Origin of the sequence: Paenibacillus jilunlii (assembly GCF_900102965.1) — a bacterium.
GTDB lineage: Bacteria > Bacillota > Bacilli > Paenibacillales > Paenibacillaceae > Paenibacillus_AQ > Paenibacillus_AQ jilunlii.
Map to the genome: position 1 here is coordinate 57,672 of NZ_FNGM01000020.1, position 57,671 is coordinate 115,342.

Genomic DNA, 57,671 nt, shown 5'->3' on the forward strand with positions numbered 1-57,671 from the left:
CATTGACGGGGCTTCGCAGTGGAGAATTCTCTCAACGATATATGTGCCTGTAGTGCTGCCTACACTTGCTACTGTATTGTTGTTTACGATTGTCGGACATTGGAATGATTACTTCAGCGCTTTGGTGTATATTAACAAGACATCCAATTATCCTTTGCAGACTTATATCCAGCAGCTTAGCGTGGACGTACAGAATATAACTGATCCTCAAAAGCTCATAGAATATTCCAAGATTTCGAACCGGACGCTGAATGCTGCCAAAATCGTTATCTCCACATTGCCATTACTCCTGATCTATCCTTTTATGCAAAAATACTTTGTTACAGGAATCGTGGTGGGTTCTGTTAAGGAGTAATGAATACAATTTTACTTTGGGAGGGTAAGCAATAGTGAACTTATCAACAAATACCGCTGAGCAAACATCCGGTATTCTGGATGAAATGAAGATATACGTTTCCCGCGAAGAGAATCGTGGAATTTCCTTTACCAATAAGGAGGCCGCTTATTATTATACTCAATCACATCTAAACGATCATGTGGAGCATGCTTATTTTGAGGGATTGAACATCTCGAAAAGCAGAATTTTTAGCGGTTACACTTTAATTGCAGATCAACGGAAACTGGATAATCAAGAAGCTGAAGTCTGTGTGTACCCCTATAAAATGGTGCGTAGGCATGCAAGTCTGACAGAAGAGCTGTGGATGTTTGACTATAAAAATGTGCTGGAGATCAGTCTCACCGGTGCCCAAAAAACCATTGGGATTGAATTGTTGGGAGAACAGCTGAACCCGCTGAGCCCACGGGACGGCATCGCTTTTTTCAAGTCAATAGAAGGCGGATGGGTTATTGCTGTAGGTGCAGCAAGCAGCCAGCCGGTGGAAGTTAAGAACCATATCGTTTATTCCGGAGCCAACGCCGGAGGCTTTTATATCGCCGTGGGCAAAACGGCTGCCGAAGCGGCAGATATGATTCATGATACGAGACGGGATGTCATCCCTATGAAGCACGAACGAATGAAGCGTATGGAGGATTTTTTGCAGAAGAATGTATACATCGCCAGCAGCAGTGATTCGCTCGCCTTGTCTTTGAATTGGTTAAACATAACGATGGACCAGTTGGTGACCAGACAGCAAGGCGACGGGATCTATGCCGGCCTCCCCTGGTTTAATGAATATTGGGGAAGAGACCAATTCATCGCGCTTCCGGGAGCCGTACTGGTAACCGGGCAATTCGAAACGGCTAAGAATATATTGCTTTCCTTTGCGAAATTTCAGAACACCGATGCGGCTTCCAAATACTTCGGCAGGGTGCCCAATATTCTTGCCTTAAAAAATGTAGACTATCATACAACCGACGGAACACCGCGGTTTATCATCCAGTTACAGGATTATGTTAAATATTCGGGGGATACGGCGATCATCACAGAGCTTTATCCGGCGGTACAAAACAGTATAGAAGGCTCTATTAAGCATTGGGTGGACGATAGAGGCTACCTTATGCATGATGATAACGAAACCTGGATGGATGCCCGGGATGCCAATCTGGCGTCCTACTCTCCCAGAGACACCCGGGCCAATGACATTCAAGCGCTTTGGTACAGCCAGCTCCAGGCCGGGGTATACTTCGCTGAGTACATGGACGACAGCGGCAGCGCAAAGAAATGGAGCCATATCGCCGACAAACTCAAAAGAAACTTTGCAGCGGATTTCAGGGATCAGGCGCACCCCTATCTGGCTGACCGGCTGAACTCGGAGGATGAGCCGGAATTCTCCCTGCGGCCAAACCAATTGTTTGCCTTGGACATGATTGAAGATGATTCCTTCAAATGTGAAGTGATCCGGACAGCATGGGAAAAGCTCGTATATCCATGGGGAGTTGCTTCATTGGAGCAAAAACATCCGTTTTTCCATCCATTTCACTTAACCAGCCTTTACCATAAAGATGAAGCTTACCACAATGGTACGGTCTGGCTCTGGTTAAACGGTATAGCCATGCAGCGTATGATCGAGGCCGGGCAGGAAGAAACTGCTTATCAACTTTTCAAGAATATGAACTGGCAAGCGCTGAACCTGGGGGTAGTCGGGGGACTGAGCGAGAATATGGATGCTTATCCGCAGGAAGGCCAGCGCTGGGCCAAACTTACGGGAGCATACCTGCAAGCGTGGTCCAATGCCGAGCAGCTGCGTGTGTGGTATCAATATTTCCTGGGGTTCCGGCCGGATATGATTAATCAGACGCTTACGCTTGCGCCCCGGATTCCCGGGGAGATCGGGGATTTACAGGCCCGCGTTAAGATTGGAAGTGGTACCATTGACTTAACCTATACAGCTGCAGCTGCAACAGAACAAACGTATCTTTACGGGTTTAAGGGAATCGGACTCACGGCAGTTATTGATATATCTCCTTTTAAGGTCCTGCAAATTGAAGTGGAGAATGATTGCGAACTGAAAATCACCCGGACAGAACTTGAATTGACGGCTACCCTTAGCGATAAAGCCGGCATTACTGCCAAAGAGATTATAGTGTCCCGGCTGCCGCTGCGTGAAGAACAGCAATTGAATGTAAATCAAGTGTTTAAGAATGTTAAGTTTGCAGAGCCAATGGATTTGGAGAATCACTCTGTTATGAAGCGCTAAGAATTCGATATGGAAAACATAAGCCGCTGTTCCCGTACATAGAATGAACTGTTGAAGATCTATGACGGGAGGATTGCAGGTATGCCGGATTTATACGGGCAAGCGCTGCCCGCGCGTATTCTCGAAGAAATTGCATTCTGGAAAAAACAGGAGCAGGAGCATACGGAAGTCATCAAGGGGGTTGTACCTCAGCTAGAGAAGCCTTTTGTGAAGCTGCTGGACGAATGGGCTGTTGTTTTTGAGGCCACCGGAGCAGCAACACGCCAGCTGATGGAGGCTTCCCGCGCCTCCAGCCCCGCAGAGCTGGCCGCTGGAACAGAACAGCTTCTCCAGGTGGCCTGCTCCCAGTCCCGCGAGTTTATCCGGCAGCAGCATGCCCTGATGGAGGGAAGCGCTGCTGTAAAAGCCCAGCCGCTGGCTGGAACTGTGCTGCTGCATATCATCCGGGAGTCAGAGTATGTCGAGGCTCTTCTGAACACCCTGTCCGTACCCGGTATTGCTCCCGGATGGACGCGGGAATCAGCAGCACCGCTGCCGGAAAGGTCTGAGGGACTTTATGACAGGGACGGCGAGGCCGGATATGAACCGCCGGCTTCAATTGCTTCTCCGCTCTCCGGACACCGGGAGCCCGGAACGGTTCCGATAGGAGGCCATACTCTGCCGCCCCTTCCCTACGCCTATAATGCGCTGGAGCCCTACATCGACGAAAAAACAATGCGCATTCATCATGACAAGCATCATCAAAGCTACGTAGACGGGCTGAACAAAGCGGAGAACAAGCTGGCCGAAGCCCGGAAAACCAAGGATTTTGATCTGGTAAAGCATTGGGAGCGGGAGCTTGCCTTCAACGGGGCCGGCCATTATCTGCATACCATCTTCTGGAACGTCATGTCCCCACAGGGCGGGGGCCGTCCGACAGGCGCGCTGCTGGATGCCATAGAGCACAGCTTCGGCAGCTACGATGCCTTTAAGGAACAGTTCACGGAAGCAGCCAACAAGGTGGAAGGCGGGGGCTGGGCGATTCTGGTCTGGAGTCCCCGCAGCCGCCGGCTGGAAATCCTGACAGCGGAGAAGCATCAAAATCTCTCCCAATGGGATGCCGTTCCCCTGCTGGCTCTCGATGTATGGGAACACGCATATTATCTTAAGCATCAGAATAACCGCGCGGATTACATCAAGGACTGGTGGAAGGTTGTACATTGGCCTTATGTCTCCGAGCGCTTCAATGCCGCCCGGAAGCTGGTCTGGCAGCCCTTCTGACAGCGGGGGCAGCAGCCTTTCCGGCAGGCAAAGTTAAAGAGCCCTTCCGTCACTTCACAGTGCCGGAAGGGCTCTTTACCGTATACAGAAACGGGGCAAGCCCCTGTCTTCTATTCTTTGATTAAGGCCAGAAACTCCGCCCGTGCAGCAGCATCCTCACGGAAAGTCCCACGCGTTGCCATGGTTACCGTCTTGCTGCCGGGCTTCTTCACCCCGCGGGCACACATGCACAGGTGTTCTCCTTCCACAACAACCATCACACCATGAGGATTCAGGACCTCTGTCATAATATCGGCAATCTGCGCCGTAATGCGTTCCTGCACCTGCAGGCGCCGGCTGACAGCCTCCACAAGGCGGGCCAGCTTGCTAAGCCCGGCAATCCGTCCGCTGGGAATATATCCGATATGCACTTTGCCAAAGAAAGGGGCCATGTGATGCTCGCACTGGCTATAATAGACAATATCCTTTACGATCACCAGCTCTTCGTGAGACTCATCAAAGGTCACACCAAGCGCCTCACGGGGATCAACCGAATACCCGCCGAAGATCTCCTCGTACATCCGTGTAACTCTGGCCGGTGTTTCCAGCAGCCCTTCACGGCCGGGATCCTCCCCGATTAATTCCAGTATTTTCTCCACATGGTACTCGATTTGTTCCCGGTTTGCAGCAACCTTGCCGTTCATATAATCCTTGACGCCCCCCATGAAGCCTCCCCCTTCCGTACCCGTATCTATTTCCGTTTATCCGGGACCGGTTACTTGCCTTTGCGGCCTTGTCTTTTTCCTGCCGCTGGTGCGCGTCCCGGCTGATTGCCGTTCTTCATCATCTGCTGGGCACGCTGCATCTGTTTGCTGTTCAGGTTATAACCCATCTGTTTCGCTACCTTCTGCAGCATTTCCGGATCATTCTGCATCGTTGTCATTTGTCTCCGCAGATAATACACTCCAATGAAGAATCCGCCGATCAGACCTACGACAAGCGTTATAATTGGCAAAGCAATGTTCATCTAAAGTCCACCTCTGTACTTGAGTTGTCTGCAATGCCGCTGTAGGCACGCGAATCTATCATAGCATTTCAAGAACTGGACAGCAATTGGCAAATGAAGTGGGTTAGCCTTCCCGTTCAAGCAGCTTGTCCTGTGCCCGCTCCAGCATTTCCCGGACGGCAGCATCCTCTTCCTTGTGCAGCGCCAGCTTCACAGCCGCCAGTGCTTCTGCGCCTCCTATGCGTCCGAGCGCCCAGGCTGCACTTCCCCGCAGCTCCGGACGGGTTTCCTTCAGCATAATCTCCGTCAGCTTCGGCACAGCCCCGGCCTCCTTGAAATTGCCAAGCGCGATCACCGCGTTGCGCTGAATCGGCTTCTTGCCCCGCCAGGCTGCAGAGCTGCTGCCGAACTGCTCCTTGAACTCACGGTTGCTGAGCTCAAGAATCGGCAGCAGCAGCGGCTTGACGACCTCCGGATCAGGCAGCAGCTCCGGGCGGTGATTCCAATTCTTCCCCCGGTTCTTCGGGCAGACAATCTGGCAGGTGTCGCAGCCGTACAGCCGGTTGCCGATCTTGGTCATGTATTCATCACTCAGCAAGCCCTTCGTCTGGGTCAGATAAGAAATACAGGCCTGGGCATTCAGCTGTCCGGGACCTACGAGTGCACCTGTAGGGCAGGCGTCGATACACTTCGTACAGCTCCCGCAGCCCTCCTCCACAGGTGTATCCGGCGGAAAGGGAATATTCGTTACCATCTCCCCGAGATAAATCCATGAGCCCCATTTAGGAGAAATAATGCTGCAGTTTTTGGCACTGAAGCCAATGCCTGCCCGCTCTGCAACCGCCCTGTCGACCAGCACTCCCGTATCCACCATGCTCTCCAGCTCCGCTCCCGGCACCCGCTCGCGGATAAAAGCTTCAAGCTTCGCCAATGCCTCACGCAGCACATGATGATAATCCCGTCCCCATGAGGCCCGTGACAGGATGCCGCGGCGTGCGCCAGGCTCCGACTTCGGCGGGTTCTCCATTTTGGAGGGATAGGCTACAGCGATGGCGATAATTGACTGCGGCTGCCCGCCGGACTGCAGGGCGGGGATGGTCCGCTTATCAAGATCCGGCTCCTCGAAGCCGGAATCATAACCGTTGTCGCGGTGCTCCTGAAGTATATTTTTTAAATATAAAAACGGCTCCGCAGTCGCGAATCCGATATCATCAATACCGATTTCCGGTGCGGCAGCCTTAATTTCAGCCTTAAGGCCTTCCCATTTCGAAGGCGGGGGAGCATAAAATGTCTGGATGTTATTGTTCATTACCGCCTTCTCCTTCACTTATAGTGCATTTGCTTTGCTAAGAGGCCACCAGATATACGCAGCCTTACCGACAATACGGTTCTGCGGGACAGCGCCAAAATACCGGCTGTCCTTGCTCGCCCCGGCATGCCGGTTGTCACCCATTACAAAATAGGTTCCCTTTCCAACGGTAAGCTCGGCAAAATCCGGGTCTTGAATTTCCGTGTCCACATAGGACTCGGCGATAAGCCTGCCGTTCACGTACAGCTTGTGGTTCCGCACCTCAATCCTGTCGCCGGGTATTCCGATGATCCGTTTCACCAAATATTCCTTGCGGTCCGGACCGGTGCTAGGGTCATGCAGAACAACCACATCACTCCGCTTGGGACTGGCAAAGGTTAAGGATATCTTGCTAATAATCAACTTTTCACCCTCAAACAGCGTGGGCTGCATGGACTGGCCTATAACCGTTGAGACATTGAACACAAAAATATTGAGCAGCGACATCAAGGCAAATACAACAGCAGCAGTAACCAGCCAATCCCGGAGATCGCGAACCCAGCCTGTTCCTGATAAGGAGCCGGTTCTCCGGTGTGTAACGGACCGGTATCTGTGCTTGCGGCTCCGCATGAAATCTTCTTCAAGCTCCCGGTTCATAGGCCACCTTCTTGCTTTTCATTGGTCATTCAAGTCCCATAACAATAGAAAAGCATATCTCCCGGCCATTTGCAATGGACTTGGGAAGATATGCTTCAGTATAATGAATCAGACTATGCAAGCACGCATTCAATACTAAAAGTATGTACACTCTTAATACTTATAATCATTGCAGGCGTACAATTGCAGTAGTTCTCTATTCTAGAAAATGTTTCCGCTTACGCAGCACCGGAATCAAAACACTTATCCGACAATGCTAAGCTTCCTTACCGACTTGAAGATTTGATTCTCGTTATAACCCATAGCTTCATAGAGCGGCAGCGCAAATGAATTATGCTCGTCGACGGCTACATAAATACCGCTGACCTTGCGTGCCTGAAACTTATGTTCCATCGCCGATACAAGACCTCTGCCGATTCCTCTGCGGCGGTATTCGGGATGGATGGCAATGCGGAAATAACAGCCGTGATTCTTCTCGATCGTACCAATCAGCGCACCAACAATCTCCCCTTCATCCTCGGCTACAACAATGAGATCAGAGTCCCATGAAAGCTGCCTGGAGAAAGGCTCGATAGTGCTCTCGAAACATTCTTCCGATAATGCGGTCTGCAGCAGTTCAGTCACAGGGGTAACGTCGCTTAATTGAAAGGAACGAACGTGCATTCTTTAAATCTCCCTTTTCTATGGCTTAGAATTTAACAAAAGAAGGAGTTCCCGTAACGGCGTTGAGAGGAAAAAAGAAAAGCAAATGGATGTCTTCCGAAGAAGCCGCCGAATCCATTTCGGGTAAGCTGCTTTTCTGGCGGCTAAAGAAGTATTAACCTAATGTTAAACAGTTTATAGCTTCTTTAAACTCCAAAAAACGAGGAATACCTGCTTTTAAGTCTATTAAAGCATACTTTTCTAGCGATATCATCAATTTTCTTTTGAAAGCGCTTGATATTAAGCGTTTACATAGTATTGTATACCATTAATCCTATAATAAGGGAATTATAGCACTGTAAACAACTGCAGGCGGCGGCCTTTTCGATTTTAACACAGCATTAACACTTGCAGTCAGGTTTCAAAGCTCTGTTACTTTTTAAACTTTTGTGTTTGTTTAGTGTTGCATTATTGTTCCAGATACGGTTTAATAATAGTATCTTATCGGGTACATAACCTATAAGGTACATCGGAAATAAGGGGTTTTGACGTCAAGACCGCCAAAATTCTTTATCCATACAAATTCCAATACACTCAGGAGGGATTTTTCCATGGCATTTCAATTACCGGCACTTCCGTATCCGAACAACGCTCTTGAACCGCACATCGACGCATTGACGATGGAGATTCACCATGACAGGCACCATAACACATACGTGACGAACCTGAACGCCGCTCTGGAAAAGGCACCCGAACTGCAAGGCAAGAGTATCGAAGAGCTTCTTACCAACCTGAATGCAGTACCTGAAGCGATCCGCACTGCTGTCCGCAACAACGGCGGCGGACATGCCAACCATACCCTGTTCTGGGAAGTTATCGGACCGAACGGCGGCGGTGCACCAACCGGCGCACTGGCAGCTGCAATTGACAGCGAGCTTGGCGGCTTCGATAAATTCAAAGAAGATTTCGCTACGGCGGCAACTACCCGTTTCGGCAGCGGCTGGGCCTGGCTCGTTGTTAAAGACGGCAAGCTGGCGGTTACCAGCACACCGAACCAGGACAACCCGATCAGCGAAGGCGCTACTCCGATCCTCGGACTCGATGTATGGGAGCACGCTTACTACCTGAACTATCAAAACAAACGCCCTGACTACATCAAAGCCTTCTGGAACGTAGTCAACTGGGAAGAAGTCGGCAAACGCTACGAAAGCGCAAAATAAGCTTCTGCAGCATAAATCAGCTGCATGAAACAGAACAAAACGGCTACACCGTCCAATAATAGACGGGGTAGCCGTTTTGGATTTTAGTCTAGCCTTGCCTGGAGCGCCCTTTACGGATCCTGCGGCAAGCCTTAAGTGGAAAAAGTGAACTTAATTCCTGTTCATTCCGCTTCTCCACAAGCATTAGGTGGAAAAAGGATACCTAATCTGGCCACTTTCTGCTTTTTCGGGTAAATCCGCTTAATTTAAGTCTACTTTTTCCCACTATTCCCTCTGCCAAAAGCTTCTGTATCCATTTAAGTTCCCTAATTCCACTTCGCTTCTTTCCTGCAGCTCACGCACGATCCTGCCCTTTTGTTTGCTGATCCCAGGCTCCGCCTGCAGAGCAATCACTGTAAGCGTACCTTGTACAATCTGAGAGAAATCATCCATTTTGTTCATCGAAGTAGCTGTTCAGCAGCTTCAAAAAAACATTTGGAAAGGCATAGTTAGCCATATCCTCACGATTGATCCACCGGAGCGCCCCGCCATCCTCGGGATTGCCGTTGCCGTCCGCGAACGGCTCTATGGCGCCGCCGTCGCCAGCTAACCATCCGGAAGAAGTACCTCCGGCGCTGAACAAGTCGGGCGTGCCGCTGCCGGGTGATAACGCAGCGGAACTGTCCGCGGCGGCGTTCAAGGCCGGCGCAGTCTTGTCAGCGGCAGACCGCTCTTCGCCGCTGATTCTGGCAGCGGCAGACTGCCCTGCGCCGCTGATTCTGGCGGCGGCAGACTGCCCTATGCCGCTGATGCCGGTCGCGGCCGAGCCCTGAGGCCCGCCTGCACCGGCTGGCCGGCCGGCCTCCCCGGTACCCGGGGACTGCCCGGCGGCATACGCCGCCCGCCCTTCCGCCGCCAAAGGCAGCGCGCGGACGTCCTCTTCCCTGCAGCGGTACACCTGCAGGGTCCACACAATATGGCTGAACGTATGTTCCGCAGCCATCCAGTGCTCTTCCGGCCGGGCAGAAATCCCGGCCTGCCTCAGGGACCGGCGCAGCCGGTCCAGCGCTGCGGCCTCCGGCAGCAGCGCGCCGCCCCCGCCGCCCTCCACAGGCGGCGCAGGCCAGTGCGGCAGCTCCCACATGCGGGCTAGAAGCCCGCTTACTGGCCGCTGCCGGATGAGCACCCGGCCCGCGTGCTCGCCGCGGCCCTCCACCAGGGCCGCCAGCCGCTCCTCCGGGCGCGGCGGCTTCGCCTTGGTCTTGACGGGCAGCGAGGTCTCGCAGCCCGCCAGCCGCGCGGCGCAGTGCTCCATCACCGGGCACGGAAGGCAGCGTGGTGATTTCGGCGTGCAGACGAGGGCGCCCAGCTCCATCAGCGCCTGATTGAAATGCGAAGCTTCTCCTTCCGGGATCAGCTCCGCGGCCAGCCGTTCCATCGCAACACGGGTAGGTCCCTTGGCGATATCATCCTCAATGAGGAAGTAGCGGGACAGCACCCGCATCACATTGCCGTCTACCGCCGGTTCCGGCCGGTTGAAGGCAATGCTGAGGATGGCGCCCGCTGTGTAAGGACCCACCCCCTTGAGGCCAAACACGGCGTCACGGTCATTGGGCACCTGTCCGCCATATTGCTCTTTCACCTGCTTGGCTGCATGCTGCAGGTTCCGGGCCCGGGAATAGTAGCCCAGTCCCTCCCAGCACTTCAGCACCTCCTCCTCCGGGGCGTCGGCCAGCGATTCCACCGTAGGAAAACGTTCAATAAAACGGTTAAAATAAGGAATTACCGTATCCACTCTGGTCTGCTGCAGCATAATCTCCGATATCCAGATGTAATAAGGATTGCGGTGGCGCCGCCAGGGCAAATCCCTTTTCTGGCCTTGATACCATTCCAGCAGGAAGCGGCTGAAGAATAACTTGGCTTCCTGCTGTGTTTCACTCTGCTGTTCATGTATTGTCATCGTTATTCTCCTTGCCGTCCATATAATCTCTTGCACCGGTACAATTAAGCTGACTTCTATATAGAGCGAACTTAAGTTCTTTACATTAGGGTTAGTCGTGACTACGGAGAATGTCTGGGCTTCCAGCCGCTGCCCATGCATTTGATTATTACCGCTCTTTGCGGTGGAAATCCGCAGACTGCCTATGCTGAAGATAGCGAGCTTTCGCTCCTCCAGTTTCAAGCTTCCCCTCCATCCCTTTTCCCTATTGTTCGTTACTTAAATTCGCTTTATATAGATTACCGCGTTTATGTCTCAGGTGGGGTCTTAGCGTCCGTGCAGCCTCTCCACCACCGCGAACGCCGATGCCAAACCGCGGCTGTGCGTAATGGTGAGATGAATGGTATACTCCTGCTCCGGCAGCCGCAACCGGGACCAGGCCTCAGCCGAGAGTGAGGCTACCGGCTTGCCCAAGGCGTCCGGCAGAATTTCGATATCCTGAAAGCCTACCGTATGGCCGATTCCGCATCCGAACGCCTTAACTACCGCCTCCTTGGCCGAAAACCGCCCGGCTATGAACTCCGCTGCCTTTCCGCCCTTGCCTGCGGCCAGTACCAGCTCCGGCCCGGTCAGAATCCGCCGGGTAAACCGGCTGCCCAGGCTGCCATTCGCAATACCCGCGATCCTCCCGATTTCCAGCACATCATGTCCGATTCCGTAAATCAAAATTCCACACCTCTCATGCCTGTACATTCATTGACTCTCATATTCCCTTCTATCCTTACCGCACTTCTAATGGTATGATCTTCCTATGGGCGCCAGAAATCTCATATAACAGAGGAAGTCCGCCTGCCTCTTTACCATGAACTATATAAACTGAACTTTTAATTTTTGTATTTAGGACGGGTTGTGACTCCAGAGAATGTTTGGACTTCCGGCCGCTGCCATATCCAGATTTCTTCATTCTTACCTCTTTTAGAGGATAAAATCCGGATACAAAGGCGAACGCTAACGCTCCTACAGTTCCAAACTTCTCCTCCGCCACTTTCCCTCTTATTCTTAATTTCCCCTGTTCAATTTATATATTAATAATAGTTTTAAAGTCAGCTTTCTGCTATCTTAAAAGAAAAAACCGCAAAAGTCTATTTATGGGTATATCCGGTATATTTCAGTCTTCAGTTTAGAACCGGATTTGAACACAGCCCCGGCTGTGGATACTAGAATATCAAGGAAAGGGAGACTGCCCTATGCCCCGTAATTTCGAATTGCCCGCAGGAGAAGATACTGTCCTGCGTTGTTCACATTTTCCAGCCCAAGGCGAAGCCAGAAGCCTGATTGTGGTCGCTCACGGGTACAAGGGCTTCAAGGATTGGGGAATGTTCCCTTATACTGCAGAGGCGCTTAGTGATGAGCATGAAGTGATCAGCTTCAACTTCTCACATGCCGGAATCGGCGAAGATTTGCAGAATTTCACCGAGCTTGAAAAGTTTGCCCGCAACACCTACCAGCGTGAAATCAGGGATATGGAGATCCTGCTCTCCTATCTGAGCCAGCACCACAGATTCGGAAGTCTGCCTGTCTTTCTGCTGGGACACAGCCGCGGAGGGGGCGACTGTCTGCTCTATGCTCTGGATCATCCTGCAGAAATTGCCGGCGTGATCTCCTGGAACGGGATCACCAATCTGGACCTGTTCACAGAAGAACAGAAGCGTGAAATGAGGGAAAAGGGCCGGACCCATGTCCTCAACGGACGGACAGGCCAGCAAATGCCGCTGGATGCCATCATTATAGAAGATCTGGAGCAGCAAGCGGAACGCTACAACCTGTTGGAACGGATGAAGCAGGCCAGCTTCCCTGCAGTCCTGATCCAGGGGAGTGAGGACGGCGAGCGGCTGCGGCGCGGATCAGAGCAATTAATCCGGTTTCGGCCGGATATTGAATGGATACAAATTCCGGGCGGCAATCACACCTTCGGTGCCGTTCATCCTTTTACCGGAACCACACCACAGTTGGAACAGGCCATTGCAGCTTCCAGGGATTTCATCACCCGGATTTTGGCGGGGTAGCTGTTATCATGAAAAACCGCCGGAGCGTCTGCATTAAACGCAGCTCCCCGGCGGTTGGGCAACACATTTTTAGATCCCGGGAATCACATTGCGCTTATGCGCGGTTCTCCGGTAGAAATTCTCCAGTTTCTTCGCCGCTTCAGGGCTGACGGTTTTGCCCTCCAGGTAATCGCTGTTCTCCTCATAGGTGATGCCAAGCTCCGCTTCATCCGTCTGCCCAGGCCACAGGCCAGCTGTCGGCGCTTTGGTGACAATATCCGCAGGCACTCCGAGGAATGCAGCCAACTGGCGCACCTGGCGCTTATTCAGCGAAGACAGCGGTGTAATATCCACGGCACCATCCCCCCATTTGGTATAGAAGCCGGTTATAGCTTCAGAAGCATGATCTGTTCCCACTACCAGCAGATTGTTCTCAAAAGCGAGCGCATACTGCATTACCATGCGTGTTCTTGCCTTTACATTGCCTTTACCCTGATGGGTGATGTGGCGGTGCTGTCCAAGCGATTTCAGGCTGTGTTCCACCTCAAGGGCGATCTCGTTGACCGCTTCCTCGATGTTGGTCTCTACCTTATGCGTTAATCCAAACGCCTCAGCTACCGCATAGCTGTGCGCAATATCCTCCTGTTCGCCATAAGGCTGAAAAACACCAAGCGTTATATAGTCTTTGCCTTCCCCGGCTGTAAGCTCGTCCGTAGCCCGTTTGCACAGACCCGCGGCAACCGCACTGTCTACTCCTCCGCTGATTGCAATCAGCAGACCGCCCGCCCCTGCTTCCAGCACATATGCTTTCAAAAAATCCACCCGTTTCCGGACCTCTGCCTCCACATCAATGGAGGGCTTAACACCAAGGGCGGCAATAATTTCGTTCTGCATACTCAAGTGCGTACACCCCGTTTCACAGTATATCTGCGTTTATTCTACTTATAAAAAATCCCGCAGACATCCGGACTTCCGGCAGCCTGCGGGACTCAAGTAAAGACCAGCCTTATTTTATTGGCACAGGCGGTTGAATACATCCTTCAGCTCAGCCGCGATTTCGGCAGCTGAACGGTCTTCGACCCCATGGCGTTCGATGAAGTGAACAAGCTCTCCATCCTTCATCAGCGCGATCGAAGGCGAAGAAGGCGGATACGGTGCAAAGTACTCACGCGCTTTAGCTGTAGCTTCTTTCTCTTGACCGGCGAACACGGTATACAGGTGATCCGGCAGAATCTCATTCTGCAGCGCCTGGGCCACGCCCGGACGGCATTGACCGGCTGCACAGCCGCAGACCGAATTCACAACAACAAGCGTTGTTCCCTTGGAGTCAGGAAGAACTGCTTCCACCTCTTCTGGAGTCAACAGCTCCTTAAATCCGATGCTTGTCAGATCATCGCGCATCGGCTGGATGGAATCCTTCATATATTGATTAAATGACATGGACATTCTGTGCACTCTCCTTTATCCTTCTATATTTGTCAGACCACGTTGCAGCAGGATTTACTAACTTTATTATACATACATACTCTGTGAAAGCAAGCGGCAGCAGCTCCATTTTCCGTAATCAGGAACACTATAGCTGTGAGGGGAAATCAGAGCGCTCCTTGGTGGCGGCAGCCTGCTGCCTGCCCTCCTGCCCGTAAGGAAAAGAAACGATAAACGCCGTACCTTTCCCCTCCTGGGATTCTACTCTGATGCTGCCCTGATGCCGCTCAGCAATGCTCAGACACAGCGGAAGGCCCAGGCCCGTACCTTGGTTTTTTGTGGTGTAAAAAGGTACAAACAGCTTCTCCAGCTGGCTCTGCGGAATACCGCTGCCTGTATCCTGTATAATCAGTTCCACCTTATTCTCGGTAAAACGCGTCTCCAGAAGCAGTTCCCCTTTAGGTTCCATCGCTTCCATCCCGTTTCGGGCCAGATTAAGAATCAGCTGCTTGATTTCCCTGGGGTTGAGCTGAAGCAGCGGAAGGGATGGACATAATCTCAGCTCCACGCTTTGGCCGCGGAGATTCGCGTCGGCCCAGAGAAGCGGGGCGAGTTCTTTTATAATATGATGCAGCTGAACAGGCTCCTTGTCAGAAATCCGGCTCTGCGCAAGGGAGAGAAAGTCATTAATAATATCGTTGGCCCGGTCCAGTTCCTCTATGACAATCTGATAGTATGAGTCCATTTCCCCGGGGCTTTTCTCCCGCATAAGCTGCAGAAATCCGCGTACCACGGCCATAGGATTGCGGATTTCATGTGTAATTCCCGCTGCCATCTGGCCGACCAGGGTTAGCCGCTCTACATTGTCCAGTTCGCTGCGGAACTTTTCTTCTTCGGTAAGGTCCTGGACAGTCAAAACCCGGCCAGCTGATCCTCCTCCCACTCCATGGTGCAGAGGCGCTGAGAATACATTGTAGGTTCTGGAGTCATACTGTACTTTCTCGTTATACCGTTGTTTGCTGAACCCGCTTTCTCTCATACGCTTTAGGGCCTCCCCGTTAACCTCTTGGAGGAGCAGCCGTTCTACCTGCTGGCCTACAATAGCCTCCCTTGTAATGTTCGGCTCATGCTGCCGGAAGAGGTTCAGCATACAATCATTAAGCTCCGTTACATACCCCATATCGTCAAGTAGCATAATACTGACAGGGACTACATTGGTGATCTGCTGCAGCTTCTCCGATTCCCGTTCGAATTTCTCAGAAATCCCTTTCATTTTCTCCTGAGTCTGCAGCCTGTCCCAAGCGGTTTCGATAAAGTATAACAAGCCGCCTCCCAAGATAACCGGAACAAGCAGGTAGAACAATGCCACTGCCATTTCTTTGGACGAAGTATCGTACAGGCTGGGGCCATACATTTTTGGCGCAAGGACAATAAACATCATGCTCGGGAACAGAACACTCCAGAGGATGAAAATTTTGCCCATAACTTTTTCGCTCTTAAAAGGCTTCGCCATGCCAAACAGCAGCGGATACAGCAGCACGCCTGTGTTCAGCACCAGATTGCTGAGGCCGGGAGGCTCCGAGAATAATACAGTGCACAGTATAAAAAAAACAGCCAGGCTGACCCCCGAGCGGAAGCCGGCATACAGGATGCCGATATAAGCGGGTATCATCGCTAAATTCAGATAGATTGCATCAAACAGGGTTGTGGACAGAACCATGCAGAATACAATGCTTAGGGCACAACTGATTATTAAAAAGGATTGGTCATCCAGGAACCTTTCGTTCCTTCGCACGATATAACCTTGATCAATCCACCATTGAAACATACACAGAAAGGAGCAAGCCGCTGTAATTTGCAATAAAATATCCTTTACCGCATAAATAATTGAAATCACTCCCCTAATTGGACAAATTACCCTATTCACATTGATTAAAGCACACCCGCGCTATCCTGACAATGTAAATCCCAGCGCCAATGTCCGGCTTTCTGGCCCCAGCCGTAGCCTTAATGGTATGATGCCGTTAGAAGGCACAGATCGCACCATGCTTTTAACATGTAAAGGAGCAGATTTATGAGCGGCAACTATGATGTAATTATTATCGGAGGCGGACCTTCCGGGCTTATGGCCAGTGTAGCAGCAGCGGAGCATGGAGCTGCAGTTCTGCTGGTAGACAAAGGCTCCAAGCTTGGCCGGAAGCTGGGGATCTCCGGCGGCGGCCGCTGCAATGTGACCAATGTCAAGGAAACCGCTGAACTGATATCCCATATTCCCGGCAACGGGCGCTTTTTGTACAGCGCGTTTGATCATTTCAACAATCTGGATATTATTGAATTTTTTGAGAATCTCGGCATAGCTCTGAAGGAAGAAGACAATGGGCGTATGTTTCCCGTCTCTGACAAGGCCTCAAGCGTCGTGTCCGCGCTCATCCGCAAGGTGCGCAACCTGGGCGTGCAGATTATGACGGACAGCCCGGTGGCGGAGGTTCTCTATGGAAATAGCAGTGTGGAAGGCATCCGGTTAACCTCGGGCAGAACACTCAGCGCCAGCGCCGTAGTCATTGCCACCGGCGGCAAATCTGTTCCTCAGACTGGCTCTACCGGGGATGGCTATCCATGGGCTGAAGCCGCCGGACACACTATTACGGAGCTGTTCCCCACGGAAGTGCCCATCCTGTCGCGGGAGGGGTGGATCAAGTCAGGAGAGCTTCAGGGATTGTCCCTGCGGGATGTGACGCTCACGGTCTGGAATCCCAAAGGCAAGCGGGTCATTGCCCACCGGGGCGATATGATCTTCACCCATTTTGGACTCTCCGGTCCGATTGCACTGCGCTGCAGCCAGTTCCTGCGCCAGGTCCAGCGCAAATCCGGGATAGATACCGTAGAGCTGTCCATTGACCTTTTCCCCGGCCTGAACCCGCAGGAGATGGAAGAACAGCTGCAGAATAAGCTGGAGCTGGAGCCGAAGAAGGCGATCCGCAACTCACTGAAGGGATTGCTGCCGGAGCGAATGATTCCCCTGCTGCTGGCCAAAGCGGGGCTGGATGGCGACACCACCGGGCATCATCTGCCCAAAAGCGGGCTGCAGGCGCTCGCGGCACTTCTGAAGCGGATGCCGGTTCAGGTGTATGGCACCCGCTCCCTGGAGGAAGCCTTCGTCACCGGCGGTGGCGTCAACCTGAAGGAAATCGATCCACGGACCATGGAATCCAAGCTGATGCCCGGCCTGTTCTTCTGCGGTGAAATAATGGATATTCACGGTTATACCGGCGGATACAATATTACCGCAGCCTTCTCCACAGGATATACAGCGGGCAAGCATGCGGCTGAGCAGTACCGGAAATAAGCTGAACTCAAAGAGCAAATTGACCGGCCGCGCTCCAGCAACGGCATTTCTGCCGTTGTTTCTGGCAAACCGGTCGGACGCGCTTCAACAACGGTATTTCTGCCGTTGTTTCTGGGCAAACCGGTCGGACGCGCTTTAACAACGGTATTTCTGCCGTTGTTTCGGAGCAAACCAACCGACGGCGCTTCTACAACGGCATTTCTGCTGTTGTTCGACACAAGTTCGTCCTCAGGTCAGAGAAACAAACCATATTCTAAACAACAAGCCAGCCTCCTATTGTTCAGGAGGCTGGCTTGTTTGGGTATTGTACACTCCCTTCTCGGGGTGTGCTTATTAGAACAGGAAAATTCATTACCTAAAACCGGGTTTGAAATTCCCCAATGTCCAGATCATCCGTAACTCCGGTGAATCTTCAGACCTCTGGCCGAGGTTGTTATCTGGCAAAACGGAACGCGCTGAACATATTAGCGATGAGGTATCCGGCTATGCCGCCAACAGGAATGAACAGCACCAGCCCCAGCCAGCCATAGAGCTGCACACAGATTACCGCCGAGCAGAGCAGGGCAAACGGCAGCAGCAGCAGCGGCAGCGTCTTTGAGCCAGCCGCTGCCTTCTGTTCTTTGGTGAACGGTAAAATCCCGATGTAGTCATCCCCGGAGAACAGCAGCCAGAAGGAGGACAGCCAGTACGACATCAACGCGACCAGCAGTGCGAAGATCAGCCACTTCAATAAGGAAGGAACAATAAACACCGCTATCAGCCCCACACCGGTAAACGACAGATACAGCTTCAAATGGGCCGGGTTCCGCACCAATGCCTTGATGGCCGCCGCTGTGAACCGGCTCTCTGGTGTCTTGGACTTCAGCAACGGCTGCGATTTGCGGAAAATCCACGGTTTGTAGCGTGTAGGCCGCGGTTTATCGAGCACCCCGCGCAGCAGCAGCGCAGCGATTCTCATCCGCTGCTTGTAGTCCTCGCGCACATCATTCATGAAGGTGCCGCGCAGCCGCAAGCGATAGCGGATGGCCCAGACCGTCACAGCTGCAAACACTGCTGTTACAAGCAGCAGCAGCGGCGGGCTGTCTTTCCAGTACAAGCCGGCCCGGATATAGATGGCGCAGGGCACGGTTACCGCAGGAATCAGCCACAGCCAGCGGCGGAAGCCCTGGCGCTGGACTTTCACAATATGCCCCAGCAGCTTAACGCACCAGCTGCAGGCAAGCGTCATAACAAGCAGCGCCCAGGCTGCCGCCGGACTGAAGCCGTAGCCCCGCACGATGAAGGGCAGCAGAATGGCATATACGGCTGCCATTTTAAGAGATGTAACTGCCAGACTGTAGACCGTCCCCCGCAGCACAATCGTTCTGATCCAGCTCTCCCGCTGCCTGAGGAACAGCAGATCCCCTTCCTGGAGCAGGAGAACCAATCCGCCGTTGGCGATGAAAATAGACATCAGGACGAGGATCAATGCAAACGGCAAATCTGCGGTCCAGGAGGGTAACTCATGGTTCCAGAAGCCATAGTAAAAACGTCCGCCCAGCAGACCCCCGGGAATAATAATATACAGCAGCACCGTCCAGTCCGCAGCCGTGCGGATGATTGCCGATTGCTCACGAAAGTGGGATAACAGCCGCCGCTTGAACAGCTTCGGGGCAGCGGGAAAAGCAAATGCTCCTCTGCTCATGTCAATTCATCGAAGCAATCAAACAACGAAGCCTCCGGCAATCCCGCCTTGGCGCGGATGTCTTCCAGTGTACCCGTAGCTGTCATTCTCCCTCCGGAGATCAGCACAAAGCTGTCACAGATCTTCTCGGCGGTGTCCAGCACGTGCGTGGACATCAGCACTCCGGCTCCGCGTCTGCGCTCCGCTTCCAGCAGCCGCAGGAAATCCTTGGTGGCACGCGGGTCCAGGCCGATGAACGGCTCGTCCACAATATAAATGTCAGGCTGGACCAGGAAGCCCAGCATCAGCATCATTTTTTGCTTCATGCCCTTGGAGAAGCCTGCCGGAAGATCATTGCGCACTTGTTCCATGCCAAACTGTGACAAAAGCTTCTCTGCAGTAGCTTCAAAAGTCTCGTAGGACAAACCATAAGCGGCAGCAGCCAGATCCAGATGCTCCCACAGTGTCAGATCCTCATAGAATACCGGCTGCTCCGGCACGTAGGCATAAGACTTGTTCGCTCCGCCGAGCTTCACCTGGGCTTTGGCATGCTTCAGCAGCCCAAGCAGTGTCTTAATGGTGGTGCTCTTCCCGGCTCCGTTCGGGCCGATTAAACCCAGCAGCTGGCCTTGCTGCACTTGGAAGGAGATATTGCTTATTCTCCTATCGCCAGCTTCATAACCCGCCTCTTCAATATAGACATCCAGTACGGTATCCCGCTCCGCACTCTCCTGTTCTCTGTCTCCGGCCGCTTCAAGCTCCGGCCCCTGCGGCGCTTCCGTTTCTTCCATACAGCTCTCCATCTCCTAAACAATAATAGCTTTGGTAGTGCCGGATCATTCCGGTAATCCGATCATATCACCCTCAGCCAGCGTGTACCAGCCTAGGCCAGACGACAGCAGAGTTAACCCGCAGGCCAGAATTTTCACAATTTATCTGCACGCTCAAAAAATTGTTTGATTTTTAATAATTAAAAGTGTGCTCATTGTGACAAATCACATGTTCATTATCCATTCTTTGACGTATTGTAAAGCTAGATCAACAAAATCAGGATTCCATACCGTGTGGGCCAGCCTGCACGATTAACAATAGAGGTGGAGAAGCATGATACAATCCTATGAACGCGACACTCAATTGACACTGCATTTGTACCGGGTTTTTGCCAAGTCCTTCAAGAGCATTAACGAGCATGCCGTAACCGGCAGCAAGATCGAAGGCTTCAATCCTACAGCTTTTGCCGTCATGGAGGTCCTCTATTACAAGGGACCGCAGCCTATCCAGCAGATCGGTGCCAAGCTGCTGCTCCAGAGCGGCAACGTTACGTACGTGATCGACAAGCTGGAAGAGCGCGGCTATCTGCAGCGCAAGCCCTGCCCAAGCGACCGGCGGGTGATCTTTGCCGAGTTGACCTCAGAGGGCGAACGTCTCATGAACGAAATGTATCCGAAATATTCTGAACGACTGCATCTGGCATTTAGCGGACTTAGCGATGAAGAGAAGGAACAGATGATCACCCTGCTTAAGAAGATGGGCCTGCAGGCAGAGAAGCTCTCCCCGCTGCCCCGTAAGTAGAATTAAGGCCACAACGGTTGTGAATCGTTTCACGTTCCAAGGCATTCCTTGCTTATACAGACAGAAACCGGCTGCGCACTCCTGTTCAAGGGAGACACAGCCGGTTTTGTGTGCTTGTTACAGCTTGTGCGGTGACATCACTTAGACTTCCTTCAGAGCAGCAGGCTCCTCCTTCAGTGAAGGCACGCCTTTACGCAGTCCAAAAGCAATCAGCAGCGACAAGACCGCGAATACTGCCATCACGATGAAAAGCGAATGCAGACCGCCCTCCAGCGCACTTTTCAGGCTGCCCCAGGCTTCACTTGAAAGTGCACTCTCCCCCTGCGGATGAAGCAGCTGATTGACATCGGTGCCAGCTTCAGCAGAGCCCGGAGCCCCATCCAGCCGCCACTTCACATTCAAATTCAGCCAGGAGCCAAAAATCGCTACCCCCACCGTCTGTCCAAGTGAACGGGTAAAGGTATTCAGCGCTGTAGAGGCCCCCCGCTGGCTATGCTCAACGGAGGACTGGGCAATAATGGTGAACACGATAGAGGCATAACCGAAGCCCACTCCACAGGCCAGCATCAGGCTGAGGAGCAGCAGCTGCGGGGATTCCGCCGTCATAAATACCAGGCCACCAGCCCCCAGAACAATTAATGAAAGACCCAGCACGCCCGTCTGGCGGGAACCGGAGCGCAGAATCATTCTCCCGCCAGCGAACGAGCCAAGTACCCAGCCTACAGACATCGGAGCCAGCAGCAGGCCCGACAGGGCTGCACTCCCGCCGGTCACCCCCTGCACCCACAGCGGCACATAGGTCGTTAATCCGATAATCAACGTGCTCACAAGCAGATTGGCTCCGGTAGAAACCGCAATATTACGAATAGAGAATAGCCCGAGCGGCAGCATCGGCTCAGATGCACGGCGCTCCACCCGCCAGAAGATGACCAATACCGCGACGGAAGCAGCTAACAGAAACAGCAGCAGTGGAGAAGACCACGGCAGGTTCTGGCCCCCGGTCGTCAGTCCGAAGAGAAGTGCCCCCATCCCCGCGGTGAACAGCAGCACGCCGGGCAGGTCTAGCTTCGCCTTGCGCCGTACGTTTTCTTCCTTCAGGAAACGGGAGATGAAGACAATGGACAGCAGGCCAAAGGGCAGGTTGAACACGAATACCCAGCGCCAGCTCAAATAATCCACTACATAACCGCCAAGCAGCGGGCCTACCAGCGAAGAGATCCCCCAGACGGAGCTCAGCAGCCCTTGGGTTTTGGCCCGTTCCTGAAGGCTGTAAATATCCCCTATGATGGTAAAAGTCATCGGAATCAGCGCACCCGCTCCGATCCCCTGCAGACCGCGAAACACAATCAGCTGCTCCATACTCTGGGCCATACCGCACAGCAGCGAGCCTACTAGAAAAACAGCAACGCCGCCGATGAACACCGGCTTCCGGCCCATCAAATCACTAAGCTTGCCGAAAATGGGCGTTGTCACTGCCATGGCCAGCAAATACGCGGTAAAGATCCAGCTCAGCCACTGCATCCCCTGAAAATCTCCCACTATAGCCGGTCCGGCGGGCCCGGTAACCGTCCCTTCAATCGCCGCCAAAAAGGTAGCCAGCAGCACGCCGGTCAAGATAAGCTTACGTTCTTTTGTTCCTGGTGATATCAATGACTTCAAATCCTCTCTCTATGTATCACAAGCAGAAACGGCTTCGCCTTCTTCAATAGGGGTACCGTTCCAGCGAGAAATATAAGGATGATTTGTGACGTGAAACATATAAATCCTTATATTTGAACAAACGCTTCATAATCCAGGGCCGCGCAGTAATGCATACAGAACCACATCCTGGAATCCGGCATCCGTATGCCGGTATTCACGCAGCAGCCCCTCCCGCTGAAACCCGAGCGACTGAAACAGCCGCTGTGCCCGGATATTGTCCGGGTGGCAGAATGCTTCGATCCGGTTGAGGCCCATCACGGTGAAGCCATAGTCCAGCATCAGTTCCAGCGCCTCGCGCATATATCCGAGGCCCCAGTAATCGGGCTGCAGCTCGCAGCCGATTTCACCCCGGTAAGCCCCCTGCAGCTGCCAGCTGTTATAGCCGCAGCTGCCGATTATGTACCCTTCAGGCCCGAGGATGCTCCAGCGCAGGCTTTCTTCCTGACGGGACATTTGCAGGAGAACGGCAATCAGCTGTTCCGCTTCCTGCGGGGAAGACAGCGGCGGCGCAGCCAGCCAGCGGTTAACCTGCGGATGGGACCAGACGGAGTACAGCGCAGCCGCATGCCCCGCTTCCAGCGCCCGCAGTTCTACTTTTTTTCCCGGCAGGTCGGGAATTACTCCACCAGATACATACACAGCGATCGTCCTCCTTCAATCTTCTTAGTATACATCAAATGGAAGCCTTTCTCTGAAGTGAAGTGTGCCCGCTTTCTGTCGGCATAAAAATAGCGCCTGCCAAGGGGCCCTGATCGCCACCCGTTACAGACGCTGTCTTATTCAAACGCAGCCCCGGCGTTATCCCGAAGCCCCCGCTGCCTTAACTGGTTTCAATACCTCGGTGCACAGCACCTCGAGTTTTCCCTGGATGGCCTTGAACTCCTCAATGCCCGTGCCGGTAAGACTGTATGCCTCTCCATGGGCAGTCAGGAAATTCTCCTGAGAGAGCCGTTCCAGCTCCTGCTTCACTTCGCGTTCCGCCACCCGGTATCCCAGATTCTCCAGCTCCGGCAGCATCTCTGTCAGTGTCAGATCCTTCTCATGGGCATGGTACAGCATATGGATTCCTATGAACAAGTTTTGTACATCGGCGCGCATATTCCACTCCTTCCGGCCTGAAGCCTTAGGTATTTATAACAGCATTACCCTGTGTAGAGATTTCGGAAACATGATCCAAATCCGGCAGACAAGCAAGGCATTGTACCCAACTGCTGATGTAAAATTTATACAATCTGTTAAAATTCCCGGAATGCTTGACGTATCCCGCCGGACTGTACTATGTTGTTAGTTACAGTTATGGATTTATGCTGATTTATCGTACAGGAAGGTGATGCTTCATGTTTCAAGCCATGCCCTATGACGGCACACGCAGCGAGCGGTTCGAATCCGTTCTAAGCCAGCTCGGCGCACTGATGGAAGGCGAGCCGAATGCCACTGCCAATCTGGCCAACGCCTCCGCGCTCCTTAAATTATCACTGCCGGATACCAATTGGGCCGGCTTCTATTTATTCGACGGCAAGGAATTGGTGCTTGGACCTTTCCAGGGGTTGCCCGCATGTATCCGGATTCCCCTGGGCAAAGGTGTATGCGGTACAGCCGCAAGCGAGCGCCGCACACTGGTCGTTGGCGATGTGCATGCCTTTCCTGGACATATTGCCTGTGACGAAGCTTCCAATAGCGAAATCGTCGTCCCGCTGGTCCAAGGCGACCGCCTGCTGGGTGTACTCGATATAGACAGCCCGATCAAGCACCGCTTCGATGATGAAGAACGGCGTTTCCTGGAAAGGTTCGCCGCAATGGTTGCCGATGTTATCTGATTCCTTCATTCCTGAACAGGCAAAAGACCTTCACCGCTCAGAATCCTCTGCGCTGGTGAAGGTCTTTTTGGTGCCGGGCTGCGGGTCAAATTCTTCCCCCTCTTACCCGGCGTTTCCGCCTACAGCTGCACCGGACTGATGTTCCAGATCTCCGATGCATAACGGGCAATGGTATTGTCGCTGGAAAACTTGCCGGAATGCCCGATATTAATGATGGACTTCTTCAGCCATTCCTTCTGATTCCGGTAGGCCAGATCAATATTGACATGGGTCTCGACATAAGAAGCGAAATCCTTAAGTACAAAGAACTCGTCATTATTGTCAATCAGCGACTGGTACAGTGTATCGAATTCCTGGGTATTGCAGCAGATGGGACCCGGCGTAACCAGTTGGTCCAGCACTTCCTTCACACGGCCGTCCCCGTTGTAAATATCACGTGCATGATAGCCCCCGTACTGGTAATAATCCATCACCTGCTCGGCACGCAAGCCAAACAGGAACATGTTGTTATCCCCAACCATTTCATGCATCTCCACATTGGCTCCATCCATCGTTCCGATGGTCAGTGCACCGTTCATCATGAATTTCATGTTGCCGGTGCCGGAGGCTTCCTTGCTGGCTGTAGAGATCTGCTCGCTGACATCGGCAGCCGGAATAATCTTCTCCGCCAGGGACACCGAATAATTTTCGAGGAAAAAGATGCGGATTTTGCCCTTGATCTCCGGATCTTTGTTGACGACATCGGCCACTGTGTTGATCAGCTTGATGATCCGCTTCGCCAGGTGATAGCTTGGCGCGGCTTTGGCTCCAAAGATAAAGGTGCGCGGCACCATATCCATGGAAGGGTTATCCTTAAGCTGATTGTACAGGTGCATAATATGGAGCACATTCAGCAGCTGGCGCTTGTAGGCATGCAGACGTTTTACCTGCACATCAAAGATCGAGTCGGGATCCACCTGAATCCCATGTTTGCTGAAAATGTACTCTGCCAGACGCTGCTTATTGCGGCGCTTAATGCCAGCCACCTGCTGCTGGAAGGAAGCATCCTCGCTGTATTTAATCAGGCCGATCATCTCCTGCGGATGATGAACCCAGCGCGTGCCGATGGATTCATTGATCAGTCCGGCCAGCTCAGGGTTGGCGTGCAGCAGCCACCGCCGGTGGGTGATGCCGTTCGTTTTGTTGTTGAAGCGGTGCGGATACATCTCATTGAAGAGGCGCATTTCGCGCTTCTGCAGAATTTCCGTATGCAGCGCAGCCACACCGTTCACGCTGTGGCTGGCTACAATTGCCAGATGGGCCATGCGCACCTGGTCATCATGAATGATCGCCATTTGATTAATCCGGTTCTGATCCCCCGGATATTTGCTCATCAGCTCGCCGCAGAAGCGGGCATTGATCTCCTCGATAATGAGGAAGATGCGCGGCAGCAGCTCCCGCACCATGCCAATCGGCCATTTCTCCAGCGCTTCGCTGAGAATGGTATGGTTGGTATAGGAAACCATCCGGGTGGTCATGCTCCAGGCCTGATCCCAGCCGAGCCCGTGCACATCCATCAGTATCCGCATCAGCTCCGGAATGACCAGCGTAGGATGCGTATCATTGATATGCAGAGCCACTTTGTCCGGCAGTGATTCAATGCCAAGCCCCGTCTTGCTGTAGGTCCGCAGAATGCTCTGCAGCCCGGCGCTGCACAGGAAGTACTGCTGCTTCAGGCGGAGCAGCTTGCCTTCATACTGCGAATCATCCGGATAGAGGAACTCCGAGATCGATTCCACCGAGCGCTTATATTCCAGAAATTTGTGGTAGTCACTTCCGGCCAGGGAGCCAAACGTCCGCGAAGGCTGGGTAATGGACTCTGCACTCCAGTTGCGCAGGGTATTCACATGCCGGCGGTCTGCTCCGATAATCGGAACATCATAAGGAACTGCGCGCACGGCTTCATAGTCTTTATGCTCGAAGACCAGCTCGCCGTTCACTTCGTCCGTCTCGACATGTCCCCAGAACCGCACCTCCACCTGCTTGTCTTCCCGTCTTACTTCCCATACGTTATCATTCTGCAGCCAGTAATCGGGCAGCTCCACCTGGTACCCGTCAACGATTTTCTGCTCGAACAGGCCGTATTTATAACGTATGCCGCAGCCGTGCCCTGCATATTGCAGGGAAGCCAGCGAATCCAGGAAGCAGGCAGCCAGACGGCCCAAACCGCCGTTGCCCAGCCCCGCGTCTGCTTCCTCCTCTTCCACATCCCGGAGGGAGAACCCCAGCTCCGCCAGTCCGTCACGCACAACCTCAAGCACACCCATATTAAGGAGGTTATTGCCCAGAAGTCTGCCGATTAGAAACTCCATGGAAAAATAGTATACCTGCTTATCCTTATCGGCCTTGAACCTCTGGTTGGTCTCCACCCAGTTCTTCCCCGCATCCTCGCGGATCATGTTGCCGAGAATGTTGTAAATGTCGGCGTTAGATGCTTCCTCCAGCGGCTTGCCCAGTTTCCCGATGAGTGTCTTGCGGAACACTTCTTTAAAAGTCTCTTTATCGTTGAACAACAGCAGGTTCCTCCTGACAAATGCTTTTTTAGTAGACAGGCTTGCGCTTAGATCTTACTGCTCTTGGCAATCACGAATGGACGTTTGCTGTCCCCGACAAGTATCCGGTCCTTGCTCAGATGCACATCTTTATCCATAATGACATTCTCAATCACGGCATTCTCTTCAATGACGCATTTCTGCATAATCACCGAATTGACGATGCGCGCTCCCTTGCGGATCTGCACCCCCCGGAAAATCACGCTGTTCTCCACCGTTCCGGCGATGATGCAGCCATTGGCCACCAGCGAATTGCTGACCTCGGCGCTGTCCAGATAGCGGGTAGGAGCTTCATATTTTATCTTCGTCTGGACCGGGTTCTCTTTGAAGAGTCCGAAATAATTATCCTGCTGCAGCAGGCTCAGACTGTTCTTGTAATAGCTCTCCAGCGAATTGATCACGGCATGATAGCCTGTATATTCATAAGCGGCGATTTTGAACTTGTGGCGGTTCTTCTGGATGGCATCGCGGAAAAAGTAGCTTTCCCCATGGGCAATGCAGTATTCGACCTGCTCCAGGAACAGTGTTTTCTCCATAATAAAAATATCCAGATACACATTGGGATGATCCTTCTCCTGATGGATCTCCGTCACATGGCTGTCTTCATCGACCTCAAGCCGCAGGCACGGATCATGCTCCGGCTGAAGCTGTTCAATCTTCTTGTACACCAGCGTGACGTCAGCACCCTTCTCCAAATGGTATTGATACACCTCCTGGAGGTCTACAGTATTGATATGCTGGCTGCCGGAGAACACGATATATTTGGCTGAAGCCCGTTTGAAGAAATCAAGGTTGTTGTGATAATGCTGCAGATCCCCCAGGGAAGTATCCGTCGGATCATTCCAGTCGGGCGGCAAAATGAACAACCCGCCATGCTTGCGGTTCATGTCCCAAGACTTGCCGTCGCCGAGATGGTCCATCAGCGAACGGTATTTGCGGCGGACAAACAGTCCTACGCTTTCCAGTTCGGCACGCATCATGTTGGAGAGAACGAAGTCGATCAGCCGGTACCGGCTGGCAAAAGGCACAGCCGCACCGCAGCGGAAATAGGTCAGCTCGTTTAAATTGTCCAGTTCATGGTCAAGATTGATGACACCCATGAGTTCTTTCATCGGAATCCACCGTCCTCTGCTGGTTATATGGTTTTGGCTGCAACAGATTTGCGTTTCTTGCTTCGATTGTCAATCAGCAGAATTTCATCCTCGTTCTCACGTTCTATTCCGATCTCCATACCATCCTCAATCACCGTATTCTCGCTGATGATGGCTTTGTGAATCCTTACGTTCTTCCCGATCTTGACCTTTGGCATGATGACAGAGTCCGTAATTACACTGCCTTCACCCACCTCCACGCCGTAAAAGAGCACCGAATGCTTCACCTCTCCATGGACAATGCAGCCTTCATTAATGATGCAGCCCGATACCTTCGCTCCCGGAGCCACATATTGTGCCGGCTGATTCGGATTGCGGGTGAAGATACGCCAGTCCGGATCATTGAGATTCAGGGGCGGCGTATCGCTCAGCAGGTCCATGTTCGCTTCCCACAGGCTGGTAACGGTACCGACATCCCTCCAGTATCCTTCAAAAGGATACGCATACAGGGACTGGCCGTCCGCCAGCATAAGCGGAATGATATCTTTGCCAAAATCATGGGAGGAGCCGGGGTTCTCCCCGTCCTCCAGCAGATGCTTGCGGAGCACCTCCCACTTGAAAATATAGACACCCATCGAAGCCAGCGTGCTCTTCGGCTTGGCCGGCTTCTCATCAAATTCATAAATTTTGAGGTCTTCCTCCGTATTGAGTATGCCAAAACGGCTGGCTTCCTCCAGCGGAACATCGATGACCGATATGGTGCAGTCGGCATTTCTGGCCTTGTGGTATTGCAGCATGGCATGATAATCCATCTTGTAGATATGGTCACCGGACAAAATCAGCACATGCTCCGGATCAAATTGGTCCACAAATTTCAGATTGCGGTAAATCGCGTCTGCCGTCCCCCGGTACCAGCTGCTACCGTTCTCCCGTTCATGCGGAGGCAATACGAATACCCCGCCATCCTTGCGGTTCAAGTCCCAATCGCTGCCTACCCCAATGTAAGAATGCAGCACAAGCGGCTCATACTGCGTCAGCACGCCCACGGTATCAATCCCGGAATTGGAGCAATTGCTCAAAGGGAAATCAATAATCCGGTAGGTTCCCCCAAAATAAACAGCGGGCTTGGCAAGCGATTTCGTCAGCCCCTTCAACCTTTTCCCTTGGCCTCCCGCTAATAGCATGGCTACCATTTCTTTTTTCTTCATGGAAGAGCCTCCTTGACTTATGGGTATTGAAGCATGTGATCCATTAGGTTGAATGATGAATAGTACAGCGTAGATTTAACCCAGTGCAGAAATAGAAATTCCAGAAAGAAGTGTAGCGAAAGAAGCGTCTTGATAGGAAAATGATAAGGTCAAAAACGGGGGGAAACTCATAGAATCGGGACTTATCTCCAGCCCTGAAGAGGACTCCTCAGACCGGGTAGTATCCTTATTGTAAAGTGTTCTTTAGCCGCCGTCAAAACCCTTTATCGCCTCATTCGAAAACTTTTAAATTCTAACTAAATTTCTTATTAATAGCATTAATATCTCCGTATAATTAGATTAACCATTATGAGTAATCCTGAAAGACTATTTCGAATCCTTTCGTCAAATTAATGGATCCATCTTCAGCAAACATTCATTCTGATATGTCATAATGTAGCTAACTATTAGTGGTTTGGAGGAACAATGCATGAAGGCTGCCCAAGGTGTAAGACTGCTGCTCGTGGATGACGAGCCCCACATTCTCCAGTTCCTGGAGCTGGGCCTTATTAATGAAGGCTTCGAAGTAAGGACTGCGCCGGACGGGGCCAGTGCCATTGCCGTTGCTGCCGATTTCAAGCCCCATGTGGCCATTCTGGATGTGATGATGCCGGGAATGGACGGTTTTGAGCTCTGCCGCTATCTCCGTTCGGAAGAATCGGAGCTTGCCGTTATCATGCTTACAGCCAAGGATGAAGTGGATGACCGCGTTAAAGGTCTGTCCATCGGGGCTGACGACTATATGGTCAAGCCGTTCAGCTTCGAGGAACTGCTGGCCCGGATTCAGGCGCGCCTGCGCAACCAGTTCCCCGGACTGCTTGGCGAAGTGCGGTGCGGACCGTTCCGCATCGATGGCCGGCGCAAGGAGATCCGCCACAAGGACGAAGTGCTGGAGCTGTCCCCTACGGAATATGAGCTGCTGCAATACCTGGTCATCAATCATGGCCTGGTGCTGAGCAAGCCGATGATTCTGGACAAGGTCTGGGGCTATGATTTTGGCGGCGAGGAAAATATCGTTGAGGTCTATATCCGCTCCCTCCGCGAAAAGCTGGGTGATAAAGACCACCGGATCATACGCACGCTGCGCGGTGCCGGATACCGGGTGGATCTGGTATGATAGCCCGCATCACAGGCTTGTTCGGCAGACTGCCGGCCCCGCGTTCCCTGCGCAAGCAGCTGCTGGTCATTTCCCTGCTGATTCTCTCCGGCCTGCTGCTGTTAATTGGTCTGCTCCAGTATGTACTTATGCGTGACTTTATTTACTCCAACCGGGCGGAGTCCATGGAAACCCAGATCCGTTCCGTCCCGCGCGAGATTTTTAGCAACCCGCCGGCTTGGGGTGCCGGCGGCATGGATGCATCCGGGATGAGCAGCAGGGAGACCGGCAGCCCGGATACGGGAAGCCCCGGAAATCCACCCCCCGGCAATTTGCGGAACACCGGAAGAAGGCCCCTTTTGCTGGATGCCCATACGACTATAGCTGTATACAGCGTGGACGGGGGGTTTAAGGATTTCCAGGAAGAGACGCTGTCTGATTCTTCTGCTCCGAGACTAACCGATGCCGAATACAATGATCTGCTGAAGCACACCACGGACAAGGCGAATGGCAGCTACCGGCTCATTGCGGCACCGGACGGCAGCGAGCATCTGGCCGTATTCATGAATCTCGGCAAGCCGCAGGAGGCCAGAATGCTGCTGCAGATGAGTGTAAGCACGGGACCGCTGAAGGATGTGATCATGCAGCAGCTGCTGATTTTTGCAGCGCTGTCGGTTGTGGCCTTGCTGGCCGGACTGCTGCTGTATCTCCCTGCGCTGCGCAAAACGCTGGTCCCCCTCTCTAACATGGGAGAAGCTGCGCAGATTATCGATGCAGGCAACCTCAGCGAGCGGTTCCCCGTACACCAGGGGCAGACGGAGATCGACAAGCTGTCCCGCTCATTTAATGGAATGCTGGAGCGGCTGGAGATTTCTTTTCATAATGAACGTGAAGCCAAGGAGCAAATGCGCCGTTTTGCAGCCGATGCCTCCCATGAGCTCAGAACTCCGCTGACCTCGATTCACGGCTTCCTGGAAGTGCTGCTGCGCGGAGCCGCTGACAACAGGGAACAGCTCATGGGCGCCCTGACCAGCATGCACGGGGAATCCAGACGGATCAACAAGCTGGTGGAGGATCTGCTCCTTCTGGCACGCATGGATGGGGCGCCGCAGCTGAATATCAAGGGCATGCTGCTGGGAGAGATCATCACCGAGATGCAGCCCCAGCTGCTCATGCTCGCCGGAGAACGCAGGGTTACCTTCGATATCTCGCCCGGCATCCGGGGCCAGTATGATCCCGACAAGCTAAAGCAGGTAATTCTTAATCTATTCCAGAATGCGGTACAACATACCGATGCTTACAAGGGAACTATTCATATCAGCCTGACTGCCCGGGGCACGAAAGCTGAACTGACGGTGCGGGACAATGGCTCCGGGATCGCGGCTGAGCACATCCCCCATGTGTTTGAACGGTTCTACCGCAGCGATTCTTCGCGCACACGCAAATACGGCGGCTCGGGACTTGGGCTGTCTATCACCAAATCCATCGTGGATGCCCATCACGGCGATATCCGTGTCGAGAGCCGTCCCGGTGAAGGCACCGCCTTCCGGGTTATCCTTCCCCGTTCAGATGAGTAGCTAAACAAGAATTATTAACGTTATAATAGTAAGTGACAAGTGCACAAAACTAAGCATATGCATTCGGCCGTTTGCGTGCGAAGCGTCTCGGATGGATGTATAGGCTCACAAAACTTAAGCCTATGCTTCCGAAGCGAGTTTTGTACGAAGCGGTTCGGAGGATGCTTAAGCTCACAAAACTTAAGCCTATGCTTCCGAAGCGAGTTTTGTACGAAGCGGTTCGGAGGATGCTTAAGCTCACAAAACTTTTAGGAGGTTAAATGTATGTATGAAATCGCCATCATTGGAGCCGGTCCTGCCGGCGCAAGCGCAGCCCTGTTCGCCGCCAAGGCGGGCAAAAAAACGCTGCTGATCGACAACGACAAAGGCATGACGCGCAGAGGCTGGTATGAGAACTACTACGGGATTGCTGAAATCGGCGGACCGGAGCTTGTGGAGACCGGACATAAGCAGGCTGTCAAGTTCGGAGCGGAATTAGTGGCAGACCAAGCAGTGAATCTTACTGCAAAGGATGGAGGCTTCGTGATCGAGAGTGAGAGCGGAGCTGCCTATGAAGCTAAGCATGTGATTCTGGCAACGGGTGTGCTGACCGATCTGGCCGCCAAGGCCGGTGTGGAAACGAAGGACGGCACAGAGCCAAGAATCAAAACGGTCGTAGCTGTAAATGCAGAAGGCAGAACCAATATCGCAGGCATCTGGGCAGCAGGAACGGTGGCTGGAGTAAGCGTACATGCGGTTATCACTGCCGGAGACGGCGCAAAGGTTGCCATTAATATTATCAGTGAACTGAACGGTGCGAGATACGTGGATCATGACCTGTTGAAGGCTTAAGCTGCCATACTCAAAAAGATATGCATCATTCATGCCAAGGCCAGCCAGGATTAATTCCGGCTGGCCTTCTTGGGCATCACTGTTTGTCCATAAGCGGATTAGGCCATAAAGCTCATAAGAAACTGAAGCCAAGTGGAAAAAGTAAACCTAATGAGCTGAAATTCTGGCTAAGGTTTTAGTGGGAATTTGTACACCTAATCATCCCATATTCACCCCATCCGGCTGATTTCGGACGGATTAGTGGTACTTTTTCCAATGTAGGCTTATCCATGAGCCTAATGTGTTCGATTAGTTATCTTTTTCCACTGACGGTGACTGCCCTTCGAGATTACACTTAAGCCTTGCCGTCAGCGAATTCAGCCGTTTCTCCCTGCACCCGGAGAATGCGGTACGGACAAGGCTTCTGCATCGTCTTCCAGGCTGCCAAGCAGCCCCCTCAGATATGGCACGAGCTGCGGGCGCAATTCTTGACGCTCCAGGCCAATCTCCAGCGTAGCCTGAATATAGCCGAATTTATCGCCGATATCATAGCGTTTGCCCTGCAGATCAAGGGCCAGCAGCCCCTCATTCCGGCATACCTCATGCAGCGCATCCGTCAGCTGATATTCTCCGCCGGCTCCACGCTCCAGCTTACTGAGCACAGAGAAGATGGATGGCTTCAGGATATAGCGCCCCATGATGGCATTCGTCGAAGGCGCAGTCTGCGGTGAAGGCTTTTCCACCAGCCCGCTTACTGCATGTACGCCCTGCACCGCGCCGCCGGAGGCAATGATTCCATACTTGCTCACCTCTGACCTTGGTACCGGCTGCACACCAACTATCGTCTGCTCGGACTGCTCGTACAGCTTCATCATCTCCATGAGCGCGGGCGGATCGGAGACCATGATGTCATCACCAAGCAGTACCGCAAACGGCTCGCTGCCGGTAAACTGCTCCGCGCAGGAAATGGCATGTCCCAGGCCAAGCGGCTCCTTTTGCCGGATGTAATGGATGCTGGCCAGTCCGCTGATGGCCTGGACTTCGCGGAGCAAGTCAAGTTTCTCTTTTTCCAGCAGGGTCTGCTCCAGCTCCACCGACTTGTCAAAATGATCCTCAATCGACTTCTTGTTGCGGCCGGTCACGATAATAATGCTCTCAATGCCGGAGCGCACCGCTTCCTCCACAATATATTGAATTGCCGGCTTGTCTACTATAGGCAGCATCTCCTTCGGCTGGGCCTTGGTGGCCGGCAGGAAACGCGTGCCGAGGCCCGCGGCGGGGATCACAGCTTTTCTGATTTTCACGTGGACCCACTCCTCTCCCCCATTATTTATTGAGCTGCGCCACTCTCTGCTCGGTTACACTCTGCTGCTTCTGACCGCTGTAAAATTCCTGGACAATGTAGAGCGGACGCCGTTTTGTCTCGTCATAGATCCGGCCGACATATTCACCCAGAATGCCCAGCATAATCAGCACAAATCCGTTGAACGTTAGAGTAATGCCGATCATCGAAGCCCAGCCCTTAACGGCTGCGTCCGTAAACAGCGCCAGATACAGCACGTACATAAGGTACAGAAATCCGGCTCCCGAGAGAAGCCCTCCCAGATAGCCCGCCAGCTTCAGCGGCTTGTAGGAAAAGGAGGTGATTCCATCCAGCGACAGCTTAATCATGCGCTTCAAGGGATATTTCGTCTCCCCGGCGAGCCGTTCATCACGTTCATATTCGATAGCCTTCTGGCGGAAGCCTACCCAGCTGACCAGCCCGCGCACAAAGCGGTTTTTCTCCGGGAGCCGTTTCAGTTCCTCACAGACTTTGCGGTCAATTAGGCGAAAATCACCGGTATCTACCGGAATCGGGATGTCTGTGGAATAACGCAGCACCCGGTAGAAGAGGCTTGCTGTCCACTTTTTGAAGAGGGATTCGCCGTTCCGCTTGATCCGTTTGGCGTACACCACCTCATAACCGTTTTTCCACTCCCGGATCATGTCCAGAATCAGCTCCGGCGGGTCCTGCAGATCGGCGTCGATGATGACCACCGCATCCCCCAGCGAATAATCCATACCGGCTGTTATGGCAATCTGATGGCCGAAGTTGCGGGACAGATCAATCAGCTTCACACTTTCATCCCAGTAGCTGTATTCCTCAATCATCTGCGCACAGTTGTCTGTGCTCCCGTCATTGACGAACAGCAGCTCATAAGCCTCTCCCGTCGTTCCCATCACTTTTTTGATCCGCCGGTACGTCTCCTGAATGACAGCCTCTTCGTTATACATCGGTATAATTATGGAATAGCGCACGTGTGTACTCATGAGCAGCTCCTCCTTAGATTTAAGTAATGAAGCGCCCCTTACTAAAAGTCTGTCCGGCGCGCTTCCTGTAACAGCCTGTTGACCTCTAACTTACTGAACAGTCACCTCGTACAAGGTTCCTCCGTTGCTGCCTGTCACTGTACCCTGCCATTCTTCAGTCGGAACTGCTGTTCCGTTCTCGGTAATCCAGTTGGTAATTTCAGAATTGCCCCCGCGTCCGCCACCACCGCCCATGCCGCCGGTAGTGACGAGAAAGTATTTCACTTTGCCGCTCGCTACGAGCGCCTTCAGCGTATCCGTGGTATATGGCACGTCCGAGTTGTTGAACCCGTTCAGAATCACGACCGACTCATTTTCATCGATAATATAAGGGCCTGCGGTTCCGTAATCCATGGCTGCGAACAAATATTTCTCACCGGTATTATGCTCCTTCAGATAAGCCAGCAGATTCTCGTTGACACCCGTGGTGCCGTTTCTGCCGCCGCCGCCCATGCCGCCAAAGCCGCTGCTGCTGTCCGGGCCTGCTGCCGGTGTCATGCTGTTCGAGCCGTAGGTAATTGGCGTAAGCGCCCAGTACAGCGGTCCGGCCAGCAATACCAATAGTCCAAGTACTGCGGATGCATGTACGAACCGCTGCCGCTGACCTTTGAATATCCGCAGCGCCAGCAGCAGCACAGCAGCTGCAATCCCTCCAGCCAGGACACCTGTGGACCAGCCGCCGCCAATGGTACTGTCATAAGGATGAATGATGTACCACTGGAAGACCGCTGTAGCGAGTGTGGCCACCGGAAGCAGCCAGGACAGCCAGGTTGCACGTTCCTTATAATAGGTCCAGAGCCGGAGCCAGCCTGCGCCTACCAGTGCCGCAATCGGCGGGGCCATCATAATCAGGTAGTATTGGTGAAAGAACCCGGCGATGCTGAAGAATCCCATAACAGGTACCAGCCAGGCCAGCCAGAACAACGCTTCTTTATGCTCTTGGGTAAAATTCCGTCTGCGCAGGCTGGCAAAAATCCCGATGCAGCCGAACAGCAGGAAGGGCAGCAGCCAGCTGGCTTGACCGGACAGCGCCGATTGGAACAAGCGCAGCGGACCGGCTGTGCCTGTATTGAACATTCCGCCTCCGCCGTTCATCCCGCCACGGCCGCCCTGGCCGAAGTTGAACTGGCGATTCCCGCCCTGGCCGTCTTCGCCGTCCATTCTGCCGCCCGGCGCCTGCCCTTGCATTCCGCCGTCACCCGGGGCTTGGCCCTGCATCCCGCCGTCATCCGGAGCCTGGCCGCGGCCATCCGTGCCTCCGCCAGCCTGTTCGCCTCCAGTGCCTCCCGGCAGCTGCCCCTGGACCTGGCCGTCTGTTCCGTTCATCATTCCCGGGCCGCCTTGCCCGTCTTGACCACCCGCTCCGTTCGCCGCCGGCATTTCCCCGCCATTCCAGAATGGCATTTCGCCTCCGCCGCCAGGGAAGCCGCCTCCACCGCTGCCTCCCGTGCTGCGGTCACCCGTTAAACGCGATACGCCGTTGTAGCCAAAAGCCAGATTGAGCACAGAGTTGGTGCCGCTGCTGCCCATGTAAGGCCGTTTGCTGGCCGGGATCGAATCCACGATCACCGCCCAGGACAGCGAAACTACCAGCAGTACGGCGGTGCAGGCAGCAAGCACACCGGTTTTTTTCTTCCAGTTCACTTTGGCTGCCAGTATATAAAAGAGATAAAATGCCGGAAGCACCATATATGCCTGCAGCATTTTCTCGTTAAAGCCAACGCCGATTAGGGCAAATGCGGCGAGAAGGCTGCCCGTTGTGTTTCGCTTCGTCCCCTTGAAGAGAAACCATGTTCCCAGCAATAGCGTGAACACCAGCATAGCATCGATATTGTTCGTTCTGCTCACAGCGGCAGCCACAGGTGTGACCGCCATTGCCAATGCTGCGAGACGCGCTGCCGTGCGGCCAAAGGCCGGCTTCACCAGCAGATACACCAGCAATACCGAGCCTACTCCGGCAAGCACCTGCGGCAGAATCACGCTCCAGCCATGCAGTCCGAAGACCAGCGCGCTGAGCGTCTGAATCCAGAAGGTAACCGGCGGCTTATCGACCGTTACCGAACCCGCCGAGTCCAGTGAGGCGAAGAAGAAGTTATGGAAGCTCTGGAGCATGCTTCCGACCGCAGTTGTATAGTACGTATTGGCGTATTGATCATTCCAGATTCCATAGCCGTAGAGAAAGGCTGCAAGCAGCAGTACGCCCAACAGTATGACATCGGAACCCAGCTTTTTTATCCATTTCATTACACTCCACTCCCTCAGTCCATCCATGTATTATTCCGGCAGTGCTCGTTCCCCCGGTACATCTTTGCTTAGGAGTATTATGGCATCCCTACCTTAACTGATAATGAAATCAAACTGAATGTTTACTGAATGCTGAAGCGGCAAAAAGCTCAACAGGGTTGAGCCTTGCTTCGGCCCTTTTGAAAGATGCAAAACGGCTACGCCGTCCTTGATTGGATGACGTAGCCGTTTTGAATTTAAGTTTAGCGTTGCCTTGAGAACGACTCCCCATGATTCCTACAGCAAATCCAAGTGGAAAAAGGTCACCTAATTAGCCCGACACTGTCTGTTCCCCGAGGTTAAGTGGAAAAAGGGAACCTAATTCGGCTCCTTTCGCCATAGGATGAGGAATATAGCTCAATGAAGTTTCCTTTTTCCACTTAAATTTCACAAATGTTGATTTGCGGGAGAAATAAGTTCACTTTTTCCAACTAGCACTGCTCACCGGATGGCGTAACTTCTTCTCAAGCATTAGCGGAAAAAAAGGCTATCGAATCCGGCTGATTTCCACCCGTTTGAGTGAATTTACTGAATCCGCGCCTACTTATCCCCTACTCTCCCCGTCCCATTGCCGCCAGCTTATTCACCGTATTCCAATTGCGTGCCGTGATGGAGGTTCCCAGGAGCTTGTCGAGCTGTACCTTGAATAATGGAGATTGGCTTGCGCTCACTTCATACAGCGTGTACATCTCTCTGCCTGCAATATAGAGCTTGTCAGCACCATCCTCATAGGGACGCATCTTCTCCAGCGCCTCTTTTGATGGAGCCTCAGCGAGGAACGAAATATACAGGCGTTTGTAATCCTCTTCCGCAGGGGGCTCAAACGGATTGCCTGCAATCGCCGCCTCAAGCTCCTCCAGCGTGCGGATCATCACGCTGACCTCAAACCCGAATGTCTCCTTGATTGCCGCGCTAATCACAGTCTCAAGCTCAGCGGCCCGGGCTTCATTACGCTCAAACACCACATTTCCGGACTGGATGTAGGTGCGCACCCGGTCATACCCCAGCGACTCGAACATAGCCTTCAGAGCCTGCATCTTAATGATTTTATTGCCGCCCACGTTGATGCCGCGCAGCAGCGCAATATATGTATTCATTACGCACCTTCTTCCCATAATGTCCAGATTAGAAAGATTTTGATCTTAGACGTCTGCGGATTTCGCGGACCAGCTGCTCCTTCTCCGCAAGCGGAACGCCTTCCGTAAGCCGGGCTGCTGCTACCGGCAGCACCCAGGCATTCACCTCGGCATAAGAAAGACCCGATAGCCTGAGATATTCCCGAATGTACCCTTTGGTGAGCCGCTGCCTTATAAAACCCGTAACGACTCTGGTCGCTAATGAAGCTCCAGGCGGCAAAGCTCCCATGCTAAACATCATAACAGACCTTGCCGCATCTCCTGCTGGGTTGCCGGTCATCCCGGTCATCCAGTCGATGATCCATGCCTGCCCGTCGATCAGCACGTTGTCCGGGTGGAAATCCCCATGCAGGAGCCGGTCGCCCTCCGGCAGCTGCTCCAGCCTTTCCAGGACGGGTGTTTTTTCCTCCATCGTGAGCATAGGGGCGGCAATAATGCTGCTTCTCAGGCTCTCCTTCTGCTTGCCGAAGGCTTCTGCCCCCTGGAGCTTATGCAGGTCATGATGGATCGAAGCAAGCTGCCGGGCATATCCGCCCAGCCTCCACGGCTTCTCGCCAATCAGCCGCAGCATGGAGCCGCCATGAATTTGCTGGAAGATAATCCCGTTGCGTTCCTCGAGCGTAACCAGTTCTATAGGCTGAGGCGTCTGAACGCCTTGCTTGTAGACATATTTACAGACCTCATATTCGTGTTCCACATACTGCGCAGGAATATCCCCGTGATAGAGCTTCAGAATCTTCCCTGTCCCATATTCCCGGACCTCTGCTGTTCTTCCTTCCCCAATCCGCTTCCCCGGCATTCCGTCCCCCCTAGTTACTCCAGATTGATGCACGTGAAATGCTCCACTACCGGGAAAGGGCTGTAATAATGATGCAGCATCGCTTTCCACTCCTGATATTGGCCGGATTCCCTGAACCCTATGGTATGATCCTCAAGCTTGCGCCACTTCACGAGCAGCAAATATTTGTGGTCATCCTCCAGGCAATGCTGCAGCTCATGGCCCAAATAACCCTCTATGGAAGAAATCAGTGCGGATGCTTCCTTGAAGCTCTGTTCAAACTGGCTGGTGAGCCCCGGCTTAACCTGCAGCATGGCTGCTTCCAAAATCATCGCAATCCTCTCCTTGCTTGGATGTATGGTCCAGATGCCTCAACCTGTAAGTGCATCCCGAAAAAACTCGTGATAAAAATTAATAATGACCAGCAGCACCGCCAGCGACTCATTCACACTGCCCACCTCAAGGGCGTTATTGGCGTCATCAATCCGGTACACCCGCAGATTCTTTTGCCCGTTAAGCCCGGCGGCATGCTGTTCTGTGAAGGTCGGGTCGCTTCCGCCGTAGATGATGCTGCCCCGGCTCTTCCGCAGCAGCGGGAGTGAATCCGCAACCGGTGTCAGATACAAATGCGAGGTCTTCTGGTTGAGATTCAGCTCTTCCGCCACTCTGCCGGCAATGACAGCCCCCATGCTTTTGCTGATGAAGAGCAGCTGCTCATACTCCGGAAGTGAGCTAACCGCCGCTTTGCATTCCTCTGCTATAATATCAATTTCGTCACGTTTGAGCTCAGCCCGTGCGCTCTGATAGCCATATTCCAGCAGCAGGATATCGCAGCCATACTCCCGGGCCAGCTTGGCCGCATAATCCAGCAGCGAACGTTCAGCCGAGTAGTTCTTACCCGGAAATACTACTGCGAGCGCCTTGGACTCCTGTGTAATATACTTATGTCTGACTTCCCTGCCCCAATGTGAGGACATGACGATGCTTGATACACTCACCCGCGCTTCCTCCTTCGCCAATATTTACAAGGTTTCCCCCTAAGCTCTCTGCCTCTCATTATAGCTATCTTCAGCACAGGTGGGAAATAAAAAACGGTGCAGGCTCTTGGAATCCCAAGACCAGCCCCGTCTCTATTGCTGCGCTGCCGTCTTTTTGCCGCTTCTCCTCCAAGCCAGAATTTCCGCTGTAACCCACAGGATCACAGGAATGGCCACCTGAAACGGAAGGGCGTAAATCTTGTAGATGTGGTAGGCAAAATACTGCATTTGCATAATATCCTTATAGATAAAAACCGCCAGATAGACCATAATCAGGCCCATCTGCAGCACAACGGAGCGGTAGCTGCTCAGCTTGAATACTTTTGCCACCCCATTGCTGGCCACATACAGGCATAGGCTTACTTTTATAAAAAGCGCCGTTACAAATATAATCGCCGATGAGCCTTCGATTCGTGTCAGGAAATCGCCAATGTTGATTCTGCTGACCGCCACATAGGAAGGGAAATATAAGCTTGACAGGATATCCGGTCCCAATACCAGCAGATTACGCAAAGTCACTTGAAGGATAATGACTCCGGCGATCATTGTGCTGCTTACCAGAACTTTTGCCGCCGAGCCCTTTTTGGGCAGCACATTAAAGGCACCCAGGAAAACCACAATCTCAGCAAAAGGAAAGGTGAAGGAGCCCATCGTATCTGACAAAACAAGCTTCCACCCGCTGTCTAAAACCGGTAAAAGGTGATGGAATTGATATTTGGGGATAGAGAGAAGCTCTATTACTACAATCACCATTACAGTAAACAGCAAAAGGAATTTGGCGCTTCTCCCCAGCACCTCCATCCCCGCCTTCACCACCCACACACACAGCAGGCCGATGACCAGCATCGGGGCCACCATCGGTGTGGATGTCAGGGCAACCGTCTTACTGAACTCCCCGAAATTCCGCAGCACCAGCGAGCCCAAATGCATAGCATACCAGATATACAGGCAGGAGAGCACCCGCCCAGCCACTGCCCCGAACACCAGAATCAGCATATCGTACAGATCCTTGCCCGGAAAAAGCACATGCAGCCGGGTATAGATTAACATGAGCGGAACTGCCAGTGCTACGGCAAATATCAAGGCAATCCAGCTGCTGTTGCCGGACTGCCCCGAAGACCCCATAAAAAGGGAAGTGCCGATAATAAATAGGACCGTGATACTTATAGACTGCCCTGCCGGTATGATTTCCTTGCTCATTGTTCCTCCCCCTTATAGGATCCCGACCTAGAACAGCTTTTTAACCCAATGCACAATCGGAGATGAAGGGCTGGGAATTTCCCATCCCATGGATAGCACAAAAGCCAAGGAGAAGGACACCAGGCACAGTACCGAGCATACATAGAAGTCCCGCTTCTTTCCTTGCTTCAGCAGACCGTAGGGGTCAATGATGATGACAATAGCGTAGATCAGCAGCAGGTAAATGACCATATGAGGTTAATCTCCCAGCTTAATGGAGCGTGAGGTTTTGGCGCTGCTCTCAATAATTACCTTCGAGTCTACCGTTATATCCAGTTTTGCAAATTCATCATCCCAATGGTCACGGACCTTGGCCCACATCTTCGGCTGATGCTCATGGATGATTTCCCCGTATCCAAAAATATCGGCATGGTACTCCTGCTGCATCTTCCGGATGAGAGACTGAATCTCCTGCTTCAGAGCTTGGCCTGCGCGCTCTTCAATCGCACTGATGGTCTCGTAGCCCGAAAAGCTTTCCGAAGTCATCACCTCATCCAGCCCGGTATGTGTAACCGTTCTGACCTGCAGCAGCAGCTTACCGTCCACCACCTTAGGCTTCACCTTGGTTCTGCTTGATAAGATCTCCAGAGAATATGTGGGAACACCGTTCTTATCATTCACCGCCAGTACGCCTCCCTTGATGCCGTCTTTGGCAAAAAGCATGTTTTTGGTTTCTTTGCCGTTCAGTTTGCCTATCATTTTGTCCTTGGAGAAAATCGCACAGCCGCTAACACGTTCATTCTTCTGCCCGTTCTGCTCATGAATGGAGATGAGCGGTGCCACGGCATGATTCCCCAGAGTCTCCAGCTTATCGATGAAATCCCATATTTCCACGGTCGGCGCGCTGCTGGTATACTTCTCGTCCCGCATCATCTGTGCCAGTTCAAACGACATGATTGTTTTTGTGGTGCTGTTCAGGTTCAGAATCTCCCGCGCGGTCGGCTCATCCGACACAAAGATGAAGACATCGGACCTGGTTTCCGTATCTCTGCTATACCAGTCAACTGTCCTGATCAATCCCTCGCGGGCAACCTTCTCGCTGAAAATGATGGCTTTGGCATGGCTCCAGAACAGCTTTCTCCCGGTCATGGATATCATATTGCGGACAATGTCAAAGATCGTGTTTCCCGTAAGACTGAGCATTTTGAAGCCCGCCTGGTTTTGGTCAAGCCCCCCTTGGATATCTACCATCTCCGCAGTAAGCTGAATCTTCTCGTTAGCGCCATCCTTGTCGATGGCCACCCCGGCCACGATGGATATGTCATCAACTTCGGTATAGTTCCAGCAGCCGCTGAGGCACGGAAGCATCATTATGCAGAGCAGCAGCGGCAGCAGCCTCGGAGCTTCTTTCATGAGCCTCCCGCCCTTTTCCCTGGCAGCTTCCGCTTCATATTGCGCGCACCTATGACTGCCGGACGCAGATACATATCCCACCATGGAGCGCGGATAGCCGTATCCTTAATATCCTGCGGGCGGATCGACCCCACACCCAGCATGTAGGGAACCCCGAAGGAGCGGAGGCTCATGAGATGAATCACCAGGCCGAGCAGTCCAAAAAAGTATCCGTAAATTCCAAGGAAAAACGCGGCGAACAACAGAACCAGACGCACTATGATCATCGGTCCTGTAAGCCTTGGATTCAACAAGGTAGTGATTCCGGTGAGGCCTACCACAATGACCATCGGCGCACTGACAATCCGGGCATCTACAGCAGCCTGCCCCAGTACCAGCGCTCCCACAATGCTGACTGCCTGGCCAATGGAGGTTGGAATGCGGGCCCCCGCCTCACGAAGAATTTCGAATATAGTCAGCATAATAAGTGCCTCAACAACCGTAGGAAAGGGGACAGACAGTCTGGCAGTGGCAATGCTGAGCAGGAGCAGCGTGGGGACCATCTCCTGGGAGTAAGTAACCAAAGCAACATATGCTGCCGGGATGCTGATGGACATGAACGCCCCCATAACCCTTAAGAACCTGTTAAAGGAGGCAAAGTAATAGTTGATATAGTAATCCTCAGCGGCCTGGAAGTTTTCGACAAAAACATACGGCAGTGTCAAGGCAAAGGGGCTGCCTTCGATCAGCAAGGCAATCCGTCCCTCCATAATTTTGCCCACGACCGCATCCGGACGTTCAGTACTGCCAAGCATCTCGAACGGCGAATAAGGCTCGTCGCGAATAAGCTCGGCCAGGTAACCGGTATCCAGCACATGGTCAATCTCTACCCGCGCGAGCCTCCTCTGCAGCTCCGCCAGAATCTCCGGTGAAGCCAAGCTTTCCATATAACAGATACAGGTCTGTGTCTTGGTCCGGGTCCCGATATCACTAAATACAAACTTCAGATCCGAATTCAGGACTCTGCGGCGGATTAAGGTCAGATTGACGAGCAGCGACTCCGTGAAGCCTTCTCTCGGTCCCCGGACTGCTTTTTCCGTGGTAGGCTCTTCGATTGCCCGTGTTTCCCAGCCCTGGGCACTAATGCTCAGCGCTCCGGCATATCCGTCGAGCAGAAATACCGTTTTGCCCCCGACAATCCCCTCCACCAGTTCATCCAGCCCAGTAGTTACCGTAATATCGCTGAGGGTTATAATTTCCGTGCGGAGTTTCTCTATCAGTTCAGCCGGATTGCTGCGTTCTTCTTCCTTGAACGGATAGGCCATTACCGGCTTGGTAATCCCGTTCTGTAGAAGTGTCCTGTCGATCATGCCTTCCACATAGATCAGACAGCAGCGCAACGGTGCCCCATGGTTATTCTCAATGAACCGCACCCGAAGAGTCCCATCGTTGCTGAAAATCCGCTGGACCAGAGCCAGATTATCCTCTATTGAGAGACTAAGCGGCTGCGAGGAGGATACTTCGCACTCTGCCTGTCCACTGTTCCGGGAAGCGCCGGTATTCTCCACAGCAGTCACTCCTGTCACAATTATTTGATCTGATTATCCCCCGAATCTATAACTCCTATTCCCCATAATTATGCTGTGCAGGAAATTTGTCTTTCCGAAGCAGCGGTGCGGAGTATTGCTCTCAGGTATCGGTTCAAGCCAAATAACCCCGCATAAGCGGGGTCATCCTTCCGGGAATTTTTCAGGTATGCTGCGTTTGTTGCCTCAAGCCCTTATTTATTTTCAAGCCAACTGCTGACTACCGGAAAATACGTATCCCACAGCAAATCGGCATTTCCGGCATCCAGCGCAATATGTCCGTTCTGAGCATTGATGATATCAGACTCCCGGCAATCTATGAAAAACCGCCCGCCAACGCCTTCAAGCAGCGGCGAAGCCGCCACAAGCACAGAGGTTGCTGCGCCCTGTTCAGGGGTTTTCCATCCATCGGGCACAGTCAGCCGATTACCGTCAGCATCTGCAGCTCCCCAGCTCTTAAGCGTATCGGTATCGATGTGCCGCTGAAGATTTGTGGCAATGGCACCGGGCATAAGCGCGTTAGCCCTAATCCCGTCCTGCCTCCAGCGCTTGTCAGCGCCGGCTGCCAGAAGAACCGTTGCTGCTTTGGATTGCATATAAGCTGTAATGGGATCATAGGGACGGTGCTGAAAGTGGATATCCTCAAAAGCGATACAGTTCGCCAGATCTCCTGCGGGATCTGCTGAGGCAACCACTACAATCCTCGCGGAATGTGCCTTAGCCAGAGCCTGGTGCAGCCCTGCAGTCAGGGCAAAGTGCCCCAGGTAATTGGCCGCAAACTGTTCTTCATAGCCCTCGGCTGTCCGGCGGAGCCGGGGTATCGCCATTACACCGGCATTGTTAATGAGGACATCAAGCGGACCTTCCCAACTCGAGGCAAAAGCTGCGATACTCCGTTTATCCAACAGATCAAGCACAGCAGCTTGAACATTCTTATTACCGGTATAGGCGGTGATATCTGCGGCAGCCTGCAGCCCGCTGTCCAGATTCCGCACGGCCAACGTCACTTCAGCACCTTGCCCGGCCAGCGCACGCGCGGTCTCCACTCCAATTCCTGAGGCACCGCCGGTGATCACGATGCGCTTCCCCGCCAAGTCAATCTCCTGTACGACTTCTTCTGCTGTGGAAGCAGCATGAAATGGCGTAGTGATTATGGTCATGGTTACACAATCTCCTTTTTGATTTATATCTGATGCTCTACTGCACCGTAACTATAAATCATTGGACATTTGTGTGCTTTTCCAAAAAGACCAAACCACTTGACGATTCGGTTCATTCTTTGGACTGAATCATTTGTCTAAAGGAAGTGGGGGAATAACCGGTGTCTTGTTTGAAAATTCGGGAGAAGTGCGCCGGATTCTCGAAGCCTGCGGAATAACAGATGTCAGTAACGGGCAGCACCGTGTGGGCAAGCAGCTCTTTGGCCTTGTCAATCCGCCGTTTGCGAATCCACTGGTAGGGCGGCATCTGATAGATGGCATAGAAATCCCTTTTGAAGCTGGATAGGCTTCTTCCCGATAAATAAGCCAGGTCGGCTAAGGTTGCCGGGGTTGTTATATTCGTTTCTACGATGTCAGCAATCGAAGCCATCCGGACCGGATGGCGGAGCTGCAGCAGCTGATTCATAAGGTGACCGTCTGCAGCAGCGAGCCCATAGAGAAGCTCCAACAGCTTGAATTTGACTAAATGATCATCAATGTCTCTGTCTTCGCTGAAATAAGGCTCTATCGACTCCAGGTACCTGGACAGTCTTTCGCTTACTGGCCGTATGCTTATCGGAGCCGGGGAGGCTTCCCTTTGCTCTCCGGGCCCGCTATTCGAAATGGCGGCAAATTCCTTAAGGAGATCATCGCTTAGGAAAAACATCCAATAATTCAACAGATGCTCCTCCCCGTCCTCACCTGACTTCTCATATTCTACAACCATAGCCCTCTTCAAAAGAACCATCTCGTTCTTCCGGACGGTTACCTGCCGGTTTCCCCAACGGACTCTATAGTTCCCGCTTAAGACAAACAGCAGCAAATGGTCCTCCAGAAACATCCGGCCTTGCGAGCCCAGCCCGGATATGCAGGTTTCCAGAACTGTGACGCCCTTCAGCCTGAGAATACGCTGAGTGCCCACTTCTGAAGTCAAACCGTAAGGGACCTTTACCATTTTATCATTCTTCAATTGCTGAGAACCTCCGCCTGAAATGTAATTCTGCTATAATTTCAGTACATCTACTTTGCCGTAGGGAAAAAAGGAGTTCCGTTCAATGACACCATTCACACAAAAAGTTATCGCCGTCATCCGCTCGATCCCCGAAGGTTATGTCATGACTTACGGAGGCATCGCCCGCGCTGCAGGAAGCCCACGAGGGGCCAGGCAGGTTGTGCGCATTCTTCATTCCATGAGCCGCAAATACAAGCTGCCTTGGCACAGAGTGGTCAATGTCAAAGGTGAAATCGCCTTAGCCGATGACGAATCCAGCTCCCTGCAGCGGCTCTATTTGCAGGGCGAGGGCATTGTTTTTGACGCAAAGGGCGTGATTGATCTTCAGCGGTACCAGTATCACCCCGGGCCGGACGAAGACTACCTTCTGCCGCCTAGCGAGTAGTCGCGGCCGTTTCCTCTACCCAGCACATTCAGCAGACAGTACATAGTCGCATAAATAGCCAGCAGCACGCAGGCAATGAACAGGCTGAAGAAAACAGATTGCCGGTTCAGGCTGTCCACCACAAGCTGGTACAGCTGATGCCGGTCGGTAAGCACATCCCAGCTGTTCAGCCGGTAGACCCGGCCGAGCAGTACGCCATAGCCTCCGAGTCCGCAGGCGAACAGCACGAAGATCCAGGAGAGCAGCAGATTGGTTTTACGGTAGATGACGGCCTGGAACTGGTACAGGGAGAAGAATCCGGTCAGCCAGCCGCTCCAGGTGAACAGCAGCAGCGTAATCAGATCATACCAGTAGCGGTTCTGGATCGTCCCGCTGACAAAATACAGATTCTTGCGGATCGTCAAATGCACCAAATCCGTCATGATATAAGGCGCATTCGGGAAAAACAGCAGCCAGGCTATACCGAGCGGAAGCACCAGCAGTCCGCCGATTTTTCTTTTGTCCAGCTCATGGGCCGCCATGGAGAATACAAACGGCAGCCAGGCCAGAAACAGATTCCAGATCAAAAATTTATAAAACGTATCCGTCCGCTGCGATACCACACCGTAAACTGCCAGCGTCACCAGGGACAATCCTGCCAAGAGCAGAAATACCTTGATGTAATTCAATTCCTTCATAAAATGCAATCTCCTTATCGGTAAGAATTCGTTGATTATCTATCTCTGATTGAATATCTTACCTCTAATTGTACAAATTTTTCTATGTCTTGTACAAATCGGGCGGGTTTCCGGATAGGCATATAAGCTGTATCGGCGCGGCGGGGAGAATCTAATTTGATTGGGCTGTTCCGGTGCAGGCGAGAAGAATCAAAGGCAAAGGAAATACCTTTGGTTTGGCTGCTCCCACTCGTCCGGGCAGTCACCAAAACCAAAAAGGAGCGGTTCCCAAAACCTAACGGGAGAATCGCTCCTATGTTAACTTTTAATATAAGTCCAGTAATCAACAGCGTGAATAACCCGCAGACTACACTTTTCTGCGCCTACAGTTCCCCGCTCAGCTTGCGCCCCACGGCAGGCACCCGCCCCTTAAAGGTGCTGCGTCCAGACGCTTCATCCAGCCCGGAAAAAGCTGTGCATTCCCTGAAGGCCGCATGACGGCAGCCAAGGCACTTGCTGTGATTGATCACCTTCAGCGCATCATTGATGGCCTCGCCGGTATGTTCATAGAACTGCGTTGCCCCGATTTTGTCATACAATCCGGTCCTTTTGAGCAGCTCCAGCGGCTGGGACTGAATGCCGGAGACCATCAGCCGGCCGCCATCCTCCTGCAGTTCCTTCACCAGCCCCGCCAGATTGGCTTCGCCGGTCGTATCGACAAAAGGAACCTTGCCCATCCGGAGCAGAATGACCTTCTGCTTATCCGGCCCGACTCCCGGCATCGTATTCTCGAACCGGTAGGCGGCGCCGAAGAACAGCGGCCCTTCCACATTATAAATGCCGATCTGCGGGCAATCGTGGCTGTCTGTGACCATATGGGCCTCGACCTTTACCGAGCTGGGGTCAGGAAGCACCTTAGAGACCAGGTGAACCTCGCCCATCCGTTTGACGAACAAGACCACAGCCAGCACCAATCCAACCTCCACCGCCACGGTCAGGTCGGCAAAGACGGTCAGCAGGAAGGTAATGAACAGCACCAGCGAATCCCCTGTCTTCAGCTTGAGCAGATGAAGGAATTCCTTGCGCTCGCTCATATTCCAGGCCACTACCATCAGAATAGGTGCCATCGCAGCCAGAGGAATACTCGACGCATAAGGAGCAAACAGCAGCAGAATGAGAAATACCACCACTCCGTGGATTACACCCGACAAGGGGGAAGCCGCTCCGCTCTTAATGTTGGTTGCCGTTCTCGCAATCGCCCCGGTAGCAGGAATCCCGCCGAACAGAGGAGCAGCTATATTGGCAACCCCCTGGCCGATCAGTTCCCGGTTGCTGTTGTGGCGGCTGCCTGACATGCCGTCCGCTACCACTGCGGACAACAGCGACTCAATCGCGCCCAGCATGGCAATCACGAAGGCCGGGCGAAGCAGCAGCTTCATCCGTTCCCAGGTAATAACCGGGAAATGGAAGCTCGGGAGCGTATTTGGGATGTCCCCGTAGGCTGAGCCGATCGTAGTCACCTTGCCTCCAAAAAATAACGCGGCTATGATGGTTGCACAGAGCAGCCCAACCAGTGCCCCGGGCACTTTTGGCGCAAAACGCATGCCCAGCACAAGCACAGCCAGGCAAATCACTGCTGTCAGAATGCTGTACAGATTGATCGTGGAAAGATGCAGGCCGATCTCCTTCATGTTGTCCACAAAGCTCTCATGCCGCTTCATATCCTTCAGGCCAAGGAAGCTCGCTATTTGCCCGGTGAAGATAATAACCGCAATCCCTGCCGTAAACCCAACCGTTACGGGTCTCGGGATAAACTTGATCAGCACCCCCAGCCGGAGCAGGCCCATGAGCACGAGGATCACTCCGGCCATCATTCCGGCCAGCAGCAGGTTCTCATAGCCGTACTGCATGGCAATGGCGAACAAAATAGGAATAAACGCACCCGTAGGCCCGCCGATTTGAAACTTTGAACCGCCGAACAATGAAATGAGAATGCCCGCAACTATGGTCGTGTAAATTCCGTACTCCGGCTTCACGCCTGAAGCAATAGCAAATGCCATCCCCAGCGGAATGGCAATAACGCCGACAATGATCCCTGAAATGAGATCCTTGCGCAGCGACGCAATGTTATAGCCTTTAAAACGGCCCCACCCTGTCATCCTGGTAACCTTCTTTTCTCTGAATATCTGATTATTTGAATATAAGAGCAACATTACTCCTGTAAGCCGCTCTTGTCAACGGAAAATCCGCCCCGGGAGACCCCGGGTTATTCGCTGCGGATTCCTTCCAGAAGAGAGATGGCGTTCACCAGATGGTTATCGAATATTTGCTTGGCTACGGCCAGAAGATCTTTGATCAGGGGATCACGCAGCGAGTAAATCACCGTTGTGCCTTCTTTTACACTGGCTACTACATTTTTGGCGCGGAGCACGGCAAGCTGCTGGGATACGGCGGACCCTTCGGACCCAAGAATCGCCTGCAGCTCATTCACATTTTTTTCGCCTTCGCTAAGCAGCTCCAGAATACGAATCCGCATCGGATGAGCCAGCGCCTTAAAAAACTCCGTCTTGAATTGCTGAATATCGCTGTTCATTGAACCTCTGCTCCTCATAGCTTACTTCTTGTTTAATGTTTATCTTAGCCTATTTAGCCTGGAGTGGCTATGCCGGCGGTGAAATTATAATGAGAAATCCATATTTAAAGGTAGACCGGATACAGTCTGATTTCCCGGGTCCGGACTTCAACGAGGCTGCCCAGCGCCATTGGCTCACCAAGGCATTCGAACAGGATCAATTCCCCGTCCAGCTGCAGGCAGCCGGTTCCATCCTCCTCACTATTGTCCAGCACACCGGTGAGCACAACCTCATCCCCTTCCATGCGGATGCCATGCCCCTCCTGTTCCGCCGGAACGATATCCACCCAGCGCATCAGCAGGGCCGGAAGCTCAAATTCCACCACAGCTTCATCACCCGGCTTCACAGGAGGACCGCACCAGATGCCTCTTCCTGCGCCGGTTGCCGCTTCAAAAACCACTTCATCCTTCTTCAGGCCTGTCCCGAGTATTTTAATATTCATAGCTTGGCTCCATTTGCTGAGATTTACTGCATATTATACATGACATCCGGCCCGTTGCGCGATCAGGTATAATTCTGTGTTGCTTTATTTACATAGGTGCTGGGGTGCAGCCACGGATGCTTGAAGAATTCCTTCTTATCTGTAATTTTACGGGACACGCTGAGGTCATAGTCAATCATGGCTTTGACTTTTGCGGCAAAGGCCTCCCCCTTCACCAGCAGACCCAGCTCGAAATCGTGGCAGGCGCTTCTTTCGTTGATATTATAGGAGCCGTGGAACACCGCGCGCGATCTGTGGTCATAGGTGATTTTCCAATGGGAAAAGCGTCCTGTAGCACTGTAGTCATAAAAAGATACCCCATTGCAAAAAGGTGTATACATATTGCTGCGTACCGCCGCACGGTTGGTGGGATGATCATTGACCTCCAGCGGATTGCAGATCTTAAGATGGCAGGAGCATTCCGGTCCAAGCCCGCCCAGCCGGTCCCAGAATGCCTGGTCAATCAGATACGGGTTCACTATTACGGTCTCTTCGGCGGCGTAAGTGATCAGATCGAGATAATACTGCTGAATCAGATTGACCGGATTTCCCGGAAAGCTCACAAACAGCGTACATTCCTCGGAACCGAAATCCGTATTGCCCTCAGCACGGTAAAAGGCATCCTCAGGATCAAAAGGATCTCCCCCGAGCAGAAGCCATCTGGACCGGAACACGGCATTCAGCGGCAGGGCCGCCGCTCCCCGGATGCGGAAGCAGCCGTCATGCCATTCCTCCTCCCGGGCCGGCACCCCCATTGGGCGCCCGTCAACCTGCACAGAGGCAGAGGTTTCGATCGGTGCAGCAAACGTATACTGGTCCCCGAAATTCAGACTGCCGATGATAGAGGTGATGCCGTCGATGATCATGAATTTGCGGTGGTCAATCACATTCAGACCGGTCAGCTCCACGTCCTCCTGTACTTTATCTTGAAGGAAAAGGATGCTCTCAGGTACACCCTGAGCCTCCAATTCAGCCCGTTTCTTATGCCACTCCGCAGCAGTGTAGTAGGAATTGAATGTATCCTGCAGCTTAGCTCCCGCTTTCTTCAGCCGGTCTGAGATTTCGCTAAATCTCCCGACTTCGAGGTTATGTCCATATCCAAGGGCAGTGACTGTGTAATTCACCATGATGCGCACCTGAACTCCCCGCTCCAGCGCGCGCAGCAGCGCGTCCGCAATCCGGTTGCCCGAGTCGTCATTAAAGAACAGCATGACGGACAGATGAATATAACGCCGGGCCTTGCCGATCTCCTCCAGAAGCATTTCCAGGCACTGCGGGCCGTTCACAAAAGCATCCACCCGGTTATTGCGGGTGGTCTGCGGAGCCAGTGCCCGAAGCTTGCCGGAATCCAGCACTCTGACCTCAGCGGCAAGCTGTTCAAGCAACCCCGTACTGAAGCCCGGCAGTTCAGCGAGCTGCCCGGCCTCCGTAATTACGCCGCCGGTCTCCTGGCGGTATGCGCGGGCAGCGCCTCCCTCCAGCGCCGCGTCCATCAATGATGTAAGCCGTTCCGCCGGACCGGCAACCGCCCCCAGTGAGCCGCCGGATAGATAATAATTCACAACATCAACAATATCCCGCTGCAGTCCTTCATCCCACTTTTCAAGAAGCATTCTGCTGTTCCTATGTACATTTTTCACAGGCAGTTCCTCCATCCATTCCAAGATGTGCAGCCGGTTCATGACCAACAGCCAAAGGCCAGAGTAATTAAGCTATGCTTAGATACCCCGGATGCACCCCTTATAAACGTTCACCCGCTTGGAGTTCTATCCTTCCCCTTCAGCCAGCTGAGAAAAAAACAGGGGGAGCTTCCAGAACCTGTCCGGCTCCAGAAACTCCCCCTGCTGAAAGAATACTTATTCATGATATCCCGGCAGCTTGTCACCGGACTGGAGCAAAAAGCTTCAACCCTGCAATCCGCTTCACAGCTTCCGCCAGCCGGGCTTCATCGCTGACCAGACCTACCCGCACATAGCCTTCGCCGTATTCACCGAAGCCGATCCCCGGCGCCACTACCACATGGGCCTCATCCAGCAGCAGATCGGCAAAGCTCTGGGAGGTGTAGCCTTCAGGAACCGGAAGCCAGGCAAAAAATGAACCGCCTGGAGCCTCCACCTTCCAGCCAAGCCCGCGTAATCCGCCGATCAGAAGATTCCGCCTCGCTTCATAGCGGTCCAGATTCTCCTGGACACAGACCTGGGGACCTGACAATGCTGCGGCCGCCGCTTCCTGGACCGCACCGAACAGGCTGACGTACATATGATCCTGCAGCAGGTTCAGACTCTCAATAACACTGGCATTTCCGACAGCAAACGCTACCCGCCAACCGGCCATGTTGTAAGTTTTGGATAAAGTATATATTTCAATGCCGTTGTCCTTCGCTCCCGGCGTCTGAAGATAGCTGAGCGGACGCACTCCATCATAGCCGAGTGCGGCATAGGCGAAATCATGGACCACACAAAGATTATGCTGCCCGGCAAACTGCACCGTATCGCGGAAAAAAGCCTCCGAAGCCACGGCTCCTGTCGGATTGTTCGGATAGTTCAGGAACATCAGCTTCGCCCTGTCGGCCGCCTCCGGGCTTATGGTGCCGTAATCGGGCAAAAAGCCGTTTTCCGCAGTCAGCGTCATCCTCTCCATGACCGCACGGGCCAGTTCAATTCCTGACCAGTAATCTGGATATCCAGGGTCGGGTACAAGCGCGGTATCGCCCGGATTCAACAGGCACTGGACCACCTCGACCAGTCCGGTTTTGCCGCCGAACAGGATCGCAACCTCGCTGTCCGGCTCAAGCCTCACTCCATATTCACGCCCGTAGAACCCGGCCACTGCTTCCTTCAGGTAGCGGTGGCCGCGAAACGGCGGATATTTATGGTTGAGGGGATTGGCTGCTGCCGCCTGCAAGGCCTCGACAATGTGTGCTGGCGTAGGCATATCGGGATTTCCCTGTCCCAGATTGATCACGTCATGCCCTGCTGCGGAGGCCATGCCCGCCCTGGCGACAAGGGCGGCAAAAAACTGCTTGGGCAAGGACTGCAACATCGTTGAAGGCTCAAAATGATTCACTGCAGGTATTCATCCTCTCCGGCTGTGGATTATTTGCTGGCCGGCTCGGCGTTATACACTTTGACGTCCAGCGGAGCCGTCAGGAACTCCGGCGCTTTTGCCGCAAAGCCGGTGAAGTGGGAACTTGAATTATGACTGGCTACAGCCTCCATATCGCGCCAGGTTTCCACCATGATATAGGTATTGTCCTTTTCGAAATGATTGTACAGCTCATAAGAAAGGTTGCCTTCCTCTTGACGGGTTGCGGCCAGCAGTTGTTTGGCCTCGGCCAGAAATTTCTCCTTAAGTGCAGGATTGACTTGCATTACAGCATGAATAATGATCATTTGGGGAACCTCCTAAACGTTTTGTGAGCATAAGCATCTTAACAGTCTTATTTCCACTGTGCAATGGTGTCGATAGGCAGACGGACAGATGCATAACCAGCTTCAGCGGCTTTGCCGATTGAAATCAGCATAACCGGGATATAGCGCTCTTTGTCCATTCCGAACACTTCGGCGATCTGGTCTTTCTCGAAGCCGCCGATAGGGTTAGTGTCGTAGCCGTGGGCACGGGCTGCCAGCATCAGCTGCATGGAGGCCAGCCCCCCGTCGATCATAATGGTTTCTCTGTTCACAGCTGCAGGCAAATTTGCAAAATGCGCACCCAGCGCGGCAAGCTGTCTTTCTTTTACTTCAGCAGGCATCAGTCCGCGTTCTACAGCTGTTCCGTAAATTTCTTCAGCATAATCGAAATTGTTCATATCCACAAAAACTGCGATAACCGCCGCTGAAGTCTCTACCTGCTGCTGGTTGAATTTAGCCAGTGGCGCAAGCTTGGCTTTGCCCTCAGCACTTTCAATCACCAGAAAACGCCAAGGCTGCATGTTCACCGAAGAAGGCGCGAGCGTTGCTTCAGTAAGAATTTGGGTCATTTCCGCTTTGCTGATTTTGACGGATGGATCATATTTGCGGATCGAGCGGCGTCCTGTGATAATACTTGTAAAATCATTGGTTTGGGTAGTGTTCATAAATAACAAGCTCCTTTGAGGTTGGTGTATAGTTTATGGCTGCAGCAACTTGATATTATACTGCAGCCGGGCAAGCATATCTGCGAGCGCAGCGCGCTCCTGTTCATTAAACCCTGCGAGCAAATTGGCAATAAAACGGCTCTTTTCTTCCTTGTAAGAACGGATTTTATCTCTGCCCTGCGCAGTCAGTGAGACCAGAGTCACTCTGTTGTCATCAGGATTATTGCGCCGGGAGATCATACCGTTCTCTTCCAGTCCCTTCAGATGGCGGGTGACAGCCGCAGCATCGATATCCACATGCTTTTGCAGGGAAATCTGGCTGATCTCAGTAACCTGGAACAGCTCATGAAGCAGACGGAGCCGAGTAGGACTAATCCCTGCACAGCGCTCGAAGGTCGGTGTAATTGCTTTGTTCAGCGCCTGCAGACGTTCAAAAATGCGGTCTTCCTCAGACAGATATTCAGTCAAGATTAACCCCCTAATACAAATGGATTGTGCACAATCTTTTTGACATTCATCACTTTACACCTTTATCATTGACCCGTCAACTAATATTTACAACCCATTTCTTCCTTGCCGGGCCAGCCGCTTCCCCGTAGAATCAAATTATCCTAATCCATAGAAAAAGGAGTCTGTTTATGATAATCTCCCTGCTCCAGCTCGATATAGCATTTGGCAATCCCCAGGCGAATTATGCTGCGGCAGAACGTAAAATCCGCGAGGCCGCTGCTCAAGGCACGGATTGTGTGATCCTCCCGGAGCTGTGGACGACCGGCTATGATTTGACCCGGCTGGCCGTAATTGCCGATCCTGAGGGGAATGCCACCAAGACGTTGATGTCCGGCCTAGCCCGCGAGCTCGGCATCCATATTGTGGCCGGCTCCGTTGCCAGCAGGCACGACAGCGGCATTACCAATAGCATGTATGTATTCAGCTGTACCGGTGAACTCGCCGGAGAGTACAGCAAGCTGCATCTGTTCCGGCTGATGGATGAGCATCTGTATCTGCAGCCTGGGGCAGCCAAAGGGCTGTTCACTCTGGACGGAGCCAGCTGCGCCGGGCTGATCTGCTATGATATCCGCTTTCCCGAATGGGCCCGTGCCCATACAGCGTCCGGTGCCGAGATGCTGTTCATCAGCGCCGAATGGCCGCTGCCGCGTCTCGCCCATTGGCGTGCCCTGCTGATCTGCCGGGCCATTGAAAACCAATGTTATGTCATCGCGTGCAACCGTGCAGGCGAGGACCCGTCGAACACTTTTGCAGGCCATTCGATGATCATTGATCCATGGGGAGAGGTCGTCTGCGAAGCCTCGGTAGGGGAGGAGATTCTGCGCGGTGAGATAGATTTGCAGAAGGTGCGGGAGGTCCGGGCACAGATTCCGGTTTTTTCCGACCGGAGGCCGGAGCTGTACCAGTAATCTGCCGATCCTTTGCGGCGGCACCGGGAGGGACCGCTTGCAAGGGCAGCCCTGCCTCTAAGTTACAGGGATTGTCCGTTATTACGTCTCGGCGATTGCCCGTCATCCTACAGGAGAAGCTGTTCAGAGCGCCTGATTATGGCTACCGAAGTGGAAAAAGCAGACCTAATCCGTGCCTTTTGGCTGCCAGCAGGTCCTCAGTGGGAAAAAGTGCACTTAAATGAGCGGCTTGGCTCCACATGCAGCAGATTCGCTGGAAATAAGGATACAAATTCCCACTAAATACCGCTATGGAACGGGTTCAGGCCTATTTAGTGATCCTAATTCCACTTAGGCCTTAACAGGTCATTGGCTTTCTTTTCTTACACCCGCATAAGACCTTTTCTCGATAGCAAAAGCGGATCTAGAGCCTGAATGGCCTGCTTCCATTCATGCATTGCCAAAAGTGCCGCTTCTGCTGAACTCCCAGCAGAGGCGGCACTTTTGGGGCTGGCCGGTGATGCTTCGTTTCACCGGCCTTAGGCTGCTAGCGGGCGTAGCGCTCCCGCAGCACCCTTACGGCCTCCAGTACGCGTGGATCAGCGTACTGGAGGCTGTATCCTGCAGTCTGCCGCAGCTGGCCGGCAGACTGCAGATGGACGCCGCGCCGGGTCAAGGCCAGGCGGAATCCTTCGGCGAACACTGCCGCCGAAGCCGGTCCGCCAAGCTCGCCGAGCGCGGCCAGGGTCTGCGGGATGACGCGCGGATAAGCAAGCGCGTCATCGCCATCCGCGGCAGTGTCGTAGAAGCCGCGGATCAACTGCCCGCGCTCCGGGCCGGAGCCGGAGACGATTACGAACGCGTGCACGAAGTACGCGCTGCTCTGCCTACGCTGGGCAATGCCGCAGAATTTGCGGCCGCCGATGGCCAAGTCGAAGTCGCCCGGGCAATATGACCCGGCGACCTCGCCTGCCCGGATCTGCGCCGCCGCCTGCGGATGGCTGGCCGCGACGGCTTCTGTGATCAGCGAAGCCAGCAGCCGGAAATCGTCGTGGAAGTCCAGCTTCCCCGTACTTTTGCGGAGCAGCAGCGACACGTTGACGACCCCGGCATCCAGCGGCACAGCCGCGCCGCCGGAATGCCGGACCGCCGTGCGGTAGCCCTTCCCCTCCAGTTCGGCCATCGCCTCAGCCGCCCGGGGCAGCTTGCTGTCCCGCAGGCCCAGCGCTACGCCACCGGGATGGCTCCACAGATGCACAGACGGCTGGACGAGGCCCGCCCCCACATCCCGGCAGAGCGTCTCCTCGAACGCGAACGGGAGCAGCATATCTCCGCCTGCCTCCACCGCAGAATTTAATTGCCCTGCGACTTCACCACTCGCGGGACGACCGGAACCCTCACTTCCCGGTGATGCATCCGGTTCCGCCAAGTGCTCAAAAAGCACCATAACCGGCGGGAGCAAACCCGCTGTCACCTGCACTAGCCCCTGTCCCTGTACTTGCCCCT

The 57,671-nt window shown here is 53.1% G+C and carries 53 protein-coding genes and 1 pseudogene (2 of these 54 cut by a window edge); 13 read left to right on the forward strand and 41 right to left on the reverse strand.

Going from position 1 to position 57,671, the window contains the following annotated elements; translation table 11 throughout:
• The 3 genes from BLQ82_RS25735 to BLQ82_RS25745 form a co-directional block, all read left to right on the forward strand.
• On the forward strand, nucleotides 1-355 hold the end of the coding sequence (locus BLQ82_RS25735; RefSeq protein WP_167529904.1) for a carbohydrate ABC transporter permease. It extends 521 nt beyond the left edge of the window; only the last 355 of its 876 coding nucleotides appear in the window; its start codon lies off the left edge, out of view; the stop codon is at nucleotides 353-355.
• A 34-nt stretch (nucleotides 356-389) separates the two neighbouring features.
• The gene (locus tag BLQ82_RS25740; protein ID WP_062522444.1) at nucleotides 390-2,636 is read left to right on the forward strand and encodes an amylo-alpha-1,6-glucosidase; all 2,247 of its coding nucleotides are present in this window, start codon (nucleotides 390-392) and stop codon (nucleotides 2,634-2,636) included.
• An 81-nt stretch (nucleotides 2,637-2,717) separates the two neighbouring features.
• Complete coding sequence (locus BLQ82_RS25745; RefSeq protein WP_062522442.1) at nucleotides 2,718-3,896, forward strand: Fe-Mn family superoxide dismutase; 1,179 nt, start codon at nucleotides 2,718-2,720, stop codon at nucleotides 3,894-3,896.
• Between the two features lie 110 nt (nucleotides 3,897-4,006).
• Here the strand turns inward: BLQ82_RS25745 and folE are convergent, their stop codons facing one another.
• From folE to BLQ82_RS25770, 5 genes and pseudogenes are all read right to left on the reverse strand, one after another.
• Nucleotides 4,007-4,600 carry a GTP cyclohydrolase I FolE gene (gene folE / locus BLQ82_RS25750; RefSeq protein WP_062522441.1) on the reverse strand — a complete coding sequence of 198 codons (594 nt, stop codon included), beginning with the start codon at nucleotides 4,598-4,600 and terminating at the stop codon, nucleotides 4,007-4,009.
• A gap of 50 nt (nucleotides 4,601-4,650) precedes the next feature.
• Complete coding sequence (locus BLQ82_RS25755) at nucleotides 4,651-4,902, reverse strand: YneF family protein (RefSeq protein ID WP_062522440.1); 252 nt, start codon at nucleotides 4,900-4,902, stop codon at nucleotides 4,651-4,653.
• A gap of 121 nt (nucleotides 4,903-5,023) precedes the next feature.
• Nucleotides 5,024-6,190: pseudogene (queG, locus tag BLQ82_RS25760) on the reverse strand (tRNA epoxyqueuosine(34) reductase QueG); the annotation flags it as partial.
• 18 nt (nucleotides 6,191-6,208) lie between these two features.
• Nucleotides 6,209-6,826 carry a signal peptidase I gene (gene lepB / locus BLQ82_RS25765; RefSeq protein WP_062522438.1) on the reverse strand — a complete coding sequence of 206 codons (618 nt, stop codon included), beginning with the start codon at nucleotides 6,824-6,826 and terminating at the stop codon, nucleotides 6,209-6,211.
• 243 nt (nucleotides 6,827-7,069) lie between these two features.
• Nucleotides 7,070-7,489 (reverse strand): GNAT family N-acetyltransferase, encoded by a 420-nt coding sequence (locus BLQ82_RS25770; protein WP_062522436.1) that lies wholly within the window; start codon nucleotides 7,487-7,489, stop codon nucleotides 7,070-7,072.
• A gap of 590 nt (nucleotides 7,490-8,079) precedes the next feature.
• Between BLQ82_RS25770 and BLQ82_RS25775 the strand changes: the two genes are divergently transcribed.
• Entirely contained in the window at nucleotides 8,080-8,688 is a 609-nt protein-coding gene (locus BLQ82_RS25775; RefSeq protein ID WP_062522435.1) for a superoxide dismutase, read from the forward strand.
• Nucleotides 8,689-9,112: 424 nt separating this feature from the next.
• Here the strand turns inward: BLQ82_RS25775 and mutY are convergent, their stop codons facing one another.
• Nucleotides 9,113-10,627, reverse strand: coding sequence for an A/G-specific adenine glycosylase (mutY, locus tag BLQ82_RS25780; protein WP_062522535.1), 1,515 nt, complete (start codon nucleotides 10,625-10,627; stop codon nucleotides 9,113-9,115).
• A gap of 306 nt (nucleotides 10,628-10,933) precedes the next feature.
• The gene (gene acpS, locus BLQ82_RS25785) at nucleotides 10,934-11,332 is read right to left on the reverse strand and encodes a holo-ACP synthase (RefSeq protein ID WP_062522433.1); all 399 of its coding nucleotides are present in this window, start codon (nucleotides 11,330-11,332) and stop codon (nucleotides 10,934-10,936) included.
• 521 nt (nucleotides 11,333-11,853) lie between these two features.
• Here acpS and BLQ82_RS25795 point away from each other — a divergent pair.
• Nucleotides 11,854-12,672 carry an alpha/beta hydrolase family protein gene (locus BLQ82_RS25795; RefSeq protein WP_062522429.1) on the forward strand — a complete coding sequence of 273 codons (819 nt, stop codon included), beginning with the start codon at nucleotides 11,854-11,856 and terminating at the stop codon, nucleotides 12,670-12,672.
• A 69-nt stretch (nucleotides 12,673-12,741) separates the two neighbouring features.
• Here the strand turns inward: BLQ82_RS25795 and nadE are convergent, their stop codons facing one another.
• The 3 genes from nadE to BLQ82_RS25810 form a co-directional block, all read right to left on the reverse strand.
• Nucleotides 12,742-13,551 carry an ammonia-dependent NAD(+) synthetase gene (gene nadE / locus BLQ82_RS25800; protein WP_062522428.1) on the reverse strand — a complete coding sequence of 270 codons (810 nt, stop codon included), beginning with the start codon at nucleotides 13,549-13,551 and terminating at the stop codon, nucleotides 12,742-12,744.
• A gap of 111 nt (nucleotides 13,552-13,662) precedes the next feature.
• On the reverse strand, nucleotides 13,663-14,097 hold the full coding sequence (locus BLQ82_RS25805; protein WP_025705636.1) for a BrxA/BrxB family bacilliredoxin: 435 nt from the start codon (nucleotides 14,095-14,097) through the stop codon (nucleotides 13,663-13,665).
• A 127-nt stretch (nucleotides 14,098-14,224) separates the two neighbouring features.
• The gene (locus tag BLQ82_RS25810; protein ID WP_062522426.1) at nucleotides 14,225-15,973 is read right to left on the reverse strand and encodes a two-component system sensor histidine kinase NtrB; all 1,749 of its coding nucleotides are present in this window, start codon (nucleotides 15,971-15,973) and stop codon (nucleotides 14,225-14,227) included.
• Nucleotides 15,974-16,150: 177 nt separating this feature from the next.
• Between BLQ82_RS25810 and BLQ82_RS25815 the strand changes: the two genes are divergently transcribed.
• Entirely contained in the window at nucleotides 16,151-17,422 is a 1,272-nt protein-coding gene (locus BLQ82_RS25815) for a BaiN/RdsA family NAD(P)/FAD-dependent oxidoreductase (RefSeq protein ID WP_062522424.1), read from the forward strand.
• 433 nt (nucleotides 17,423-17,855) lie between these two features.
• On the opposite strand, the gene BLQ82_RS25820 is transcribed toward BLQ82_RS25815, so the two are convergent.
• A complete protein-coding gene (locus BLQ82_RS25820; RefSeq protein WP_062522422.1) occupies nucleotides 17,856-19,106 on the reverse strand; it encodes an ABC transporter permease in 1,251 nt (416 codons plus the stop codon).
• A complete protein-coding gene (locus BLQ82_RS25825) occupies nucleotides 19,103-19,876 on the reverse strand; it encodes an ABC transporter ATP-binding protein (protein WP_082722615.1) in 774 nt (257 codons plus the stop codon). The genes BLQ82_RS25820 and BLQ82_RS25825 overlap by 4 nt, the downstream gene beginning before the upstream one ends.
• Nucleotides 19,877-20,189: 313 nt before the next feature.
• Between BLQ82_RS25825 and BLQ82_RS25830 the strand changes: the two genes are divergently transcribed.
• Entirely contained in the window at nucleotides 20,190-20,657 is a 468-nt protein-coding gene (locus tag BLQ82_RS25830; RefSeq protein WP_020428240.1) for a MarR family winged helix-turn-helix transcriptional regulator, read from the forward strand.
• A gap of 141 nt (nucleotides 20,658-20,798) precedes the next feature.
• Here the strand turns inward: BLQ82_RS25830 and BLQ82_RS25835 are convergent, their stop codons facing one another.
• The 3 genes from BLQ82_RS25835 to BLQ82_RS25845 form a co-directional block, all read right to left on the reverse strand.
• Complete coding sequence (locus tag BLQ82_RS25835; protein WP_143013555.1) at nucleotides 20,799-22,307, reverse strand: MDR family MFS transporter; 1,509 nt, start codon at nucleotides 22,305-22,307, stop codon at nucleotides 20,799-20,801.
• Nucleotides 22,308-22,442: 135 nt separating this feature from the next.
• Nucleotides 22,443-22,997, reverse strand: coding sequence for a GNAT family N-acetyltransferase (locus BLQ82_RS25840; protein ID WP_062522416.1), 555 nt, complete (start codon nucleotides 22,995-22,997; stop codon nucleotides 22,443-22,445).
• A gap of 159 nt (nucleotides 22,998-23,156) precedes the next feature.
• Complete coding sequence (locus tag BLQ82_RS25845) at nucleotides 23,157-23,456, reverse strand: hypothetical protein (protein WP_062522414.1); 300 nt, start codon at nucleotides 23,454-23,456, stop codon at nucleotides 23,157-23,159.
• Between the two features lie 239 nt (nucleotides 23,457-23,695).
• Between BLQ82_RS25845 and BLQ82_RS25850 the strand changes: the two genes are divergently transcribed.
• Complete coding sequence (locus BLQ82_RS25850) at nucleotides 23,696-24,175, forward strand: GAF domain-containing protein (protein ID WP_062522412.1); 480 nt, start codon at nucleotides 23,696-23,698, stop codon at nucleotides 24,173-24,175.
• Between the two features lie 119 nt (nucleotides 24,176-24,294).
• Here BLQ82_RS25850 and BLQ82_RS25855 read toward each other — a convergent pair whose 3' ends face one another.
• The 3 genes from BLQ82_RS25855 to BLQ82_RS25865 are packed head-to-tail and all read right to left on the reverse strand — an operon-like array spanning nucleotide 24,295 to nucleotide 29,065.
• The gene (locus BLQ82_RS25855; RefSeq protein WP_062522410.1) at nucleotides 24,295-26,727 is read right to left on the reverse strand and encodes a glycogen/starch/alpha-glucan phosphorylase; all 2,433 of its coding nucleotides are present in this window, start codon (nucleotides 26,725-26,727) and stop codon (nucleotides 24,295-24,297) included.
• Between the two features lie 47 nt (nucleotides 26,728-26,774).
• Nucleotides 26,775-27,878, reverse strand: a complete 1,104-nt coding sequence (glgD, locus tag BLQ82_RS25860) for a glucose-1-phosphate adenylyltransferase subunit GlgD (protein ID WP_062522407.1) — start codon at nucleotides 27,876-27,878, stop codon at nucleotides 26,775-26,777.
• Nucleotides 27,879-27,901: 23 nt separating this feature from the next.
• Complete coding sequence (locus BLQ82_RS25865; protein WP_062522405.1) at nucleotides 27,902-29,065, reverse strand: glucose-1-phosphate adenylyltransferase; 1,164 nt, start codon at nucleotides 29,063-29,065, stop codon at nucleotides 27,902-27,904.
• Between the two features lie 469 nt (nucleotides 29,066-29,534).
• Between BLQ82_RS25865 and BLQ82_RS25870 the strand changes: the two genes are divergently transcribed.
• From BLQ82_RS25870 to BLQ82_RS25880, 3 genes are all read left to right on the forward strand, one after another.
• Nucleotides 29,535-30,221, forward strand: a complete 687-nt coding sequence (locus BLQ82_RS25870; protein WP_062522403.1) for a response regulator transcription factor — start codon at nucleotides 29,535-29,537, stop codon at nucleotides 30,219-30,221.
• The gene (locus tag BLQ82_RS25875) at nucleotides 30,218-31,777 is read left to right on the forward strand and encodes a sensor histidine kinase (RefSeq protein WP_062522401.1); all 1,560 of its coding nucleotides are present in this window, start codon (nucleotides 30,218-30,220) and stop codon (nucleotides 31,775-31,777) included. Before BLQ82_RS25870 ends, BLQ82_RS25875 begins: the two co-directional genes overlap by 4 nt.
• Nucleotides 31,778-32,041: 264 nt before the next feature.
• Nucleotides 32,042-32,608: an FAD-dependent oxidoreductase gene (locus BLQ82_RS25880; RefSeq protein ID WP_062522399.1), complete on the forward strand. Its 567-nt coding sequence runs from the start codon at nucleotides 32,042-32,044 to the stop codon at nucleotides 32,606-32,608.
• A 356-nt stretch (nucleotides 32,609-32,964) separates the two neighbouring features.
• Here the strand turns inward: BLQ82_RS25880 and galU are convergent, their stop codons facing one another.
• The 13 genes from galU to BLQ82_RS25945 form a co-directional block, all read right to left on the reverse strand.
• Entirely contained in the window at nucleotides 32,965-33,891 is a 927-nt protein-coding gene (galU, locus tag BLQ82_RS25885; protein ID WP_062522397.1) for a UTP--glucose-1-phosphate uridylyltransferase GalU, read from the reverse strand.
• A 22-nt stretch (nucleotides 33,892-33,913) separates the two neighbouring features.
• Entirely contained in the window at nucleotides 33,914-34,897 is a 984-nt protein-coding gene (locus BLQ82_RS25890) for a glycosyltransferase family 2 protein (protein ID WP_062522396.1), read from the reverse strand.
• A gap of 90 nt (nucleotides 34,898-34,987) precedes the next feature.
• Nucleotides 34,988-37,180 (reverse strand): ArnT family glycosyltransferase, encoded by a 2,193-nt coding sequence (locus tag BLQ82_RS25895; RefSeq protein WP_074648646.1) that lies wholly within the window; start codon nucleotides 37,178-37,180, stop codon nucleotides 34,988-34,990.
• 590 nt (nucleotides 37,181-37,770) lie between these two features.
• Entirely contained in the window at nucleotides 37,771-38,316 is a 546-nt protein-coding gene (locus BLQ82_RS25900; protein ID WP_062522393.1) for a DUF1697 domain-containing protein, read from the reverse strand.
• Between the two features lie 28 nt (nucleotides 38,317-38,344).
• A complete protein-coding gene (locus BLQ82_RS25905; protein WP_062522390.1) occupies nucleotides 38,345-39,154 on the reverse strand; it encodes an aminoglycoside phosphotransferase family protein in 810 nt (269 codons plus the stop codon).
• 14 nt (nucleotides 39,155-39,168) lie between these two features.
• Nucleotides 39,169-39,465 (reverse strand): antibiotic biosynthesis monooxygenase family protein, encoded by a 297-nt coding sequence (locus BLQ82_RS25910; RefSeq protein ID WP_062522388.1) that lies wholly within the window; start codon nucleotides 39,463-39,465, stop codon nucleotides 39,169-39,171.
• 39 nt (nucleotides 39,466-39,504) lie between these two features.
• Nucleotides 39,505-40,131, reverse strand: coding sequence for an alpha/beta hydrolase (locus BLQ82_RS25915; RefSeq protein WP_062522385.1), 627 nt, complete (start codon nucleotides 40,129-40,131; stop codon nucleotides 39,505-39,507).
• Between the two features lie 132 nt (nucleotides 40,132-40,263).
• Nucleotides 40,264-41,370: a GerAB/ArcD/ProY family transporter gene (locus tag BLQ82_RS25920; RefSeq protein WP_062522383.1), complete on the reverse strand. Its 1,107-nt coding sequence runs from the start codon at nucleotides 41,368-41,370 to the stop codon at nucleotides 40,264-40,266.
• Between the two features lie 27 nt (nucleotides 41,371-41,397).
• Nucleotides 41,398-41,601 (reverse strand): hypothetical protein, encoded by a 204-nt coding sequence (locus tag BLQ82_RS25925; RefSeq protein WP_062522381.1) that lies wholly within the window; start codon nucleotides 41,599-41,601, stop codon nucleotides 41,398-41,400.
• 6 nt (nucleotides 41,602-41,607) lie between these two features.
• Nucleotides 41,608-42,762, reverse strand: coding sequence for a Ger(x)C family spore germination protein (locus tag BLQ82_RS25930; RefSeq protein ID WP_062522379.1), 1,155 nt, complete (start codon nucleotides 42,760-42,762; stop codon nucleotides 41,608-41,610).
• Nucleotides 42,759-44,309, reverse strand: a complete 1,551-nt coding sequence (locus tag BLQ82_RS25935; RefSeq protein ID WP_062522377.1) for a spore germination protein — start codon at nucleotides 44,307-44,309, stop codon at nucleotides 42,759-42,761. The genes BLQ82_RS25930 and BLQ82_RS25935 overlap by 4 nt, the downstream gene beginning before the upstream one ends.
• 212 nt (nucleotides 44,310-44,521) lie before the next feature.
• Nucleotides 44,522-45,487: an SDR family NAD(P)-dependent oxidoreductase gene (locus BLQ82_RS25940; protein WP_062522375.1), complete on the reverse strand. Its 966-nt coding sequence runs from the start codon at nucleotides 45,485-45,487 to the stop codon at nucleotides 44,522-44,524.
• A gap of 112 nt (nucleotides 45,488-45,599) precedes the next feature.
• Complete coding sequence (locus BLQ82_RS25945; protein ID WP_244281005.1) at nucleotides 45,600-46,496, reverse strand: helix-turn-helix domain-containing protein; 897 nt, start codon at nucleotides 46,494-46,496, stop codon at nucleotides 45,600-45,602.
• A gap of 85 nt (nucleotides 46,497-46,581) precedes the next feature.
• On the opposite strand from BLQ82_RS25945, the gene BLQ82_RS25950 reads away from it, so the two are divergent.
• Nucleotides 46,582-46,923: an MGMT family protein gene (locus BLQ82_RS25950; protein WP_062522370.1), complete on the forward strand. Its 342-nt coding sequence runs from the start codon at nucleotides 46,582-46,584 to the stop codon at nucleotides 46,921-46,923.
• Here BLQ82_RS25950 and BLQ82_RS25955 read toward each other — a convergent pair.
• The 9 genes from BLQ82_RS25955 to BLQ82_RS25995 form a co-directional block, all read right to left on the reverse strand.
• Nucleotides 46,899-47,600, reverse strand: coding sequence for a DUF1361 domain-containing protein (locus tag BLQ82_RS25955; RefSeq protein ID WP_025703330.1), 702 nt, complete (start codon nucleotides 47,598-47,600; stop codon nucleotides 46,899-46,901). The two genes, BLQ82_RS25950 and BLQ82_RS25955, sit on opposite strands and share 25 nt — an antisense overlap.
• Nucleotides 47,601-47,962: 362 nt before the next feature.
• Complete coding sequence (locus BLQ82_RS25960) at nucleotides 47,963-49,738, reverse strand: SulP family inorganic anion transporter (RefSeq protein ID WP_062522368.1); 1,776 nt, start codon at nucleotides 49,736-49,738, stop codon at nucleotides 47,963-47,965.
• 107 nt (nucleotides 49,739-49,845) lie between these two features.
• Nucleotides 49,846-50,172 carry an ArsR/SmtB family transcription factor gene (locus tag BLQ82_RS25965; RefSeq protein WP_062522366.1) on the reverse strand — a complete coding sequence of 109 codons (327 nt, stop codon included), beginning with the start codon at nucleotides 50,170-50,172 and terminating at the stop codon, nucleotides 49,846-49,848.
• Between the two features lie 104 nt (nucleotides 50,173-50,276).
• Nucleotides 50,277-50,654 (reverse strand): hypothetical protein, encoded by a 378-nt coding sequence (locus BLQ82_RS25970; protein WP_062522365.1) that lies wholly within the window; start codon nucleotides 50,652-50,654, stop codon nucleotides 50,277-50,279.
• 62 nt (nucleotides 50,655-50,716) lie between these two features.
• On the reverse strand, nucleotides 50,717-52,333 hold the full coding sequence (locus BLQ82_RS25975) for a phospholipase D-like domain-containing protein (protein WP_244281006.1): 1,617 nt from the start codon (nucleotides 52,331-52,333) through the stop codon (nucleotides 50,717-50,719).
• A gap of 241 nt (nucleotides 52,334-52,574) precedes the next feature.
• Nucleotides 52,575-53,759 (reverse strand): pyridoxal phosphate-dependent aminotransferase, encoded by a 1,185-nt coding sequence (locus BLQ82_RS25980; RefSeq protein ID WP_074648648.1) that lies wholly within the window; start codon nucleotides 53,757-53,759, stop codon nucleotides 52,575-52,577.
• Between the two features lie 29 nt (nucleotides 53,760-53,788).
• Nucleotides 53,789-54,085, reverse strand: a complete 297-nt coding sequence (locus BLQ82_RS25985) for a putative quinol monooxygenase (protein WP_062522363.1) — start codon at nucleotides 54,083-54,085, stop codon at nucleotides 53,789-53,791.
• 47 nt (nucleotides 54,086-54,132) lie between these two features.
• Nucleotides 54,133-54,768 (reverse strand): nitroreductase family protein, encoded by a 636-nt coding sequence (locus BLQ82_RS25990; RefSeq protein ID WP_062522361.1) that lies wholly within the window; start codon nucleotides 54,766-54,768, stop codon nucleotides 54,133-54,135.
• Nucleotides 54,769-54,801: 33 nt separating this feature from the next.
• Nucleotides 54,802-55,236, reverse strand: coding sequence for a MarR family winged helix-turn-helix transcriptional regulator (locus tag BLQ82_RS25995; RefSeq protein ID WP_062522359.1), 435 nt, complete (start codon nucleotides 55,234-55,236; stop codon nucleotides 54,802-54,804).
• Nucleotides 55,237-55,400: 164 nt separating this feature from the next.
• Here BLQ82_RS25995 and BLQ82_RS26000 point away from each other — a divergent pair, with 164 nt between their 5' ends.
• Entirely contained in the window at nucleotides 55,401-56,186 is a 786-nt protein-coding gene (locus tag BLQ82_RS26000) for a carbon-nitrogen family hydrolase (protein ID WP_062522357.1), read from the forward strand.
• Between the two features lie 526 nt (nucleotides 56,187-56,712).
• Here BLQ82_RS26000 and BLQ82_RS31170 read toward each other — a convergent pair.
• A protein-coding gene (locus BLQ82_RS31170; RefSeq protein ID WP_083351118.1) for a lipoate--protein ligase family protein crosses the window boundary here: on the reverse strand, nucleotides 56,713-57,671 show its 3' portion. It continues 463 nt past the right edge of the window; only the last 959 of its 1,422 coding nucleotides appear in the window; the start codon falls outside the window, past its right edge — the gene reads right to left on this strand; it ends in the stop codon at nucleotides 56,713-56,715.

Excerpts from the sequence above, each read along its gene's own strand:
- BLQ82_RS25745 (WP_062522442.1), top strand. The coding sequence starts at position 2,718 with ATGCCGGATTTATACGGGCAAGCGCTGCCCGCGCGTATTCTCGAAGAA.
- folE (WP_062522441.1), bottom strand. The coding sequence starts at position 4,600 with ATGGGGGGCGTCAAGGATTATATGAACGGCAAGGTTGCTGCAAACCGG.
- BLQ82_RS25755 (WP_062522440.1), bottom strand. The coding sequence starts at position 4,902 with ATGAACATTGCTTTGCCAATTATAACGCTTGTCGTAGGTCTGATCGGC.
- lepB (WP_062522438.1), bottom strand. The coding sequence starts at position 6,826 with ATGAACCGGGAGCTTGAAGAAGATTTCATGCGGAGCCGCAAGCACAGA.
- BLQ82_RS25770 (WP_062522436.1), bottom strand. The coding sequence starts at position 7,489 with ATGCACGTTCGTTCCTTTCAATTAAGCGACGTTACCCCTGTGACTGAA.
- BLQ82_RS25775 (WP_062522435.1), top strand. The coding sequence starts at position 8,080 with ATGGCATTTCAATTACCGGCACTTCCGTATCCGAACAACGCTCTTGAA.
- mutY (WP_062522535.1), bottom strand. The coding sequence starts at position 10,627 with ATGACAATACATGAACAGCAGAGTGAAACACAGCAGGAAGCCAAGTTA.
- BLQ82_RS25795 (WP_062522429.1), top strand. The coding sequence starts at position 11,854 with ATGCCCCGTAATTTCGAATTGCCCGCAGGAGAAGATACTGTCCTGCGT.
- BLQ82_RS25805 (WP_025705636.1), bottom strand. The coding sequence starts at position 14,097 with ATGTCCATGTCATTTAATCAATATATGAAGGATTCCATCCAGCCGATG.
- BLQ82_RS25815 (WP_062522424.1), top strand. The coding sequence starts at position 16,151 with ATGAGCGGCAACTATGATGTAATTATTATCGGAGGCGGACCTTCCGGG.
- BLQ82_RS25820 (WP_062522422.1), bottom strand. The coding sequence starts at position 19,106 with ATGAGCAGAGGAGCATTTGCTTTTCCCGCTGCCCCGAAGCTGTTCAAG.
- BLQ82_RS25825 (WP_082722615.1), bottom strand. The coding sequence starts at position 19,876 with ATGGAAGAAACGGAAGCGCCGCAGGGGCCGGAGCTTGAAGCGGCCGGA.
- BLQ82_RS25830 (WP_020428240.1), top strand. The coding sequence starts at position 20,190 with ATGATACAATCCTATGAACGCGACACTCAATTGACACTGCATTTGTAC.
- BLQ82_RS25845 (WP_062522414.1), bottom strand. The coding sequence starts at position 23,456 with ATGCGCGCCGATGTACAAAACTTGTTCATAGGAATCCATATGCTGTAC.
- BLQ82_RS25850 (WP_062522412.1), top strand. The coding sequence starts at position 23,696 with ATGTTTCAAGCCATGCCCTATGACGGCACACGCAGCGAGCGGTTCGAA.
- glgD (WP_062522407.1), bottom strand. The coding sequence starts at position 27,878 with ATGAAAGAACTCATGGGTGTCATCAATCTTGACCATGAACTGGACAAT.
- BLQ82_RS25865 (WP_062522405.1), bottom strand. The coding sequence starts at position 29,065 with ATGAAGAAAAAAGAAATGGTAGCCATGCTATTAGCGGGAGGCCAAGGG.
- BLQ82_RS25870 (WP_062522403.1), top strand. The coding sequence starts at position 29,535 with ATGAAGGCTGCCCAAGGTGTAAGACTGCTGCTCGTGGATGACGAGCCC.
- BLQ82_RS25875 (WP_062522401.1), top strand. The coding sequence starts at position 30,218 with ATGATAGCCCGCATCACAGGCTTGTTCGGCAGACTGCCGGCCCCGCGT.
- BLQ82_RS25880 (WP_062522399.1), top strand. The coding sequence starts at position 32,042 with ATGTATGAAATCGCCATCATTGGAGCCGGTCCTGCCGGCGCAAGCGCA.
- BLQ82_RS25890 (WP_062522396.1), bottom strand. The coding sequence starts at position 34,897 with ATGAGTACACACGTGCGCTATTCCATAATTATACCGATGTATAACGAA.
- BLQ82_RS25895 (WP_074648646.1), bottom strand. The coding sequence starts at position 37,180 with ATGAAATGGATAAAAAAGCTGGGTTCCGATGTCATACTGTTGGGCGTA.
- BLQ82_RS25900 (WP_062522393.1), bottom strand. The coding sequence starts at position 38,316 with ATGAATACATATATTGCGCTGCTGCGCGGCATCAACGTGGGCGGCAAT.
- BLQ82_RS25905 (WP_062522390.1), bottom strand. The coding sequence starts at position 39,154 with ATGCCGGGGAAGCGGATTGGGGAAGGAAGAACAGCAGAGGTCCGGGAA.
- BLQ82_RS25910 (WP_062522388.1), bottom strand. The coding sequence starts at position 39,465 with ATGATTTTGGAAGCAGCCATGCTGCAGGTTAAGCCGGGGCTCACCAGC.
- BLQ82_RS25920 (WP_062522383.1), bottom strand. The coding sequence starts at position 41,370 with ATGAGCAAGGAAATCATACCGGCAGGGCAGTCTATAAGTATCACGGTC.
- BLQ82_RS25925 (WP_062522381.1), bottom strand. The coding sequence starts at position 41,601 with ATGGTCATTTACCTGCTGCTGATCTACGCTATTGTCATCATCATTGAC.
- BLQ82_RS25930 (WP_062522379.1), bottom strand. The coding sequence starts at position 42,762 with ATGAAAGAAGCTCCGAGGCTGCTGCCGCTGCTGCTCTGCATAATGATG.
- BLQ82_RS25940 (WP_062522375.1), bottom strand. The coding sequence starts at position 45,487 with ATGACCATAATCACTACGCCATTTCATGCTGCTTCCACAGCAGAAGAA.
- BLQ82_RS25950 (WP_062522370.1), top strand. The coding sequence starts at position 46,582 with ATGACACCATTCACACAAAAAGTTATCGCCGTCATCCGCTCGATCCCC.
- BLQ82_RS25955 (WP_025703330.1), bottom strand. The coding sequence starts at position 47,600 with ATGAAGGAATTGAATTACATCAAGGTATTTCTGCTCTTGGCAGGATTG.
- BLQ82_RS25960 (WP_062522368.1), bottom strand. The coding sequence starts at position 49,738 with ATGACAGGGTGGGGCCGTTTTAAAGGCTATAACATTGCGTCGCTGCGC.
- BLQ82_RS25965 (WP_062522366.1), bottom strand. The coding sequence starts at position 50,172 with ATGAACAGCGATATTCAGCAATTCAAGACGGAGTTTTTTAAGGCGCTG.
- BLQ82_RS25970 (WP_062522365.1), bottom strand. The coding sequence starts at position 50,654 with ATGAATATTAAAATACTCGGGACAGGCCTGAAGAAGGATGAAGTGGTT.
- BLQ82_RS25985 (WP_062522363.1), bottom strand. The coding sequence starts at position 54,085 with ATGATCATTATTCATGCTGTAATGCAAGTCAATCCTGCACTTAAGGAG.
- BLQ82_RS25990 (WP_062522361.1), bottom strand. The coding sequence starts at position 54,768 with ATGAACACTACCCAAACCAATGATTTTACAAGTATTATCACAGGACGC.